We start from the raw sequence: 57671 nt of genomic DNA on the forward strand, positions 1-57671 counted from the left end.
ATGTTAGATAGAGATTTCAATCAAATTTTTTCTGAAAAACTACGCATTCGCTTTGTTGAGCTTGGACTTTCAAAATCAACAGCCACTAAAATTGCCAAGTTAGTGACCCCAATACGTATTGATGGAAACACTATAATATCTTCATGTGCAGATCCGTTTTATCGAGATCAATTTATATCTCCAAAAATTGATGAAATTGAAAAAATAGCTAAACAATGCTTTGGTTCAGAATTTACATTTAAAATTGACTCTCAACCTATTGAACTCAAACAACAGAAAAACAGTCCTCAGTCATCATTTCCAGAAATAAGAGATGAGATTACGCTTTTTCCAGATGATAATATATATTATTCTGAAAAAAAGAAGAAAACAAAAGGAAAAATCCTACAAGAAAACTTTGTTCAACCAAAATTAGAAGAATCTAACCAAGTCAATAAAGAATCTCCTGAGTTGATTACCCAAAATAATGAAAAACCAAGAACTCTTGATGCTTCACAAAATTTTAGCACTTTTATTCGTTGTGAAAGCAATCTTGTTGCATACTCAGCCTGTGAAGCAGTTGCGAAAAATCCCGGGAACTTATCAAATCCTTTGTTTATTTATGGAGCAACAGGTTTAGGAAAAACTCACCTACTCCATTCAGTTGGTAATGAAATACAACATAAAATTCCTGAGGCAAAAATACTTTATATTACAAGTGAAGACTTTGTGAATGATGTGATCCACAGAGGTATTCGCGTGGGTAAAATGGACGAAGTGCGTATGAAATACAGTGCTTGTGACGTTTTACTTGTAGACGACATACAATTTTTAGAAAAAAAAGATGCTTGCCAAATAGAATTTTTTCACACTTTTAACGAACTTTATCAAAAAAGGAAGCAAATCGTTATCACAAGCGATAAGTTTCCAAAAGATATTCCAAATATTGAGGAAAGATTAAAAAGCCGTTTCTTACAAGGTTTACTTGTTGATATTGAACCACCTGGGTTTGAAGACCGGGTTGCTATTATAGAAACTAAAGCAAACTTAATTGGTTTAAAAATAAATCAAGAAATTTCATTTCTTATTGCCACCCATGCAAAAACGAATGTTAGAGAAATTCAAGGACTGCTTAAAGATCTATTAATGAATCAACATATGACAGGACGTAGTCCAACTATAGAGTCCGTAACAGCAATTTTAAAGAGAAGATTTCCTACAGGCTCAGTTGAATCTACAATTGATATTGCAGCTATTCAAAAGGTTGTAGCAAATCATTTTCAAATAAAAATGTCTGATTTAATGGGGCAAAGCCGTCAACAAAAATTTGTTGTTGCTAGACATATTGCGATGTTTTTAGCAAAAGAAATGATTGGTCTACAAATTGTTGCAATCGCAAGTGCGTTCGGCAAAAAAGATCACACAACCGTTCTTCATGCTATGTCAAAAGTAAAAGAATCTTTAGAAAGAGATGATGATTTTAGAGGAAACTTTGTCCAAATTAAAAGAAAAATAGATCAGATCATGCAATCAAATTAAATAATATTGATATATTTTCCAGAGGCTGCTCGATATATTCTATCAAATACTCCAAAACTTTTTTCATTATTTTGTTCAATTAAGTCTGGTAATAAAATATATTTCGCACCTTCTATTTTCTCCGCATTTCTTAAATATGAAAATAAATTCTGACTTGCTTCATCGAAGTCTCCTCGACTAGACAAATCAATATATTTTAAAGAACTCTTCATTAAAGATGCATTTTTTTGGTTAAAATCAATTATAACAGAAGAATTTAAGAATTCTTTCGAGAACGTTTGTCCGAAGTTTTCACTTTTACTTTGATTGGTAACTATAAATGCTTCAATTGTAGGAGCATAATGCGTAAGCAATTGACCAGGTGATTCCATTGATATATTAGCGCTTTTTTCAATATCTTGTATTTTAACGACTCTTTGCAAAATCTCAAACTTAAAATTGATTTTTTCTTTATTTAATTCACTTTTAATCTGCAGCGAGCTAATAGCTCCTGGTCTTAATAACGCTATTTTGTTTTTTTCAAATATTTTTATGACTGTAGATTCGATTCCAATAGAACAATTTTCTGAATGATCTAATATATAAAGATCGTCGAAGTCACTCAGATCATCATATACATGTTTTGCTGTTGTTGGGCTCACATGGCCAAAGCGATTTGCACTCGGAGCTGCGACTGGAATATTTGCTTGCTTAAGCAATTCTTGCGCTACTTTATTTGCAGGAATTCTAAGTGCAATCGAATCACCGTTTGCAGTGATAATTTTTGGAACAATATTTGATGCTTTAACAATTATTGTCAGTGGACCGGGCCAAAATTTTGTACCAAGAACGTCAAAACATTGTCTTTGAAATTCTGACATATTTGTTAAACTTTCTGCTTGACGCATAAAACTTATGTGAACAATAAGTGGATCTGATTTAGGCCGTCCTTTCGCACTGAAGATTTTTTCAGCTGCTTTTTCGCTTAGGGCGTTTGCACCGAGTCCATAAACAGTTTCTGTTGGAAATGCGACTAATGAATCCGACTTAAGTGCTTTTGCACAGAAAGTTAGAGATTCTTCAGAAAAGGGTAAAACTTTTGCCACATGTATCTCCGATGATTTTTGTTTCATATTCGCTTCTTAAACGACTTATCCACATGTTATCCACATGGTAACATACCTACATAAGTGATCGCACTTTTTCCATATTTTAGAATGATTTTCAAGGTTTTTATAAAAAGTTATCCACATAAAAGAATAGAGTTATCCACATATCCACATTCTACTTTTTCAAGCAAACTACCCCACCTTTACCTCTTCACATAGAAATTTTCTAATGTGGATAACGTGTGGATAACGTGTGGACAACGTGTGGACAACCTCTTTGCTATTTTTTTGCGCATCGACTTATCCACAGATATTTTGACTTATCCACACTCTATCCACATGTTATCCACACGTTATCCACATCTTTTTTAGTCTTTTTATTTCCTTTATTGTCTTTTATTATCCTTGTTTAGGTCAAGAGCTCTTTAAGTTATCCACAAAAAGTGGGGTAGCCTACTACTACTTCTAATAAAAAAGAGATTCTATTTCTTAATAAGTGTATAAGAAGGTGTTCTCAAGATCTCTTGCTTGAAGAGCGGTTGACAATAGGTTAAGCAAAATGTTGTATACGTGAACTTCTTCAAAGGTGGACACATGTTTAAAAAGTGCTATCGTTTTTTTTCATCCGAAGTCCAAGGATTAAACTCAGAAATTTCTGCAGAGTTTGAAAGAGACAAATTGGCAGCAGCTTTACTTGCTGTAAGTGCTGCTCAAATAGATCCCGATATAGGATGGGTACAATTATCATTCTCGGGTGATAAAAAAGTTATTATTTCTTCTATAAGCCACAATTTATCTATAAAATGTGAAATCGATACCCCTCACACAGGTTTTGGCGTAATAAAGGTTTCTGGTAAGCAATTTTCAGATTATGTTAAGCAGCTTCCATCTACAAAAGTAACTTTAAAAGCAGAGCTTCCTTCACGTATTCATCTTCGTTGTGGAAGAAGTTCAGCAAAAATACAGCTTGTTCAGGACCAGACCTTAAGCAATATTGATGTCCCAGAAACAGGAACAACAGTTAAAATCAAAGGAAATCAAATTGAAAAATTTGTTTCCAGCTTTAAAGATTTTGTTTCTGTGGACGACAATCGTTTTTATGCTAATGGTGCTCTTATTTGGGCAGAAAAAGACACCGAAAAAGGAGCCGTTTTACATGCGGTAGCAAGTGATGCATTGCGTCTTGCCAAATCCACTTTATTTGAAGGTGTAAATATTGAAAATCTTGATGCAAGCCAAGTTCTTGTGCCAAGAAAAGCCCTCGAAGAACTCAAAAGAGTCGCTGGTCTTGAGCCTGAAACAGAATTTCTTTTAAGATGGCATAATAAAGAACTCTTTTTTGCTGTAGAAACACCTGAATACACTATGTTTGCTAAATGTATTGCAGGACAATATCCTCCATATGAAGCAGCTATTCCTCAAAAAATTAATATGGAAATACAAGTTGATCTTAAATCTATACAAGATAGTGTAAAGCGTTCGCTTCTATTTGCAGATAAAAATAAAATTATGAAGCTACACTTTGAAAACTCCTTATTGACTATGGCAAGTTCAACTCCTGGTCAAAAAGAAGGTGAAGAAGTTATAGAAATGAATTCGTCCATATCTTCTCCATTTGAGGTAAACTACAACGGTTCTTTAATAACAGGTATTTTAGGTGTTATTTCAGGATCTCGCGTGCAATTTGCTTGGGAAAATATGAATAGACCTGTTAAAATTACAGGCGAAGAACTCAGAGGAATTGAAGTTTTCTATCTACTTGTTCCTGCACGTTTCTAATTTTGTTTAAGGTTTTAAAGTTTAAATTTTTTGATTGAAGAAAAGAGCTATGTTTAAAAAACACAATATGTTTGTTTGCGATCCTAAAAACAATGAAAAAAATGATGATGGATATGGTTCTTCTAATATCACGGTTTTAGAAGGCTTAGAGGCTGTTAGAAAAAGGCCTGGAATGTATATCGGAAATACGGGTACAGTCGGTCTTCACCATCTTATTTATGAGGTTGTTGACAACTCTATTGATGAGTTTTTAGCAGGGCATGGATCTCAAATCGATATCACTTTACACCTAGATGGAAGCGTGACTGTGTCTGACAACGCGCGCGGTATTCCTGTAGATAAACACCCTTCAGGTAAAAGTGCTCTTGAAGTTGTTATGACTGTTCTTCATGCGGGCGGTAAATTTGATAATGAAATTTACAAGACCTCAGGCGGTCTTCACGGAGTGGGCGCTTCGGTTGTCAATGCTTTATCGAGTTATTGTCGTGTCGAAGTAAAGAAAAATGGCGGTGTTTATGAACAAGAATACAAATGCGGTATTCCAGTTTTTAGTGTTCGTAAAATTGGTGATACAACTCATCATGGTACGACAACGACATTTAAACCTGATGTTACTATTTTCCAAGAAACAACAGAATTTAGCTTTGATTTTTTAAGTGGCCGGTTACGTGAATTGTCTTTTTTAAATAAAGGTATTTGCATCCGCCTTATCGATGAAATTAAAGATAAAACACAAGAGTTTAAATATGAAGGTGGTTTAGTTAGTTTTGTTGAGTATTTAAATAGAAGTAAAGTCGTTATTCATCCAAAACCTATTTACATGAACACTGAAAAAGAAGAAACAGTTATTGAAATTGCTTTGCAATGGAATGATAGTTATTCTGAAAGTGTTTATTCGTATGCAAACAATATCAATACAGCTGAAGGTGGAGCCCATTTAACCGGATTAAGAGCTGCACTCACCCGTGTCATAAATCAATTGGCTTCGGGCGATAAAGGTGTACAAAATCTCAAAGAAGGTCTTTCACCAGAAGATATCCGTGAGGGTCTAACAGGTGTTGTGCACGTTAAATTACGTGATCCGCAATTCGAAGGACAAACCAAAAATAAATTAGCAAACTCACGTATTCGTACTTTAGTTGAAAGTTCACTGAATGAAAAATTGAGTGATTATTTTCATGAACATCCAGATGTAGCTAAGAAAATTGTTGCTAAAATTGTAGATGCAGCAAGAGCGCGTATTGCTGCACGTAAAGCAAAAGAACTCACTCGTCGTAAAAGCGCACTCGATCTTGGAGGATTGCCGGGCAAAATTGCAGATTGCCAAGATAGAGATCCTGCAAATTGTGAGTTATTTATTGTGGAAGGTGACTCCGCAGGTGGTTCTGCAAAACAAGGGCGTGATAGAAAAACGCAAGCTGTCTTACCTTTAAAAGGAAAGATCTTAAACGTCGAAAAGGCAACAACAGACAAAATGCTTTCAAACCAAGAAATTCGTTTGCTCGTACAAGCGCTTGGAACAGGCATAGGCAGACATGACAGCGAAGTTGATATTGCTAAACTTCGTTATCATAAAATAGTTATCATGACAGATGCGGACGTTGACGGAGCGCATATTAGAACTCTTTTATTAACTTTCTTTTATAGACAAATGAAAGAAGTTATTAAACGTGGACATTTATATATAGCTCAACCTCCATTGTATAAGTATAAAAAACAAAAAACTGAGCGCTACTTAAAAGATGATTCTGAACTCGAAAAGTTTTTGGTTGAAACAGCCATGCAAGATGCTTCGATTTTAGATGGAAATGAAAAAACACTTGAAATGTCTGTTGTTAAAAACATGCTTATTTGTGTTGAGCGTCGAAATAAAATTACGAGTATTCTTTCTCGCAGAAGAAGTTCTGTAGCTGTTAATTATTTAGTAAGCCATGCGCTTCTGACTCCTGAAATTTTTTATAAAAAAGCTGATTTTGAAAAATTGATATCTGAAATGAAACTGCATGTTCTAAAATATGGACATATCCATGCTAAAGTTGATTTTGATTCAGAGCATAATCGGTACCATGCAATAATTGATATTCAGCTTGCAGGAAAGCCATATCATTTTAAATTAGATTTTGATTTTGTCAGTTCTACAGAGTTTGAAGAATTAAAACGATTGACTGTGCAATTAGAATCTACCTTTGCTCTTCCATTAAAATATTCTCACGATAAAAAATCTCGCGTCATTACTTCATGGGTAGAACTCAGAGAATTTTTACTTGCTGACGGTAGAAGTGGTGCTTATATTCAACGTTACAAGGGTCTTGGCGAAATGAACTCTGAACAGCTCTGGGAAACCACCATGCAACCTTCCTCAAGGCAATTGCTTCAAGTCACAATTGAAGATGCCATGGCTGCAGATGATATATTTTCTATGCTCATGGGTGACGATGTCCCACCAAGAAAAGAATTTATTGAATCTAATGCTTTAAATGTCAGAAACCTTGACGCTTAAATAAAAGTAATAATTTGGAAAAAAGATTATGTCACAAGAAAAAATGAGTGTTGTTACTGCAAATATTAATGATGAAATGAAAAATGCATATCTTGATTATGCAATGAGCGTTATTGTGAGCCGTGCTCTCCCCGATGTGCGTGATGGTATGAAACCTGTTCACAGACGAGTTTTATATGCGATGTATGAACAAAATAATGTTCATAATAAAGCCTATAAAAAATCGGCACGTATTGTCGGGGATGTATTGGGTAAATATCACCCACACAGCGATACTTCTGTTTATGATGCTCTTGTTCGCTTGGCTCAAGACTTTTCGTTACGTTATCCGCTGATTGATGGTCAGGGGAACTTCGGATCTATCGACGGTGACTCTCCAGCTGCAATGCGTTACACTGAAGTCCGCTTGGCTAAAATATCAGAATCGCTTATGGGCTCTATTGAAGAAGATACGGTAGATTTTGGCCCAAACTATGATAATAGCGAAGTTCAACCCCTTGTGCTCCCTTCCGTTTTGCCACAGCTCTTAGTAAATGGTCAGAGTGGTATTGCTGTAGGTATGGCCACAAATATTCCTCCACATAACTTAACTGAAATTCTCGATGCACTTATTTTCATGATTGAAAAGGGCAGTTCTACAATTGAACAACTCATGGCTTATGTTAAGGGTCCTGATTTTCCTTCATACGGAATGATTTGCGGACTAAAAGGCATTCATGATGCCTATCGCACTGGCCGTGGAAGCATAGTTGTTCGCGGAAAAGCCACAGTCGAATCTACTAAAAATGGTAGAGAACAAATTATTGTGACAGAGCTTCCTTACCAAGTTAATAAACTCACATGGATTGAAAAGATTGCTGAACTTGTCAAGCAAGAAGAAATTCAAGGAATTTCTGATATTCGTGATGAAAGTAACAAAGAAGGCATTCGCGTCGTTATTGAAGTTAAAAAAGGCGAAAATGCAGAGGTTCTATTAAATCACCTGTATAAGCGAACCCGTTTACAAGACTCTTTTGGCGTAAATATGGTTTGTATTGTGCGTGGTGCTCCTCGACTTCTAAATCTAAAAGAATGTCTCGAGTACTTCTTAGAACACCGCCTCGAAGTGATTACGCGTCGCACAACGTTTAGACTACGCAAAGCACAAGATAGACTCCATATATTAGATGGTTTAAAAATTGCTGTTGATAATATCGATAAAGTTGTCAGTATTATTCGGGCTGCAGATAGCCGTGATGATGCCAAAGAAAAATTAATTTCAGCTTATGCTCTGTCTGATAAACAGGTCACTGCAATTTTAGATATGCGTTTATCACAATTAACAGGATTAGAACGCGATAAAATTATTGCAGAACACAAGGAAACACTAGTTATAATTGCGGACTTAAAAGATATTCTCGAAAAACCTGAAAGAGTTAAAGCTATTGCTAAAGAAGAATTTATTAATTTAAAAAATTCTCATGGTGATGAAAGAAGAACAGAAATTGCGACTGAAGCCGGCGATGTTGATATCGCAAGTCTTATTCCTCCAGCAAATGTTTTTGTTACTTTTTCAAGTACAGGTTATATTAAACGCGTCAATCAAGATGAATTTAGAATTCAAAATAGAGCTGGAAAAGGTAAAACAGGTGCTGCATTAAAAGAAAATGATGTGGTTAAATTTACGTTCCATGCACATACTCATGATTATGTATTGATGTTCTCTAACCTTGGTAAAGTTTATAGCTTTAAAGTGTATGAATTACCTGAAGCTTCTGCTACTGCCCGTGGTAAATCAATCAATCAAATACTTACAATGTCAAGTAACGAACAAATCACTGCTATGTTACCTGTGAAAGAATTTACTGAAAACCAACATATTCTAATGGTAACAAAAGAAGGTGTGATTAAGAAAACCGAGCTTTCTTCATTCTCAAACATTCGTGTAGGCGGTTTACGCGCTGTTACATTAGAAGAGGGTGACACACTTGTTTCTGTGAAAATAACGACAGGTACAGACGAAGTTGTCATTGCAACGGCTCACGGCCAAGCGGTTCGTTTTAGTGAAGGCGATGTGCGCAGTATGGGGCGCACGGCACGCGGTGTCAAAGGAATTACCTTAGATGAAGTAGATAAAGACTTTGTTGTGGCAGCTGAAGTGGTGCGTCCAGACGAGTGTGTCTTGGTTGTAACAGAAAATGGTTATGGCAAGAGAAGTAAGCTCGAAGAATACAGAAAAACAAGTCGCGGTGGCAAAGGTGTAAAGACCATTAAAATCAGCGAACGCAATGGCAATGTTATCAGTATGATGTCGGTTAACGCAGAGTCTGACATCATGCTCACCACCAATACAGGTCGCGTATTAAGAATTAAAGTGAGTTCTTTACGTGTTATGGGAAGAGTGACGCAAGGCGTTTGTCTCATGCGAATTTTGGATGAAGAAAAAATTGTTTCTGTTTCTACACCAAGCGAGTTCGACGACACCCCTGTTACACAAATAGAATCTGTAGAAGAAGTAGAGTAATTAAATGAATAGAAAGTATTTTTTTTTTAATATAACTTTGTTCGCCGTAGTAGCATTTTTATATTCATGTGGTTTGAGAAAGTTGCCTCAGCCGATCGGTAGTAATTTGTCGTACCCTGGTTCAATTGTTTCTGATTCCCCTTCCAGTTATTTATTGTTAAATACAGCTGCCAATGACGATTACTCCGATGGTAGTATTCAACGATATACGGTTGATTCAAGTGGGAATCAGACTTTAGCATCAGTCATCTCAGTTCCGTCGCATGGAACTGAGATTGCTGTTACAAATGATGGTAAACTTGTCGCACTGTCGTTTGATGATTCTTATGCAGACACCCAATTAAAGTTTTATGATTATAGTTCTCCAAATAGCGCACAGCAATTAAAAAATTTAACTCTTACTTTTCCAAATTCGGGTGGAAAGCAAACCATAAAAAGACTTGGAACTTTTAAAAGATCTTCAGAAACAAATTTTTATTATGTCTATGGAACAATATACACTTCTGCAAATTTGGATGGAACATATAATAATATTCCACCAAGAACATTTCTTACTAAAGTAGCAACTAATTTCTCGTCCTCGCAGACTATTATGATTATGTCATATGGGTTAGGTGATCCAAATTCTTTTGTGAAGCAATCAACAGCTTTTAACTCTGCAAATACAACAAATGATGTCCAGTATACCTTTGGGTTTGAAGCTCCAACATACGATGCACAGAATGATTTATTTATAGCTTTTCCTACTGGTACGTTAGGAAAGTTTGCTGGTGGGGTGATAAATAGTTATCCAAGTTTACCGAAACCTTTTGAATATTTCTCAACTACAGCAGCAAAATATAATAAGTGTACGACCTATAATTGTACTGATTTTCGCGCCGTTTCGTTAGCAGCAGTTTTTATGCCAAATCTTGTCAGCGGTAAAAGCGCAGACGAGTCCACTTTTTTTGTTCCATTGGCTTGGAATCAAAATGGTATCCCTTATGCAGCAACTTCAAATGGCATTGATATTGTGTATAGTGAGAATTTAGACAAAGTTGATACTCAATCTTTCTCCTTTCAAAGCCAGTTTTGGTCATCTTACTGGTCTAACACTGCAAATCCAGGAACAACTGCTACAACTTGTTATGACGCTACAGCAACATCTAATGCAAATCAGTATGGAACAATCACTCAAAACAGTTTGTTCGTGGTTAAAAAAGGGACAAATGGAACAAATCAGATCAGTGATAATTCTGCCAATGGGAGCACGGGCTATGGTGGCGAAATATTTTTAATCAATGGTTTTGATTTATTAATTGCAAATATTGCGAGTATAAATACAGCACGCAACGCAGATACAACAGTTGATAAAACAGATTTTGCGAGCCTGGCAAAATATCAAGTAGTTGATCGATTTAATTCCACCGCGAATTTAAATTCAAATTGGCTGCAAGGTTCCGCTACAGTTGCAACCAAAAATGGCGGACCATTGACTTATTATATGTATTCAAGAACTTCGAGTAATGCGATATTCAAAAATCTAAGCACTGCTGTGCCAAATTTGAAAATATTTAATTTTGATGGAGGAAACTGTAGACCTTATTGGTATAGAGTCACGACAAGCGCCAAAACGTATGGATTGGATTCAACTTGGATTGGAAACAATTTTAGTGGCTTAGGAGCTGGAGCGACAACTTATCCAGGTGCAACCACAGATCCAACTTTAACGTATTACTATTCATATCCGACAACGAATGGAGCAAATCTATGTACAGATGTATCTGTATCGGCTGGAATTCCTTTTGTTTTTTGCTACAACTTCTTGTATAATACAGCCACAAGATTTAAAGTTACACAAACAAGTGGTGTATTTACAGAATATTAATACTTATGAAAGAATCTATTATGAAAATTTTTATCGATTCTGCTGACATTAAGGAAATTAAAACAGTTGCTGAACTTGGCGTATGTGATGGCGTAACAACAAATCCAACTCTCATTGCAAAATCAGGACAAGATTTTAAAACTGTATTAAGCGAAATTATAAACATAATTCCCGGACCAATTTCAGCGGAAGTTATTTCATTAGATTCTAAAGGTATGATAAAGGAAGCAGAAGAACTTGTAAAACTTGCGAATAGTATCGTTATTAAACTTCCTTTGACTGAGGAAGGACTTAAAGCATGTAAATATCTTAATGGCAAAGGTATAAAAACCAACGTTACTTTATGTTTCAGTGTAGGTCAGGCATTGCTTGCTGCAAAAGCAGGAGCAACTTATGTTTCTCCTTTTATAGGTAGACTTGATGATATTGGCGAAGATGGAGTCAATCTTATTAAAGAAATAAAAGCATTATACTCCGCGAACAAAGTAGAAACAAAAATACTTGCAGCAAGCATTCGCAGTCCTAGGCATGTGACAGATTCATTTATTTCTGGGGCGGATGTGGTGACATTGCCATTTAAAATATTGCTTCAACTCTATACACATCCGTTAACTGAAAAGGGTCTCAACCAATTTATTGAAGACTGGAAAAACTCAGGCCAAAGAAGCATACTTGCAGAAAAAATTTAAATTTATTAGAAGTTAGAAAATGAGCATATTTATTTGTACAAGTAATCAGGGGAAATTAAAAGAGTTTTCTAATTTATTAAATAATAATGAAGACATAATTGGACTTGTAGAGCTTAAAAAAGTCGAAAACATACAGCAAATCGAAGCTATTGAAAATTCCGATTATTTTCTATCGAATGCTCTCATTAAAATTTTATCAGCGTTAAAATATATAATAGATAATAAAGAAATTTCAGAGTTTAAAGCAATTCATAAAATATTAGTGGATGATTCTGGTCTTTGTGTGCCTGAGTTAAACTATTTACCTGGCGTGCACTCTGCAACCTATGCAGGTGAACCAAAAAATGATGAAAATAATCGAAATAAATTAATAAAAGAATTGAATGAACTTGAAAAATATTTCATTTTTAAAAATGAAAAGCGTTTGCAAGCTTTTTTTGTTTGTTTTTTAATAGAACTCGACTTAACTGAAATTCATGATCTTAAAGAAACTATTAAAATTATAGATGCAAAAAGTCTTGTAATTAAAAGTGTGATCGAGTTTGAAAGAAACTGTTTAGAAAAAGTTAATCTAAATATTGATGGAGGCAGTTTTTCACAATCTATGCCTATTTCTTCATTGTTAAAAGGATTTAATAAAGAGATACATATAAAAGTGCATTATGGATTTTGCTCTGGCGAGATATCAAATTTAGAGCAAAATAAAATATTAGGCACAGGGCATGGATATGATCATATGTTTTATTCTTTGAGCAATAGAGATCTTTCTTTTGCAAGTATTCCGTTAGAGGAAAAAAATAAAAAAAGCCATCGAGCTTTTGCTTTAAATGCTATGTTAAAGTCGTTGAAAAAATAAGATAATCTTAAGCCGTAACAATATCATTTTTATAAGACGCAACAACTTCAATAATTTTATCGATATCTTGTTCCTCTACTTTTGATTCTACAAGTGCTTCTTTCAAAAGAGTTGCTACTTCCATAAAATCTTTTAAAGGTATTTTTAAATTTGCATGGGCGCTCTTTAAAAGCTTTGTTTCGTACATGACTGGACCACCTAAGGAAGTGGTTAAGAATTTTGTCTGATGCTCAATCAAACGAGCTAAATCTACATTTTCAAAATAATGTATAAGGTTTTCAGACTCCATTATTTTTTTATAAAATAAACTAACTACGACATGTAGCGTTTTATAGCCACCATATTTATCATAAATTGATATATTCATGAGTATTTTCCTTTTTTAATGAAGAACTTCAACAGCAATTGCAGAAATATCATCTTCTAAAACATTTGAATCAAACTCAGATAATATAGTTTCTTTAACTTGTTTCATAATATCTTCTATAGGTAAATCTTGAGAAAAAGATTTCTTTAAAGTTTCTTTTAGTCTTTTAATACCATACTCTTCTCCATTCGATAGACCTTCTATTAATCCGTCAGTATATGCAAATACAATATCACCTATTTCAATATCTAAATTTTGTGCAGAAATATTTAAATTTTCTGAATAACCTAATTTACTTCCTAAGTTTCCAATTAGTTTTATATCAACTTGCCCTGTTTGAGTTAATTTACTTCTTTTTAATAGTATAGGAGGATTATGTGCAGCAGAATATGAAGTAATATTCATGCTTTTATGCGATACAACAAGAGCTAACATAGTCATAACCAGTTTTTGATTACTAAGTTTAAAAATAATTTTATTAAAATCATTTAATAAATGAGTGGGCTCTTCTGGTTTTCCAGTTTCATGAATTATTTTTAATAAATATTTTTCAAATATGCCCGTCACAACACCAGCAAGTAAAGCAGAGCCTATTCCATGGCCTGTGATATCACCAATATAAATATGAGCTTCTTCGTCATTAACATAATAGTTATACCAATCTCCTCCGATAGAAACTGCTGATTGATAAAAAGAGGAAATGTTAAATTTTTTCATTTGCAAATTTGGACGTGGGAGAAGTGATTTTTGAATGCTGCTTGCCATTTCAAGACTATCTTTTAATTGCTTTTCTTTTAATAGATTATAGTCATTAACCATTTTTGAATATGAATTCATGATATATTCATTTTCTTTTAATTTCATATTATTAAAACCATAAATAATGCTTAGATTATCATCTATATTATTTATCTGAAATTCAAATGGGACATTTTTTATTTTCTTAAAGGAGCAGGCATATTCGAATTTTTTTTCAGTTAATGATAGGATTGATTTAATATCAAAATTTAAGAAGACATTGAGTAAATTATCATTTAAGCTCTTAAAAATTTCATCGAAATGAGTGTTTTTATGAATTATATCAAGATTATTTGTATTAAAAATAGCAATTGGTATTTTGATTGATTCAATTAAATCTGCTGTTATTATTTTCATAAACTCCCAGTAAATTAATGTAATAAAAGGCTAATTATTTAATTGTATCATTCTAGGAATATTTATATAGTATGCATGCCAATATTTTATCATTAAATTTAGAAAATTTTAAGAGGAGAAGAGTGAACTAGGTAATTTATTCATCCTCAAATTGAGTGATTCTTGGTCCCCAAGAAGCTTGTTTAGATTCATAAATTGGGATGTTTAATGACTTTTGATAGGAACCATCTTTTGACATGTAGAAAAGTTTATGGATACCTAAACGTGTTCCTTTGGATGATCTGTCCGATTGGAATAAAATAAATCGTCCATCAGGAGAAAAAGAGGGTTTTTCATTATCACCTTGGCTCAATGTGAGTCTTTCAATACCAGAACCGTTAGAGCCAATTTTAAATAAATCCCAAAGATTAATATCTCTGTCATAGCTGGCAAAAACAATTGATTTGCTATCTGGACTCCAACATGCACTGGCATTGTACCAACCAGCGTAGGTTAGGCGTGTAGTGTTTCCACTTGAAAGATCTTTAACAAAGATCATTGGTTTACCATATTTTGTACTTGTGTATGCGATTGATTTCCCATTTGGCGAAAATGCTGGTTCAACTTCAATTGCACTCGTTGAAATAAATGGTTTTTTATTGCCACCAAATTTATTGGTTGTAAAAATATGTGTTGATCCATCCATTGTACTTGCAGAAAACGCAATTAAATTCCCATCAGGTGACCAGTTTGCGCCAGAGCTATTGCCAGAGCCAGAAATTGCTCGTGTTTCTTGTTTAGTTAATAAGTTATAAATATAAATATCGGGCTTTCCTGATTTAAAAGAAGTGTATATAATTTTTGTTCCATCTCTAGACCAATTTGGGCTGATATGCACAGCTTTATCTTCAGTAATTTGTTTTAAATTACCACCGTCAAAATCAGCAATAAATATTTGTCCATTTGAATTTTGATCTTTTTTTCCAACAAAAACAATTTGTGACATAAAAGGACCGGGTGTTCCTGTCAGAGCTGCAACTGAAACATCAGCGAATCTTCTTAAGGCAAGATCGGTCGATTTAGCGCTTAAATTACTATAGGACTTTCCAATAAGTTGTGCTTGTAGTTTAATATCATATAAGCGTAATTCCAAATTATATCTACTCGGATTTTTTGCTTTAGTAAATTTACCTAAGATAACAAATTCAGCTTTTAAAGCTTTCCATTGAGAAATTTGAAATGGTTGAAGAGCAACGCTTTGTGTGGTTTGCATAGAATCTTGTGGGATAAATTCAAACCAATTAGTGAAGTTAAAGATGGAAGTTAATCTTTTGGAATATTCATTGAGTTCATTATTATTAATAGGAATTGATTTGTCAGTAATGGCAAATAAAGGAATGGCCATACGTATTTTTTTTACGCCAGGAGAACCTACATCTATTGTGTTATCGAGTTTTAATTCATCAACGGAATCATCATTTTTTGTATAATCTGTAGAATTATTCTTTAAACCTTCCAAAGAATCATCGCTCTTTGAAATTTGATTTGAATTGCTAATAAGAGACTCAGCTGCAAAAGATTTTGGAAATATATTTAATATTGTTATGAACGAAATTAAATATATATTTTTGAATTTAAGTTTCATATTGTCCCTTTATTTTATTGAACACTTTTTGCACTGTAGCTTGCTTCAAAAGTTTTTGGTGGATTGATATCTTTTGGTGGAACTTCTGGAACAGGGAAAGTGCTTTCCAAAGAATTAATGACAAGTTGATCAAATTGAGAATTGCCGCTGGATTGAACGACAGTCGGTTTTCCGATGAGATATCCATAGGGATTAATGGTAAACTTTATCCGGGTTTTCAATGTAGGAGCGAATGTTGAACCTTCAGTGGTGCTCCAGTTTAGTTTTAATTGACGAGCGATATAAGCTTTATATGAGTTGTAGCTTTTTGAACTTATTTTACCATCAATAACACCAGACGGTGCTGCCGCAAATGGGCTAGCAGGAATATCACTTGGAGTAGAAAATGGCGATTCTGGTAAATTATTTACATTTGCCTTGCTGCCCTCTTGTTTTTCTTGATCAGCATTGCGAATGCCAGCATTTTTACGTGTGTCTTCTTTTCGTGTGTCGATTTCTTTACGTTTTAAGTATTCATCCATGCTAACTTTTTGTTTATCTTGATCAGGAATAGGGCCTATAGGTTTTTTAAGATCCGTTTTTAATTTTTCATTATTATTAATAATATTTTTATTGCTCTCTTCTTTTAAAATAAGATCTTTCGATTTATCAGATATTTTAGGAGTCACTTTTTCTGTTTTCTTTTCAGCAACTGGACTTGTGTCAGGAGCAATATTTTTGGTTAGTTGAGGTAAATCTCGAATTGTTTTTGTTGCTTCTCTTTCGCCTACTTCATCATCTTTTTGTGAAATCTGTTTAGTTTGGGCGAAGTTTTCACTCATACCAAAAGTCACTTCAACAATTTCTGGTGGAGTTGACTCAAAGCTAAAGATATAAGTAAGAACAAAAAAGCTTGATATTAAAAGAAAATGAATTGAAATTGCAGCTATTAAATGCTTTCTATTGGGTGAATAAATATCTTTTATTTCATCAGGAGATAAAAATGGTATTTTTGAGTTTGAACCTAAAATATCGATTGTTGGTTGTTTGATTTTTTTTTGTAACGGTAAATCCACTGGCTTAACATATCTGGGACCAAGGTAAGATTTATTGATATAATCATCAGGAAAAGATCTTGAAAATAAAATATTCCTTTGTGTGTCATAAACAGCTTTTCCAAATTTCAGCATGTTTATTTCATCAATTTCTGGAGCACGATTTGGATGATTTAAAAGAATATTATTATTTTTCATTTTTTGTCACGTTTGTTTTCACCAACCATACCAATTCTTTCTACCCCTGCTTTTTGTGCAGCAGTCATAGCAAACATGACTTTCCCGTAAGGGACACCATCATCTGCTCGAATAAAAAGGGAAGGGTGTTCATCATTTTTTACAGATGTTTGAATTTGGGTAATAAGATTGGCTTCTTTTACAATGTTTTTCCCGATAAAATATTCACCTTTTTTATTTATAGAAATAACAAGAGATTCGCCAGAAAGAGTAAGAGATTTTGCTTGGGTTTTTGGTAGTTGAACATTGATTCCAGAAATAGCAAATGGTGCTGTAACCATAAAAATAATTAATAATACAAGACAGACATCCACAAATGGTGTCATATTTATTTCTGAAATAAAATTTGATTTTCGACTGCCTTCTCCAACGTCATTCCCGCTATCAAGATTAAATGACATGAATTATTCCTTTAAGTATTATCTTGGTCAGGTTTTATTGTGTAGTGTCTTTCCAGAATATTAATAAAATCAGAAGAAAATCCATCTAGTAAAACAAGATGCTTTTTTATTCGATTGATTAATATATTATAAAAAATAACTGCTGGAATAGCGACAAAAAGCCCAAGTGCAGTTGCAATCAGAGCTTCTGAAATACCAGGAGCAACGGCTGCAAGACTGGAAGCACCGCTCGATCCTATATCGTGAAATGCACGTATAATGCCTACAACTGTTCCGAATAGTCCGATAAAAGGACCTGCAGATGCGCACACAGCTAAAATACTTAAGTTGCTGCCAAGATTTGCTTCTTCTATCATTTTTTGCCGAGAAAGAGTTCTTTTAACTGTGTCAAATATGACAGAACCAGTCGAACCTCTTTTTTCTCTTGTTTGCAAAACACGAATCATTTCATTGAATCCTGAACGGAAAACCTCGCGTGCAGGGCTATAATCCATATCTTTTACACGCAAATTTAATTCAGAGAGACTTTTGGCTTCCCAAAAATTAGTGAGAAATTTTTCTGAAAGACCATGCATTTCTTTCAGGCGAAGCATTTTGCTAATAATGACAACCCAAGCCCATATGCTCATTATTCCAAGTAAAATTGTAATTGCTATGCCAATGGGGCCGCCATGGAGTATAATTGAAAACCAATCAATTTTTGTCGATTGCGCTACTGTTTCCATTAATAACACCTTCCAGAAGTTATATTTCCGATTTTTGGATTATCATTTCTTTTTGTATTGCATAATTTAAAATTATCCGGGCAATTTCTTCTTGAGTCGATTTTGTCGAATCGAGAGTGATTGCATCTATTGCGGGCTTTAAAGGTGCAATTTTTCGATTTGTATCACGAATATCTCTTTCATTAATTTCTTTTATAAGCTCTTTGATATTTGTTTTCATTCCATTTGAATGTAATTCTTTGAGTCTTCTTTCTGCTCTTTCTTCTGGAGAAGCTGTTAAAAATATTTTGAGAGGAGCATCGGGGAACACAACTGTTCCCATATCTCTACCGTCAACGACGGCTCCATTATTATTTAAAACTACTTTTCTTTGAATAGGTAATAATCTTTTACGAACAGAATCTTCTTGAGCCAATACACTTGCGAGTTCCGAAACAAATGGGGCTTTAATTTCTTGAGTAACTTCTCTTTCCCCAAGAAAAACTTTTCCTGATAAAGATTCTTGACGATATCTTTCATTAATAAATGAGGTAAAGCGTTCAATGCTTCCAAGATCTTTTTCTTTTAGATTTGCTTCATGAAATAATAAAGCTAGAGAACGATAAATTGCACCTGTAGTAACGTATATCCAACCAAGTTTTGTAGCAACTATCTTAGCAACAGTGCTTTTACCTGAGCCTGCTGGGCCGTCAATTGTAATAACTTTTAATTTTTGTGCCAATTCATGATCTGGATGCATGCGATTCCTTTTAATTGAGACCCATTGAGGATTCTACATCTTCCCAAGATTCGTCCCATGCTGCAACTGGTGCTTTATCAACACGGAATGGAGATATTGCGGGCATATTTTGGACGTTGCCAATTTTAAAGTATTTTTTGATTCTATCTTGTTTAAGTTCATCCTTGGTCATTTTCGAAAGACTCACTAAGTTTTTTTCGACGGCGTCGCCGATAGAATCAATTGCTTCTTTGGTTTTCCAGTGGGCACCACCCAACGGTTCTTTAATAATTTCATCGATTACCTTATTTTTAAGAGCAACTTCTGCTGTTAAACCAAGAATGTTTGCAGCTCTATCTGCTTGAGTTCCATCTTTCCATAAGATTGATGAACAGCCTTCAGGCGATATTACGCTATAAATGGAATACTCCATCATAAGAATTCTGTTTGCAACACCAATAGCAAGAGCGCCTCCACTCTGGCCTTCACCTACAACAACGGAAATGATTGGTACAGATAAGCGACTCATAACCATAATATTTTTGGCGATAGCTTCGTTTTGGCCGCGCTCTTCTGCTTCAAGGCCAGGATAAGCACCGGGTGTATCAATAAAAGTGACTATTGGCAGGCCAAAGCGTTCAGCTAATGCCATTACGCGTAAAGCTTTTCTATAGCCTTCGGGTTTAGGCATACCAAAATTTCTTTTCATATTTTCTTTGGTGCCTCGCCCTTTTTGAGTTCCTACAACAACAACTCTCCTATTTCTAAATTGAGCAATTCCTGTCACAATAGCTTGGTCATCCATAAAATTTCTATCACCATGTAATTCTATGAAATCTGTGCAGAGTTGGTTGATAATATCTAGAGTATAAGGGCGGTTTGGATGTCTTGAAAGTTGTGTAATTTGAAAAGAATTTAAATTTGTATAAATTTCTTTAGCAAGAAGTTCGAATTTATTTTCAAGTATAGAAATTTCTTCGTTTAATCCCCTAGTGTCCTGCTGTCTATCTGGGATGAGTGCCGACTGTTCAGCAGCGAGACGGAGCTCGGATATTCGTTTTGAAAGTTCATGCAAGGGTTTTTCAAGCTGCAGAATGTCCATAATGTTTTAATCCTCTATAAGTGCTGTTATGTCATAATGTGTACAGCTCAAAAAAAAATTCGAGCATTGTTAATGTAGGTAGCAAAATTGTACGTCTTGGTCAAAATATAAGAGGTTATTTGAGATGAACCAACAAGAATCTTTCAAACAAATTGATGAGTTCAAAAGAGGTATGCAAGATCTTATTGTGGACACAACGAGCGTCAGTTTTGTAGATGGTGTAAATGGCAGATTGTATTATCGGGGCATAAATATCGCGGAATTAGCAGCACATGCAACATTCGAGGAAACAGCTTGGTTACTTCTTTCGGGAAAATTACCTACAAAAAGCAAATTAGAGGGGTTTCAATGGGGTCTTCGAAATATGTCAAGAACTCAAGAAAAAGTATTAAGAATAATTGAAGAAATGCCCCAGCTTTCTCCTCCTTTATTGGTTTTACAAACAGGCTTAGCGGCACTTGCGTGTATCGATAGAAGTGAAGATTACTTAGAGGAAGAGAATTATATTGAAAAAGTTATGAGAATAATAGCACAAAGTCCGGTTGTGTTATCAGCTGCGTATAGACATTATTTGGGTGTTCCTTTATTGGAGCCGAGATCAGATTTGAGTTTTGTTGAAAATTTTATATATATGTTATTTGGAAAAATTCCAACAAAAAACCAAACACGCTGTATGGAAATAGCATTGATTATTCAAATGGATCATGGCTTTAATTCTTCTACTTTTACAGCAAGGTCAGTTGCATCTACACTCACAAATTTTTATTCAGCTACAAGTGCTGCGGTCGGAGCGTTGAGTGGTTCTTTGCATGGCGGAGCAAGTGAATTAGTTGTAGAAATGTTAAATAATGCAAAAAATAGTAATGATATAGAAAAATATACAAGAGATCTTTTAAAGTCAGGTTCTAAAATCATGGGTATGGGGCATAGAGTGTATAAAACTATAGATCCTCGTGCAATTATATTTCGTGATTTATTATCACAATTGACTAATAAAGACGAGAAAGACAGCGATTTAAAATTACTAACACGAATAGAACTAGAAGCAAGAAAGTATTTTGAAGAGAAAATGATGCCAGTTTTTGCAAATGTAGATTTTTGGAGTGGGGCTGTGTATAAAAAATTAGGTATTCATCCTATCTTATATCCATCATTATTTGCCGCAGCAAGAATGGTTGGTTGGTGTGCCCATATTTTGGAGTTAAGGCAAAATAATAAACTTTATCGTCCTTCTTCTAAATATGTTGGAGAAATTAATGTTCCATATATTCCTCTCGATCAGAGAAGTTATTAATGAAATTAAGGAATTATTAGATGTATTTTCTATATGAGGTTACGCAAAAAATTATTTATTTTGTTTTAAATTTGTTAGCAAAATATATTCATAGCAGAAAATTTAAAAAGTTTTGTGAGGCTAGAACCTCTCAGTATTTTATAAATAAAATAAAAGATACAGAAAATAATTATTTAGAAATTAAAGAAAATAATTCAAAATATTTTCCTGTGTATTGGTTTCATGTCGCAAGCGCTGGAGAAATGGAACAGGCAATACCAGTCGCAAGAAAACTTAATGAAAAAATGAACGCTCGTTTTTTATTAACATACTTTTCGCCAAGTGCAGAGCCTTTTATAAAGAATTTTCCTGCACTAATTTCAGCCTTTTCTTTGCCAATTGACTCAAGAAAAAACTATAAATTGATATTTAGCTCTCTGCCAATATCGAAAATATTTTTTGTCAGATACGATATTTGGCCTGCTCTTTTGCATGAGAGTAAAAATTTAAACATTGAGATTAACTTGCTGTCTGCTTCTGCAATAAAAACTAAAAATGGTATATTAGGGAAAATAAGTAATATTTGGAACATAAAATTTTATAAAAATTTTTCGAATATTTTTGCAGTAACGAAAGAAGACGTAGAATATTTTACGCAGTTTTTACCATTAGAGCGAGTTCATTATTCTGGAGATGCAAAATGGTCGCGTGCTTTTGAAAGAGCAAATAATTGTATCAAGCGGAAAATAGAAAAGGATTTTTCAATATTTTATTCTTACTGTATGGCGCAAAGGGAGGTTTTAAATAAAAAAAATATAGTCTTCGGCTCTCCACATAAAGAAGAAGATAAAATAGCTTTAGATTGCGGGATAATTAAGGATAAAGTGTTTTTAATATATGTTCCTCATGATGTAACAGAAGAATCATGTAAAAAAATTATCGATAATTTTAGATTGATGGGTACGAATAGTATTCTATATAGTGAACTTATATCAATTATAAATAATACAATCAAAAATGATGATTCTTTTATTCTTGAAAATTTATATGAATTAAAGAATCATGACATAAAAAGACAATCTTTGTTTAATAGTAACAATAAAGATTATAACATTCCAGCTCATATTCTTTCAGGATATGAGGTTGTAATATTTGATAAAATTGGATATTTAGCTGAAATTTATGAAATATCAGATATTGCTATCATTGGTGGAGGATTCGATGGTCAAATTCACAACGTCTTAGAAGCTGCCGCTCATGGAGTTCCTGTTCTTATTGGGAATCTATTTGTGCGTGCAAGCGAAGCAAAAGAACTTGTTAACAGAGGTGGAGCTATTTCTTTTCAAAATACAAATGAGTTGTTTCAATTTTTGATTCAGTGGGTTAGTTTGGAAGAGCAGGGAACCGACTCACCCCACCCAACTCGAATTTTGGCTCAATCAAAGTCGAAATCGTTGGAACTTTTTAGAAGTATTCCCGATACAAGTGAAATTGTCTTGCAAGCTCTGTTTAACGAGCCATAAATAACTGTGTCTAGGTGATTCCACTTGTGTTTGGATTTTTGAACCTTTTTAAAAAAGAATATGAGTCATGGTCGCTAAGCAATTGGTTATTAATAGCACTTCGTATGAGACACGCGTTGCTCTTATCGAAGGTGGTCAGGTATCTGAATATTATATTGAACGAAGTCGAGATAGGGGTATAGTTGGTGGAATTTATAAAGGAAAAGTAATTCGTGTTTTGCCAGGAATGCAAAGTTGTTTTGTTGATATTGGTTTAGAACGCGCAGCTTTCCTTTACGGTGGTGATATCAAATCTGAAGACTCTCAAGAGCTTCCTGAGGGATTTGATGAAGAGGGCAAGCCTATTCACCATCATCAGCCCGATGAAGATGAAAATGTGGAAACAAGCGCCCCAAAAAATTTTCAAAAGCAATATAGAATAACGGACCTCGTAAAAGAAGGGCAAGAAATTATTGTTCAAGTTGCAAAAGATGCAATTGGCACAAAAGGAGCTAGGGTAACAACTTACTTAAGTTTACCTGGTCGTTATGTTGTTTTAATGCCTAGTATTAATCATATCGGTGTGAGTCGACGTATTTTATCTGAAGAAGAACGCACACGCTTACGTAACGTTGTACAAAAAATAAAACCAGAAGGTGCTGGTGTTATAGTAAGAACTGCGAGTGAAAATGTACCCGATGAAAAAATAACAGCCGATATCGATTTCCTTGTAAAGCTTTGGGAAACTTTACGCTTAAAAAGTATGAAATCTAAATCTCCATGCCTCGTGCACGAAGATTTAGATTTAGTTTTCCGTGCAACACGCGATCTTATCTCGAGAGATCTTGATCGAATCGTAATCGATGATAAAAAAAGATATGAAGATCTTGTTCGTTTTTTGAATCGCTTTAGCGTTAAATTGGGAGCTCAGGTACAATTATTCCAAGGAGACACGCAAATATTTGATGCCTTTGGCATTGAACAAGAAGTTTCTCGTGCCCTTGGTTCAAAAGTCTGGTTAAAATCCGGTGGATATTTGATTATCGAACAAACAGAAGCTTTAACTGCAATTGATGTTAATACGGGTCGTTTTGTTGGCAGTAAATCTTTAGGTGACACGATTGTAAAAACAAATTTAGAAGCCGTTAAAGAAATTGTACAACAACTGAGATTAAGAAATATCGGTGGAATAATTATTTTAGATTTTATCGATATGGATCGCAGCGATGATCGAGATAAAGTTTTTCAAGCACTCGTTGAAGAATTAAAAAAAGATAAAGCAAAAACAACCGTGCTTAGAATTTCTGAAATGGGTTTGGTGCAAATGACGCGCAAACGAACCGAAGAAAGTTTGATGCAAAAAATGACTGTGGATTGTCCATATTGCGAAGGAAATGGTCATGTTAAAAGCCCAGCAACAATTTCTTATGAAGTTATTAGAGAATTATTAAGAGAATTTAGTCGTTCGAGTAATGAAGGCTTTGTGATTAAAGCACATCCGCATGTTTCTGACCGATTATTAGAAGAAGACAAAATATTTCTTGATGAATTAAAATTAAAATACTCAAAAAAGGTAGTTGTAAAATCATTTGTTGAATATCATTTAGAGCATTTTGAAATTGCTCCAATGAGATTTGAATAATAATTATTTTATTTTCGATCCGCCCATGCAATTGGGCGACTCAGAAGTTGTGAAATTTCTTGTTTCCCATTCTTTTTGTGTAAAAGTATGTAAAGAACATGCTCTGATTAAAGAAAATTCTTCAGCAAGTATTTCATTCATAAGTCGATGTCTTTTTAATAGAGATAAATTTTCAAATATATTTGCAACTATTTCTATTCTAAAATGAGTTTCAGATCCCTTAGGAACACTGTGCATATAGCTTTCATTTTCAACTTTTAAATAATCAGGATTAAATTTTTCTTTTAATTTATTTTCAATTGTTGATTGGATGTTCATATATCACCGTCTTAAGAATGATTATTAGTTTAAGACTCATTAGGTTGGTGCGGACGGAGAGACTCGAACTCTCACACCATTGGCACTGGCTTCTAAGACCAGCGTGTCTACCAATTTCACCACGTCCGCTCAAGAGGCTTGTGTATATGAGTTTTCCATAGAATACAACTGGATTCACTCATAAAAATAAAAAATCAGATATTAAACGCTAAAGAACTGGAATGACCTTTGTTTTTTTGAGAAAGCTTTTGGACTCGTCGATAAATTTAAAACAGCAATGACTTCTGTGCTTTTCTGAGGCGCTACCGTCACTATAAGAGAACTTAGTCTTTCTAATACCATAAATAAACCTAACCCAGCCCCAGCCGCTTCTTGTTGGAGGCGAATCATAGACTTTTTTTCGCTAGCAAATAAAAACTTTAAGTATTTATAAATAGTTGGCTTACTAAAAGAGCCAAATGAATCTCTTACGCCGATTGCAAGATGCGTACCATCAAAGCTCCATTCAACTTGAACCGTTTCTTGAGGAAGCAAAGCGATGGGAACTCTTCTATCGACTTCTTGAAGTTTAGGGTTAGCATCCCAAATTGCGTTCATGAGAAGTTCTTCTTGTACCTCAACAGCAAATTGAGCATAGGCATCGGTTGGGCGTCCTAAAACACTCGATAGGCCTATGACAAATTCAAATAGAGCATCACGAAACCATTGTCTTTGATCTGAATGTGATAAGACATACCTATGCACATAAGCACCATAAGAAACACATTTATCAACTCCAAAATATTTAGTCTCGCGTATTTTTCTAATGGTATTCATTAGTTGTAGATGTGGTACATGGTCTTGATTACAAGATAAAACATGTTCAAACTTCATAAGGCCGTTGCTGTCAATAATTTGATCTTTTGTTTCGTCATCAACAAGCAAAAGATTTTCAAGTTTAATTGCAGGAATAGATTCATGCTGGGTTAATTTTTTTTCATCAATCTTATCTGTAATATATAAAGAATGTTTGCACCCATTTTTTGCCAAAAATTTAATTTCATCTATTGTTTTATCGCCTTCGGCTACAATTGTGTTCATTGCACAGCTTTTAAACAGCGCAACGAGTTCTGTCCGGTAATGTTCGTTTTGAACATCAATAACTGAGTCTAGATTAATGGTGTCAGTATTAGACATATTTGCCTCAATTAAGATTTCAAACTTTCTATAAAATAAAAATAAGATTCAAAATCAACGTCAGACTCAATACTGCATCCTTCTTTTTCACATTTTTTCAAATCATACTCTAATTTTTTCCCTGGATGAAATTCTTTCCCTGATCGCATTAAATAAACTTTTTGTTCTCCACAGTTTTCGCAATAAGCAGGTATTTGAAAACTTTCAACTCTAGAATTGTTTGATAAAAATTCTTTTACCATATTGAATTGCATAACGACGGATTGGGGACAGTTCGAATAAATTGGGTTGATTTTTAATTTTTGTATCCAGGTGATCCATTCTCTTACACCGCAGCTATTAATTGTGCGAATGTTGCCAAGGTCAAAATGCACATTTCCAGAGGGCAACCCAAAACCGCTCAGATCACAGGTTTCTGTGATATCTCCGGATATGTGATATATCCCATCTTTTAATTGCACATCCACAAATAACCCCCCTAAAAGACAGATAACAATCAATTTTTACTTATTTAAATCAACTGTTAGACGAAAGGCATAGCGTCTGTCTACAACAATTCCGTTGCTAGCTTGAACAGCCTCTCCAAATGTTGTGAACTCCAATCGTGCAAATATGGTTCTTATCATTATTCCTGCGCTTACAGTTCTCATAGCGTAACCCGCTCTTAAAGAGAGAAAAGCATCGTTGCTGTTAAAAGAACCAAAACTGAGCTCGCTTCCAACACGCAATTTATCTCGGTCATTTACTCGTAGATCATTAATTCTATCTCCCTCAATTGATAAAATAAAGCCAAGATCTTTACCTAGAGATGGGTTAATACTCATTCCTGCTTTAATATTCATTTTTTCAACTTCTTTTACAGAGGAACTATTGACAGGTTGGTATGTAGAATTTCCAACATCGAGGGCGGAAAGCCCAATTTTATAGTTCCACGGGCCTTTAAAAGGCAGCATAAATCCGAGATCAAAAGCAAAACCTTGGGTTTTATTCAAACTCTTGCTTGTTGCATCAGAAGATTCTCTGAGAAATCCATTTGAATTGCCTTCAACAGTTGAAACGATAGAAGCTCTTTCTAAATAACGTGTACCAATTCCAAATGATGAATTTGTTCCTGGAATTGGGATGCCAATACCTATACAAGGGCCAATTTGTGAGCGAGTGACTAGTGAGAAGCTTCGATCATATGTAAGTGGATTTGCTGCGGTTGTATAAGCGCTTGTTTGAGGAGTAGAGTATTGGGTTGTGTAGCCAGTGACCAAAGTATCTGCTAAAAATCCAAATTGGAAGCGCGAGAGAACCACTGTTGGAAATATGCTTGCGCGAGAAAAAACAATATCATTTGGAGAAGCATTTTCTATAGAGTTTTCGATTTCTTTTGTTGGGTATTTTATATTGCTATCAAAATAATTACCTAGCAAACTCGATGAGAATGAATTTGCTGCTGCGGTAATATTTGGAAAAGTAGCAAATTTCACTACGGATTTTGAACGATCTCTTTTATCTGTTTCGCCAATACCAGCAGGATTGCTAAATAGAGCATTTTCGTCATTCGCAAGACCAACAAATGCTCCCCCCATTCCGAGAGAATGGGAATCAAGATATAAATCGAGGGGTGGAATGATTAAATTTGCTCGACAAATTAAATTATAATTTAATAGAATGAATACTATAATTATATTTATTTTAGAAAAAATAAATCTGTTTTTCAAAATCAAACCTCTCAATAAATGAGATATAGAGTTAAAGATCGGATTTTTTTTGATTTGAATGAGGCACGCGAGCGGAGTGAGGATTTATTGTGATTTCAATTGACGCATTTCCAACACATGTTTTAGAAGGGCAAGCAATTAATTTTGTCTCAAAGGAAAGAAAAATTCCATGCCATTCAATTTTCTTAGCAGCCGCAGGAAAAGTAACTTCACAAAAATTACCGCCAGATGAAAGAATTGAAATTTTAGAATTTGCAAAAGCGGCATGTCGTACGAAAAATCCTGACATCATTTGGCAAATTGCACATGTAGAATCGAGTTTTAAAATGAAAGTTATTCTCGTCGAGGGTAAAAATATATTAACGGGTAAAAATGCCGAAGTATTTTTAAAAAAGGGGTTGGCAAAAGATAAGAATGTCGACATAGGACCATTGCAAATTAATTGGCGAGCAAACGGAGCTCGTTCTGGTTTTGAGCCTATTGAGTTTATGAGTGGTGATTTTTCAGTAAATTTTCTTTCAAACAGGATTTTAAAAGGTTATGTAAAATCTTGTGGCAATAATTGGATAAATTGCTATCATTCCTATAACGAAGACCGCGGTCGGAGTTATAGAATAAAAATTCAATCCTCTGGTTTGAGACTTAGAAAAATTCTATCTGAGTTTCTTTAAAAAAATTTGGAAAATTATATTTTTAATGTACGATATTGAAAAATTATTTTAAAAATTAAGTTCATGAATTAAAAAAATATTAAGTTATAAAATTATATGATATAAAGTTTTATTATGGTTGGAGGAAGTAAAATGCCCGATGCCGGTATTCTTATTACTTTTTTTACATTGCTTTGTTTAGAAATTGTGCTTGGTTTTGATAATATATTGATGATTTCAATCATCTCAAATCGTGTGAGTTTGGTAAATCAGAATTTTATACGTTATTTAGGTTTAATTTTAGCTGCAATTACAAGAGTTTTTCTTCTTGTAGGTTTAACTTGGGTTTCTTCTTTTCAAAAAAGTTTTATTTTTATTGGAGGCTTTGATTTTTCTACCCGAGATATCATATTGACTGTTGGTGGATTGTTTTTAATTTGGAAATCAATCAAAGAAATTCATTCAACAGTTGAGCATAAAGATAGTGATGCAGATGAAGAAAAAAGTAAATATAAAGTATCAATGTTTTCTGCTGTAACTCAGATCGTATTTATCGATGCTGTTTTTTCGATGGACGCTATTTTTACTGCCATTGGACTCACAGAAAATTTATTAGTTATTATTTTTTCAATTCTAGTTTCTGTTTGTATTATGATTTTATTTGTCAATAAAGTGGCTTCTTTTATTAAGCGCTTTGCATCTGTAAAAATATTATCTTTAGTATTCATGTTTGTCATAGGTACAACATTGTGTCTTGAAGCGTTCGATCATTCCATACCAAAGCAATATTTATATGCTCCACTTCTTTTCTCATTATTAATACAATTATTGCAAATACGCTATGAAATTAATAAAAGTAAAAGAAAAGAAATGGAAATGATATCTAATAAAAAAATAAGAAAAGTTATAAAATATTAAGAATTTCTTCTTTGCTAAGTTTAAAGCTTTCACCTTTTATTTGATTTAATTGTTCTTGACTCGCATTATCAAGAATTTGAGAAGCCGTTTGGATTTTGTCGATTAGAGATTTTTTAATGTATTCATCAACAGTATCAACACCAAGTAAATGTATTACGAGACATTTTTCTGCATTTTGTCCAATACGGTGGAAACGCGCTTGAGACTGAACGTAGCTTCCTCCATCAAAATTAAGATCCATATAAATCATGGTGTCTGCCTTCATTTTTCCGTCTCGCGGCAATAAAGTCAAACCTTCTTTTGCCGATTGAGGAGTAGCTATAAAGAGGCGGCACTCAGGATTATTTTGAAACTGTTCTATACTATGGGCGCGCTCTTCAATATTCATTTCACCCGTGTGAGCAACGGCACCCCATGTTTCTTGGTAGGTTTCTGCAAGATAATTTACGTTGCCCACAAAGTGGCTCCATAAAATAACTTTCTTCGTTTCGTCAGAGAAAATATCGGTTAAGAGATCTTCTAACTCAGAAAGTTTTGCATTTGTTCCATCGTACTTAGGATCAATTAGTTTTGGATTCGATGCAATTTGAGACAAACGTAACAGACGAACAACTATGTTATTTGCTTGACTCGCATATTCTTCAGGACTCATGTTTTCGATTTCACTGCGAACAGAATCACGCATTTTGGCGTAAATTGTTTTTTGCTCAGCTTTTAATTCAATTGCATAATCTTTAAATATAATAGGAGGTAAATCTAGAACTTCATTTTTTAAACGTCTTAAGCTTGTGGCAAGAATTCTTTTTCTCAATTCTTCACCATTGCGAACACCCATGAATTTTTCAATTTTAACTTTTCTGCGCCCTTGATTTATTTCTAGGATATCTATGTAACAGAAGGTGTTTTTAAATGCCGGAAAACTGGTGCCGAAAGTATTCCCATTGTCCATGACAAAATATTGAGCGAAAAGGTCGAGTGGTCTATTTGCAATTGGAGTACCTGTTGCAATGACACAGCGTTTAGCGCTGTTACGTATATATTTTGCGCTGATAGTTGTCTGAGCATTTAAGTTTTTAATTCTTTGGCTTTCATCAAAAACAAGCATACCTTCGCCTTCTTTAATCCACTCTGAAAGAGCTTCTTTTTCAAGGCGGATACCTTCATAATGGACAATAAATATTTGTGAAGGGCTTTTTAAGAGTTTTGCTCTTTGAGCAGGAGATCCTTCAATAACAGTATATGGAATTGAAGTTGCGAGAGACATTTCTTCTTGCCAAGTTCTGATAAGAGATTTTGGTGCCACAATTAGGCATCTATCAATTGTTTTACTTTGCAAAAGCATTGCGACAGAAGATGCAATCTGAAAACTTTTACCACAACCCATTTCATCCAATAAAGCACAAGCTGGATTTTGTAAAAGAAATTCGATCCCTACTAATTGGTGAGAATATGGTTTTCTTTTAAAGGAAAATAAAGATATTTGCTGTTTAATTTTTTCAAGAAGTTCTAGCTGTGGTTTTGAATAATTAGAGATTACAGATCCATGTAAAGCCATGGCTTCACTGCCTTGTAATGCATTTACTTCAGTAGAGAGATCGAATTCTTCAAACCAGCTTTCTCTTAATATTAATTTACCGAGTTTACTAGGTGCAATATGTGCATAGTATTTGCTTTTAACAAACTCTTTGATTTCTTGAAATGCATTATCTGTTAATTTAAATCCTTTGCCCAAAATATCGAATAAATCGTCAAAACTTGCTATATAAACTTTCCAAAGTCTTTCTTCAGGTTCCCATTGACGTTCATTGCGATCAAGACCTTTAATCCTGTCAATTGTATTTTGATTATAGTTAAATGTAACTTTAAAAATATTATTTTCAGAGTCGATTACTGTATTTGTATTTAAATATCGACCTTCTTCATATATTTTGGAGATATTTTCTATAATTCTTGAAATATGTTTTGCGGGAAGAGGTTTGACATTATCTATTTTAATTTTTTTTAAATATAATGTCCCAATAATTTCCTGTTTCTCAAATTGAGGTTGAGCAATTGCAACAGGTTTTGTTTCATTTGTTTTGTCTTCAATAATGCCAAATGTCAAACGAACGGGTCCTTTGGGGGGTTTTGGACGATATGTATTCCTGTTGTTACCTCTAAATCCCATACTAAACTTCTCCAAAACAAATCAAAAAATAACAATGCTTCAATTTTTATACTCTCAAGCGGTGTGATTGGCCAAGAAGAATATAGAACTCTTTTTTTAGTCTTGTAGACAATACCACTTACTTTCTTTAAATTATCATTTGGTACATGCCAATAAGAAACATGTACTTTTATGAAAAAGAACATTTGTCTCCTGGAGTCTTGGTTATGGATAAAATTGTGTGCGTTGGCAAGAATTATCTCGATCACGCAAAAGAGCTAGGAGATGTCGTTCCTGAAAAACCCGTGCTCTTTATAAAACCCAAAAGTGTGCTGAGAGCAGCAGTAAATCATGAAGAGCTTCTCCTCAGTATACCACAAAATATGGGATCATTGCATTATGAATCGGAAATAGTTCTAAGACTTGATAAAGGTGGTTATAAACTCGATTTAAAAGATGCTGAGAAGGCTATAGGTGCTGTTTCAATTGGTCTCGATATGACTTTAAGAGACTTGCAAACAGCGCAAAAAAAAGCAGGACAGCCATGGACGACAAGTAAAGTATTTCCAGACAGCGTGGTTGTTGGATCTTGGTTAAGAATTTCAGAATTTCCAAATTATTTAAATGAAAAATTCTCTTTTTCTTTAGATGATAAAATTAAGCAAGAGGGTTTTGGAAAAGATATGCGATTCAGTCCAGCAGAATGCGTTGCATATATAAGTGAATTCTTCCCACTTGTAGCAGGAGATCTTATATTTACTGGAACTCCTGCTGGGGTAGGGCCTGTGTTATCTGGACAAAAGGGGACTCTCAATTTTGCATCAATAAGATATAGTGTTTGTTGGAATTAAATTTTAAGAGAGCGAACACCTAAAGACTTGTTCCATGTCATTTCGGATTTAGCAGAAACTCGTTGAACCCAGCGAGCGAGTACAAAAAATAAATCTGAAAGTCTATTGATATATATTAATGCAAAATTATTAATTTCTTCTTCTTTCGCTAACGAAACAATAAATCTTTCTGCTCGTCTGCAAACTGTGCGAGCAAAATGCAAATATGAATTTAAAAGAGTTCCTCCAGGAAGAACAAATTCTTTTAGCGGCTCTAAGCTAAGTTGACAATAATCAATTAATTTCTCTAATTGTAATATATCTGCTTCATTAATAAGAATCATATTTTTCCAACGAGAAGCAATTGGAGTAGCAAGATCGGATCCTAAATTAAACAAATCATTTTGAATTGCTGATAACCAATAGTTAATCTGAAGTGCTTGTTCCTCAGATATTTCTTGAGTATTTTGTAGACAAATTCCAATGACACTATTTAACTCATCTATTGTGCCATAACTTTCTAATCTTAAGCTGTCTTTGCCAATACGACTGCCATCCGCAAGAGCGGTTGTGCCCTTATCACCTGTACGTGTGTAGACTTTTGTAACTCTCATTTTGACCCCAAAGGAATAAATTACCGATTTCTTAAATAAGGTTGACCTAATGCTTTGGGTGGTCTGCTTTTGCCAACAAAACCAGCAACAACAACAATAGTAAGAATATAAGGAATGATCTGTATAAACTGAGCGGAAACAAAGAAATTCCAAATTTGATTGAAAAGATCGATTGTAAAGTCAGGCTTCGGCATTTGGAAACCTTGTAAAGTGATTCCAAGAGCATCGAAGAAGCCAAATGCCAAGCAAGCTAAAGCAGCTGTTATTGGTTTCCAGCCACCGACAATAAGAGCAGCTAAAGCCATATAACCACGCCCGGCTGTCATATTTCGTGTGTAACCACTTGATAAGCATATAGATAATGTTGCGCCGCCGAGACCAGCAAGAAAACCAGAGACCAAAACGCCTGACCAACGTGTTCGTATCACGTCGACACCAGAAGTTTGGAGTGCGTCGGGATGTTCACCTGCAAATTTATGCCACATTCCGTAAGGTGTGAATTTAAATAAACACCAAATTAAAATAACAAGAGCCCAAGCAATCATAATGGGTGTGTATATAAACCTACTTCCAATTGGAATTTCTGGTGTAGAACCCGTGTTTTGGAAAAGTATTTGAGAAAAAAATGGCACCGTACCCGTTGCTAAGATTGTAATAGCGGTTCCAACAACAATTTGGTTGGCTTTAAAATTAATAACGAAAACTCCATAAAGAATCGACATTAACATACCAGCTAAACCACCTGCTAGAAGTCCAAGGTAAGGGTTTTGAGTTAACGTCGTAACAGCGGCTGCGGCAAATGCGCCTGCAAGCATTTTGCCTTCGAGAGCAATGTTTATGATTCCACTTCTTTCACTAAAAAGACCACCAAGAGCAGCGAAGATAAGTGGAGCCGACATCCGAATAGTTGCGCCGCTTATAGAAATAGCAAGATTAATCCAGTCCATTACAATTTAACCTTTTTAGCAGAAATGAATTTTTCCCATAAACCATCAGCAGATACAGCAAGGATTATTAATGCCTGTAATACAAGTGAAAGGTCAGAAGTGACATTGTGCGTGAATATTTCAAGATCGCTGGCGCCTTTTTGCAGGACGCCAAAAAGAAGTCCAGAAAATATAATGGCAATAGGGTTGCCACGCGCTAAAAATGCGACCGCGATCCCCGTAAAACCGTAGCCAGGCGAAAAGTCAAGTTTAAAGCATTCCGAGCGGCTTAAGACTTCTCCCACTCCAACAAGTCCAGCTAAACTTCCTGCAATAAACATATTTAAAATTTGAGTTTTTGAAATACTAATGCAGGCAGTGGATGCTGCAGATTCATTGGAGCCAACGGCTCTTATTTCATATCCAAGGGGTGTGCGGTATAAAAATATCCAGACCAAAATCGCTACTATAATTGACAAAAAGAGTGCACTTGAAACAGGCGCGCTATCAAAAAATGCGAAGGACTCGAGTTTATAATTTGGAGAAATAGGAATTGTTTGTGGGTTTTGAGTATTTGGATCCTTTAATAAATAAACAGTGACATAGCTTGCAATACCTGCAGCAACAAAGTTGAGCATAATGGTTGTTATGACTTCATGAGCGCCTCGTTTTGCTTTTAAGTATCCAGCAATACCCCCCCATATTCCTCCAGCTAATATTGCACAAATACCTGCAAAAATAGGTGCGATAAAAGGTGGAATTGAAGTGAAAAGCGCTCCAACGGATGCAGCCGCTAAAGCACCCATGGTAAGTTGCCCTTCTGCGCCAATATTAAAAAGTCCAGATTTAAATGCCATTGATACAGAAAGACCTGTTAAAATAAGCGGCATGCTATAAGTTAAAGTCATGCCTATATCGTAAGCGCTACCAAAACCTGATGTTGTAAATATAAGAAAAACATTTAAAGGATTTTCACCTGCAAAATAAGTAACAAGCAAGCCTAAAAAAAGACCAATTATAGTAGCTGCTATGGGGCGAATGATATTCACTTTTGAACTCCTTCTTGGGGATGTCCGCCGCACATAGCAAGTCCAATCTGATATTCGTTTGCTTGGTCTCTTCTGTACTCTGCCACAATTTCTCCTTCGTAGAGAACGATAATTCTATCTGAAAGCGTAGTGATTTCGTCTAGCTCAGAGGAAATGAGTAAAATTCCTACGCCTTTGTCTCTTTCTTCAACAATTTGTTTGTGTATAAATTCAATCGCACCAATATCAACTCCGCGCGTGGGATTAGCAGCAACTATGAAGTTTGGATTTTTGCCAAATTCTCTAGCAATTATTATTTTTTGTTGGTTGCCACCTGAAAAGCCAGTAGCTAAAAGCTCAGAATTTCGTGGCCGAACATCATATGTTTCCATTTCATTTTTAACAGTTTCTTTTATTTTTTTAATATTTTGTAAGAAACCGAAGCGAAACTTCGTTTCCCAATGTCGGCCAAGAATATAATTTTCTTCTGCAGACATATTTAATAACAATCCTTCTGTATGTCTATCTTCAGGTATAAATCCAACATTGATATCAGCCATTTCTGAGCTTTTTTTATGCTTAATATCATTACCTAGAAGACTAATTTCACCACTTGCAGGATTATTTTGGGAAGATTTTTTACCAAAGTACTTTTGTGGATGAAAAATAAGATCCAATAAATCGGATTGACCATTGCCTTCTACGCCAGCAATCCCGACTATTTCACCACCTGATACAGATAAATTTATTTTATTTAATAAATTTCTTTTTGAATCTTTTGTTTTATAATCTTTTAAAGTTACATTAGTTATATTTAAGACTGGTCCTCTTAAATTAGTATTGCAAGGAATTTTTGGTTTAAGATTGACATTTCTGCCAACCATCATCGAAGCTATTTTTTCTTCATTGGCTTCTTTTGTCTCTAAATTTCCGATCACTTGCCCGCTTCTAAATATAGTTATATGATCAGTAAAGTTAAGAACTTCTTTTAACTTATGCGTAACTATGATAATAGTCTTGCCTTCATCTTTTAATTTCTTTAAATTAACAAAAAGTTCATCAACTTCAAGTGGAGTTAAAACGGCAGTAGGTTCATCGAGTATGAGAATTTCTGCATCACGGTATAAGAGTTTTAATATTTCAATTCTTTGTTGCATTCCAACAGGAAGTTTAGATATTTTAATATCCAATGGTACGCTTAATCCATATTTTTTAGCAATATTTTCAATTTTAATCTTAGCTTTTTTGCGGTCAATAATATTGAGAGAAAGTGGTATGAAAGGAAGTTTTAAACTATCACTTTCATCACCCAGAATTATATTGTCTAAACCAGTCGCTGTTTCTGCAAGCATAAAATGCTGATGTACCATGCCAATACCGTTTTTTATTGCATCTCTTGGCGAGTTCCAATGTTGAGGTTTTCCATTTACGAGTACTTCTCCAGAATCCTCTTTATATAAGCCAAATAGAATTTTCATAGCTGTCGATTTTCCAGCTCCATTTTCTCCAACAAGTGCTCTTATTGAACCTTTAGGAACGGAAAAACTTATTTTATTATTAGCAATTATTTTTCCAAATGTTTTTGTAACGGATCGAAATTCAAAAGCAATTTGGTTCTTTGTTTCATTACTTTTCATAATATATAATACCATTTATCATTAAAAATTAACTAAATAAAATTATTATTAAAACCTTATTTTCCTACTTGATAAAAATCTGGGACTTTAATTTTATGAGAAATTATATTTTTTCTTATATTATCAATTTTATCTCTCTCTTGAAGAGTAAAAAGTGGTTCATTGTATTTATCGTATGCCCAATTGACTCCATCATTGTCAAAACCATATCGAATAACGCCGGTTGAAAATTTATTTTCTATAAAATCTTTAATTGCAGCATATATTTTAACACTTACTTTTTTTTCCATGCTTGTTAATACAAGCCCTGGTTGCAAATAATTTTGATTGGAATCAACTCCTATAACATAATTTTTCTTTTTAGAGTTTTTCTTGCTGACTTCCGCAACTGCGTCAAACACCCCTTGTGAAGAAGCTCCTGCGGCGACAAATATGATATCATTATCTTGATTATACATAGATAGTGCAAGTTCTTTTGCTTTAGTAGGGTTATTCCATGCCGTAGGAGAAACGCCTACATATGTTTCTGTTATTTTAATTTTAGGATTTATATATTCAGCACCTGATTTATAACCTAAAGCAAATCTTTTTATTAGCGGAATTTCCATGCCACCAATAAAACCAATATGATTTGTTTTTGATTTCATAGCTGCAATTGCACCAATTAAAAAACTACCTTCATGCTCTTGAAATGAAATAGAGCGAATATTTTCTGCTTTAACGGAAGAATCGACAAGAACATATTTTTGTTTTGGAAATTTTTTGGCCATTTTTTCAACGACATCTGCATTATTAAAACCAACAGCAATGATGAGCCCACAGTCTCCATTTGAAAGAGTTCTGACAAAATGAGTCGATTGTGAATCTTCTTTTACTGTTACGTATTTACTTTCTTTTGATAATTTAAAATCGGATTGAGCTTTTAAAAAGCCTTCATACGCTGATTGGTTAAATGATTTATCATCTTTTCCACCTTTATCAAGTATAAGACAGATTTTATTGTTTATTTCTGCGTATGCATTTAACGATAGAGTTATAAAAGAAAAAATAGCTAAAATTTTTACCGCTATTTTCTTTGTAAAATTATATGATAGCATATTATTTCTTAACCTCATTATAATAATCAGGAACTGGAATTTTTCCTGTTATAATATCGTTTTTAATTCGCTCAATTTTTTCTAAATCTTTTTCCGTGAATAATTTTTCATTGTAGCTGTCGAAGGCCCAATTGACTCCGTCATGCTCTAGTCCATAGGAATGAGTCCCAGTCATAAATTTATCATCAATTACGGATTGAATGGTGTTTACAACTGTAGCGGCAACCCCTTTGGTCATACTTGTGAGAATAATACCAGGTTTAATCCAGTTTTGATTGGAATCACAGCCAATCGCATATTTTTTATGTTTTAAATTTTCTTTTTTTTCAGCAGCATTAAAAACACCTAAACCTGAACCTCCTGCAGCATGAAAAATAATATCAGCACCTTGTCTATATTGATTGAGAGCAATTTCTTGTGCTTTTGTAGGATTATTCCATGCTTCAATGGATATTCCGACAAAAGCAGAAAGTATTTTAATTTCGGGATTGATATACTTTGCGCCCGCTTTATATCCTGTTTCAAATCTTCGAATAAGAGGTATATCCATTCCTCCAATAAAACCAATTTCATTTGTTTTTGACTTAATTGCAGCAATAGTACCAACTAAAAATGCACCCTGGTCTTCTCTATAGACAATGGAGCGAACATTTTTTTCATTGATAATAGAATCAATAAGAACAAATTTTTGTTGAGGATATGTAGGAATAAGAGCTTTTATTGCATCAGCATTGTTTATGCCGATTGAAAAAATAACTGCGCAATTGCCTTTTGCGAAAGAACGAATTACCTGTTTAAGTTGTGCATCTTCCTTGGCATCAATTACTTTACTTTCCTTTGAAATAGGTAAAGTTTTTAAGGCAGTTTGGAATCCCTCATATGCTGCTTGATTAAAAGAACGATCATCCTTACCAGCCTTATCGAGAATCATACATATTTTTGGATTTGGAGCAGCATGAATTGATTGTGTGTGGAGTGACATTGATAGAAAGAAAATAGAGCTAAGAATATTCTTCATTTTAAGTTAAAACCTTTCAAAGGGAATATTATTTTTTATCTAATTTATAATAATCAGGAACAATTATTTTTCCATTAATTATTTTCTCTTTGATGTCATTAATCTCATTTACCTGTGCTTCTGTAAAGAATTTTTCATTGTATTGATCATATGCCCAATCAACTCCGCCATCATTTAAGTTGAAAGCTGTGTGCTCCGTGGTAAATGTTCCGTTCGTAAAATCTTTAATTGCAAAATACACTGCATTATCTACTCTTTTAACCATACTGGTTAAAATGATTTCTGGCTTGATCCAATTTTGATTTGTATCAACACCAATCGCATAGTGTTTTGTTTTTGATTGTTTATTCATCTGTTCTGCAGAATCAAAAACACCTTGTCCTGAATTGGCAGCAACTTGGAAAATAACATCATTGCCTTCATTGTATTGTGCGTGCGCCAACTCTTTCGCTTTTGCGGGATTGTTCCATGCATCTGTTGTTATACCAACGTATGCGGAGGTGATTTTAATTTCTGAGTTAATATATTTTGCGCCCGCTTTATATCCTGTTTCAAAGCGATGGATAAGAGGGATATCCATTCCACCCACAAAACCTATTTTCCCTGTCTTTGATTTCATAGCTGCAATAGCACCAACTAAAAAAGAACCATCATGTTCAGCAAACGTGATGGATCGAATGTTTTTTGCAGAGTTTTTGTCTTCTAGGTTTGTATCGACAGCGAGAAATTTCTTGTCGGGATACTTGGTAGCGAGTTCAGGGACGTATTCTGAGGGGTTGTAGCCGATGGCAATGATTAAATCACACTTCGCAGATGTGGCAAAACTCCTAAAGAAAGGATATATTTGAGCATCATTCTTGGGCTCTACAAACTTACTGTTCTTACTAATAGAAAGTTCTTTCAGTGCTCGGTTAAAGCCTGTAACTGCAGATTCATTGAAAGACCTATCGTCCTTGCCTCCCTTGTCCAGAACCATACAAATCTTGGGTGGCTCCAATGTTTTAGAGGATTTTGATGTTTTAGAGGATTCTGATGCTTTAGAGGATTCTGATGCCTTAGAGGATTCTGGTGCTTTAGAGGATTCTGATGCATAAAGACTTAAAGAGGAGATTGTTGACATGCTTAGGAGAGGAAAAAGTAATAATCCCGTTTTTTTAAAGGTACAGTTAGGAGACACGAGAGATCCTTTCTGAATAATGTTTCTTGGCAAAATATGATACTTAGCCAAATAGGCCTAGGCAAAAAAGGCATAGCACAAATGCGCCAAATGTTTCTAGGACTTTTTGATTCTTTGCTACGTTAGCTTAAGTGCCTTATTTCACCAAAAATATACGGACTGAGAAAAAAATGACAATCTGTGTTGACTTCTCTTTTTTGATTTTGTACACCACAGAACACTCTGGCAGTGAAGATGAAAATCTTTCTGACAAGGTCAATGCGCGGTTAGCTCAGCTGGATAGAGCACCAGACTACGAATCTGGCGGTCAGGCGTTCGAATCGCTTACCGCGCGCCATTTTTATATATTTATCCCTTGGGGAGCGATGGGTGAGTGGCTCAAACCACGCCCTTGCTAAGGGCGCGAAGGGGAGACTCTTCCGAGGGTTCGAATCCCTCTCGCTCCGCCACCTTTTCTAGGTTATACACCTTTTGTCTAATACAAAATCCACAACTAAAAGTTTAAATCATAAAGTGTACATGGAAAAATGTATTGAACTTGCAAAAAAAGCTTCTGCATTGGGTGAAGTCCCCGTTGGTGCCGTGATAGTTAATGCACATGGCGAAATTATTTCTGAAGCTTACAATCTTCGCGAAACGGAAAATCGAGCGACCGCCCATGCGGAGCTTATCGCAATTGAGCTTGCATGTAAAAAACTTGGGCGTTGGCGTTTAAGCGATTGCAGTCTTTATGTGAGTCTAGAACCTTGTTTTATGTGTGCAGGAGCTATAATACTTTCGAGAATCCCAAGCATAATCTTTGCTGCCTGTGATCCCAAGGCAGGGGCTGTTGGAAGCCTAGATAACATTTTAAATGACAAGCGCTTAAACCATCAATGTGAAATCACTCAAGGTGTTTGTTCTGAAGAGTCTTCAATGCTGCTAAAAAGCTTTTTTAAAGCACGGCGAAAAAAATAATTTAAATTTTGAAAATAATTTTCCTATTGTGTAAATAGAAGAAAATGTATCTATTATTTGATACAATTAAGCATTCATGAAAAGATTGCGTTTAAATTATTTAATTTGGAGAATTATTCTGTGGAAGCCCCTTACCAATTCAATGGCTTAGCTATTGGTGTTGTTCTGGCTGCAGGGATGGGAAAAAGAATGAATTCCCATTTACCAAAAGTAGCTCATGTTCTGTTTGGCAAACCATTGGTTATTTGGGCTATAGAATCGCTCATAGTGGCTGAAGTTAAGAAAATTATTGTTGTTATCTCTCCTAAGCAAAAACTCGTTGAAGAAATCATTGCACTGCATTCTTTTCCAAAAGATATTAATATCAATTTTGCCTATCAAGAAAATCCATTGGGCACAGGACATGCTGCTGCCTGTGGGGTAGAAGCGGCAAAAAAATATTTTACAAACGAAATTGAAAATAGTGCAAAGACAAACATTATTATTACCCCTGGTGACAGTCCTGGAGTTGAGGGTGAAACTTTTAAAACATTCCTCAAAACCCATGCAGAGCAGAATAATTCATTTACTATCATGACTTTTAAGGCTAAAAATCCTTTTGGCTATGGACGTATTTTAACAGATAGTAATAAAGAATTCATAGCAATTCGAGAAGAAAAAGATTGTAATGAGAATGAGAAAAAAATTGCTCTTTGCAATTCTGGCTTCTTATGCGCGAATTTAAATGACTTAGATGCTATTTTATCTAAGCTCAATAATACAAATGCAGCGAAAGAATATTATTTAACTGATGCACCCGAAATTTCTAAAAAATTAGGGAATAAAATTGGTTATATGATAGGTCAAGATGAAAGTGAATTTTTAGGGATTAACTCCCAAGAACAATTGGCAGAAATGGAAGTCAAATTCCAGAACAAATATGCAAATATAAAATGATAGGAATGAGGTTTAATATATGTGCGGTGTGATTGGGTATATTGGCTCGAATGCAACTCCAGAATTCTTTTACAATGGACTGAAGCGCCTAGAGTATAGAGGGTATGACTCAGCGGGTATTGCAATGATGAATTCCGATGGAGTTTTTATTCAGAGAGCTGAAGGAAAATTAAATAATTTACAAAATAAATTAGCAAATCTCCCAGCGAGTACAAGAATAGGTATAGGTCATACCCGTTGGGCTACGCATGGAAAGCCAACAGAGAGTAACGCACACCCCCATCGTTCTGAAAATATAGTGTTATTACACAATGGTATTATCGAAAATTATAAATCTTTAAAAGATTTTCTAATAACTAAAGGCTATAAATTCCAGAGTGAGACCGATACCGAAGTTGCAGCGCATTTATTAAATTATGAATATAAAAAATTGGCAGAAGAAAAGAATAGTTTTGAGCGCATAAAAAAAGCTATTTTTTCCTTAGTTTCTCAAATCCACGGTGCATTTGCATTTGGGATTTTATGCACCGATGTGCCTGATACTTTATTTGTTATAAAATATGGGTCTCCTATTGTTCTGGGACTAGGGAAAAATGAAAATTATATGGCGTCGGGCATAACGGCTCTTGTCGATCACACCCGTTCTATCATTATTATGGAAGATAAAGAAATAGCTTTCTTAAATGCAGAAAGTATTTCCATTGTCGATTTTGCAGGAAAAGAAGTTTTAAGAAAGCCAATAGAAATTTCATGGTCCACTGCTATGCTCGATAAAAATGGTTATGATCATTATATGCTAAAAGAGATCCATGAGCAGCCACAGGCGGTTGCGCAGACAATCAAAGGTCGACTCGATCGTGATATAGGTAAAATTAATCTTGAAAATTATGGAATATCGAAAATAAACTTAAAAGAAATTGAGCGCATTCAAATTGTAGCTTGTGGGACAAGTTATTATGCAGGCTGTCTCGCTCGTTACTTTATTGAACAATTCACAAGAATTCCAGTTGAAGTGGATCTCGCAAGTGAATCAAGATATAGAACGCCCACAGTGACAGCTAAGACATTAAGTGTCGCACTTTCACAAAGTGGAGAAACAATTGACACTTTGCAAGCAATAAAATTTGCCAAAGAAAATGGTGCTAAAACACTTGCGATTGTGAACATGCCTGGAAGCACAATTGCTCATAATTGTCATGATGAAAGCCTTATTTATGCTGGACCTGAGGTGGGTGTTGCGAGCACAAAAGCTCTATCTGCACAAATCAGTTCCCTTATTATTCTAGGTTTAGCTCTGGCGCAGGAACAAAAAAAGCTTTCATCCGAAAAAATTGCAGAATATATCGATGAACTTGTTAAAATCCCGAGTTTACTTGAGAAGACCTTGACTCTATCAAGTTATATTGAACATCTTTCTAAGAAATTTTATAATGCACTGAGTATTCTTTTTATTGGCAGAGGTCCGCAGTGGTATGTCGCCATGGAAGGTGCGCTCAAACTCAAAGAATTATCTTATATTCATGCAGAAGGTTATGCTGCGGGAGAACTTAAGCATGGGCCCATTGCTCTTATAGATGAAAATATATGGTCTGTTTGTATTGCTCCTAAGGACAGTTATTATGAGAAAACAATAAGCAATATTGAAGAAATTCGCGCACGCGGTGGAAAGATTTTAGCAGTGGGCACAGAAGGGGATGAAAACTTAAAAAGTATTTCCGACGAATTTATCGGGGTGCCAGAATGCTCAGAGCTTATTCAACCATTTTTAACTACAGTTCCGTTACATTTGTTATCTTATTGGGTGGCTGTTAAAAAAGGAACAGACGTTGATCAGCCTCGGAATTTAGCAAAAAGTGTTACTGTAGAATAAAACAAAATATAATAAGGAAGTAAAATGAGCTCTCAATATAAAAAAATCAATATACCTGAGAGAAAAAATATTGTCCTTATTGCCCATGATAATAAAAAAAGAGAGTTATTGGAGTGGGCTGTTTTACATGCGAAAGAACTAGCTAAACATAACCTTTATGCCACTGGCACCACAGGAAAACTTTTAGAGCGCGAAACAGGACTCGAAGTCACATGTTTTGAAAGTGGTCCTTTGGGTGGAGATATGCAAGCGGGTGCGTATATTGCAGATGGGAAACTCGACCTTGTTCTTTTTTTCTGGGATCCTCTTGCCGCCCAACCACATGATCCCGATGTCCGAGCATTATTAAGAGTGGCTGTGGTGTGGAATGTCCCGCTTGCCTGCAATCAGTCTTCCGCCGATTTCCTGATAACGTCTCCCTATTTTTCTGGAAAATATATTAAAACAGTGACTGATTTCACTGTGTATAAAAATAGAAAAAGCCCTTAATTAAAGTCTATTTTCTATTTTTCCCAAATGTATCTCGCATCTGGAATTTTTTCTTCATATCGCTCACCATTTGTTTTTTCAGTTAAAATTTGAGTGATTTTTTATTTTTATATGCGATACGATTGCTATGTTTTTCTGAACTTGGGATTAGTTATACTGTAATCATAATATAGAAGGTGATATCTATGAAGTGAGCAGATATGGGCTTTTCTCAAAGCTGAATTATTCAGACTGAAAAAGAATAATGTCTAATCTTATAAACAATGCCTTTGAAGTATTGCCAAATGGTGAAGGTAAAATTTTAGTAAAAATAAGGCTTCACGAACAGGATAGAATATATATAACAGTTGAAGATCCTGGTAAAGGAATTCCTTTAAAAGTCTTTTCTCAAATTGGAGTTGGAGGGGCTAGTTTTAATGAAGAGTCTGGAAGAGGACTTGGTTTATTTCATGCTCGTTTAACAATTTGTGATTGGAGTGAGCGCCTTCGCATAAATTCTGAAGTTGATATTGGTACAAAAATATCTATAGATTTAGTAAGAACAAAAGAGCCAATTTGGTTTGTTCCAAAAATTAAAATCTTAAATAAGCAAACAGTTATTATTGATGACGAGCAAAGAATTCATGAGTATGAGACAAGTGTCTTAATAATTTACTTATATTTGAGTATGGGGTTAAAATGACTCATTTTAACAATCCAAAATCTTTCAGTGAATGGGCTCATTTGCATTTTGACACTTTAAAAGATAGTTTCTGTCTTTGCTATTATGATTTTTATGAATTTAAAGACAGTGGTCTTGATCTATTTGAGAAGTATCACATAAAGAAATCGATTATAGTAACAGCGTATTTCGAGAATGAAGAGATAATTTAAGGATGTGAAAAAATAAGAGTAGGATTAATACTGAAAATTATTGTTTATTTTGTTTTGCTATCTATAGACGAGTAAAATAAAAATTAATTAATAATAAGTGGTTTCCAAATAAATTCAGAAATTTTCTAAACGCACAACTTCAAAAGCAGGCTCTTCATAAGGATGACTTGTTTTTAATGCCTTAATTACTTCATGAATATTCTGTTCGGAGCAAAGCATTTCAACTTTGTATTCAGGAACTTTTTCAAGTTTATTTTGTTCACCTATAAATGGATTGCTGCTCTTTAGCGGCATAAACTGACCTTCGCCTATAGTTTGCCAGGCACAGCAGCTATAGTTACCTATTTGTCCAGCACCATTTGCAAACATGGCATTTTTAACATTTTCAACGTGTGTTTCTGGAACAAAAAAATATATTTTATACATTTGAATTCCCTTATGTGAATTTAGTTCTGAGCAAGAGGATGATTTAGAATGATATTATGTTGCATTTTTTCTTAATATAAAATTGAAACATAAAAACCAAAAGAGTCGCTCAGCGTCATCCAAAAATTTTAAATATTTCTTCGCTTTTGTCAAATAAGACGATTTAAATTTACTGCATAAAATGTGTGGTAAGCTTAAAAAAATAATAATGTTTTAAAAGAAATTATCTTTGCGTTTATATTGGTTTTTTATAATTATATATTATTAGAGATATTTCAAAAAAAAATAATAGAAAGTCCGGTCCAATTATTTAGCCTATAAGTATCATTCCTCACAATTTGCATTTAAACACACTAGAATTTAGTCTATCTGACTTTTATTCACTTCAGGCAAATTTCACAGTCTTTGTAAGAGCTCCTAAGCCACTCAAAGTCATTTTCCAAACTCTTCTCATGCTTTTGTAAAATATCTAACTTTTGTGTTAATATTCAAAAGAAGACGTTAAGAGAAGCTAATTTTTAGCTAAGAATTTTACAAATCTGAATAGTTTACTTTTTTAATTTGACCGATGATGTTTGATTTCGTATATTATAGTATGAGTAGCAAATTATTAATAATATTAAAGTAAGGTTGTGTATGGTTAAAAAAATAACTGATCAATCAATTTTCATAAACATTATTTTTAAGCTCTTTTTTATATTTTATTATGCGCATTTTGCTTATGCTTCCGAAAAACCAACTTGTTTTAAAGAATTTAGTGTGGCGTTTTATGATACTGGGTTTTACTATATACAAAGTAAAAATGAAGGAATAAATAAATATATATTCCATGAATTATCTAAAAGAAGTGGTTGTAAAATATATGAATACACAGCGCCAAGAGCCAGAATCTGGAAAGATTTAAAAAGTGGAAAACTAGACTTTGGTACGAATGCTATTATAAGTAAGGAAAGAGAAAGTTTCGCTTATTTTTCAAGTTATACTAAAATTAAAAATTATGCATTAGTTCGGAAAGAATTAAAAGATAAAACTCTTGAAGGTTTTATAAAAAATGAAAGTGCGGTATTTGGTGTCATACGTGGATATCTGCATGGAAGTCAAAAGTTAGATGATTTTGTTGATAAAATGAGAAAACTAAATAGAATAGAAGAATCAGTAACCCAGGAACAGCTTTACATGAAATTAAATAAAAATCATGTGCAAGGTATATTTGCTCCTTATGGTAATTATAAGAGGTATCCAAAAGAATTGACTGGTTTTAAAAAAGAAGTTGTTCTGACTGATTGGAATTCTGATGAGAAAATCTTAAATTCTAATATTATGTTTTCCAAAAAAGTATTCTCAAAAGAAGAGTTTAATAAGTGGGATAATATTATTAAAAGTATTGTAAAAGATGGTACCTTAAAGAAGTTTTTTTTAAAATACTTTACTGAAAAAGAAATAAAAAAATATTATTTATTGCCTGATTAATAGACGAATATTTATAAATTATGAGAGTGAGTTATAGCTATTTCATCTATTCTGACCAGCAATCAAATATCTAAGATCTCAAGTAGAAAGATGAGAGATTCTATAAAGTATGTAGGCTGAAAAGATAAGCATTTATCGACATTTCCATATCCATAAGTGGCCCAACATGAGTCAATCGAGTTGTTTTTGGCAAATTGAATATCAGGCTCTGTATCGCCAACCATTAAGATGTTTTCGGTATTTATATCTGAGTATGTTTTTTTTATAATATCATTGAAAATATCAGAGTGTTTTTTATCGTGTGTCCCCTCATTTTCTGCTATACATAAGTCAATATAATTGTGTAATCTGAAAAAAGAAAGCGAGTCAGTCATTTCATTTATATTTTTCTGACTCTTAAGAATTATTTTAAAATCTCCTGATTTTAAAATATCAAGTATTTCATACAATCCAGGATAAATTTTACTTAAATTATTACCTTTTCCTGAATTATAAAATGCTTTATAACTATTCATTAAGTTATTAATATTTGTATTTGGGGCTAATTTATTGAAAATTTCTTGCTGATTGTAATCTTCGGAAAGGAGATTTTTTATGTCATATTTAAGGTTGTGAATGTTAAAATTTTCTAATGTTTTTAGCAGACAATATTCAACTGCTTTATTGGAATCACAAAGCGTTCCATTGAAATCAAAAATAATATACTTATACTTATTCATGTATTTATCCTGTTTTTCGATTCGGAAAGTGTTTCACAAATCGAAATATTTATTTGTTTATTTTTATTTAATTAAATAGAATCATTTTTTCATGGAGTTTAAAAAAATTAAGCTTTCCCAAGCATTTTTCTTTGTATAATGATATCTATTTTCTAAATTTACAAAGGTATTTTCACATGTTTCCAAAATTTCTTTTGGTTGATTTTTATAATCATCGCTACCATGCATCATCATAGCGGACTTAATCTTTTTAATTTCTTCTTCTTTACTTTCATAAATTCTCTTTGCAATTGTTGCTAATTCTTGTTCAAATACTTTGGCAAAATTAAGTTCTTCATTTGGTCTTTCGACTCGCCATGAAGCAATTTTACCGACAAGTCTTTCTCTTATTTCTCTTTTGTTTCCTGTGGCACCCATTAGAGATTCCATTTCTTCCATTATGTTTTCATTCGCATCTTCATGTCTACCGGTGATTTCATTTTGCATTTTTTCCTTTTTCAAATAGGAAGTGACATTTTTCATATAACGCTGCAATGCTTTTATATATTGTTCTTCATCATATAAATTCAACGCAGATAAAAATTCTCTATGGAAAAAGAGAGCATATTGTGACTTAATATATTTTATAAATTCACGATAATCATGATATCCACCGCGCGGTTCAAACTGTAAATAATCATATATAGTTCTATCCCGAGTGAGTTTTTCAATTTCATCAAAGAGTGCTATTGCTGAAAGCGAGTCATGACGCTCATTTTGTGCTGCAAAATAAAGTAACATCTTCATTTCTCTTGGACTTGCCCCAAAGCGACCTTCATAAGCTACAGAGCTTTGGCTTTCTTTCAAAATTTCTTCGACATGCTTTTTTAACAGTCCTTTTTCTGCTTCTGAAAATGCATTTGAAGGTTCATTGCCGTCATAAAGAGCCTGTTTGTCATATGGATCTAAACGGGCAATTAAATTCCTTATGCCTGGATCATAGTAGTCAGGGTCGGGTTGACGTAAGCGTGTTAAAACAGCCCATCTTGCTAGTAAATTGAGGGAATGTGGTCCAATTTTTTTCGTCTTTTCAATTATTTTTATATCTTCTTCATAAATTTTTTGCTCAAGTTTAGCAGACAATAGATATGGAACGCGCACAAGCTCAAATCTACCTTTAAATGATGGCCAATCTGGAGAATTTTTAAAAGCATCGAGGTGTTTTTCATTTGCGCTCGCCATCATTACGAGATCGAGATCAGCTATCCCACTGGATAGATTTATATTCATTTTTTCGATTGTAGATAATAAATATTTAAAAGCATCGAGTGGGCGTTTGAGTAAATCAGCAAATTCAATAAATCCACGATTTGCATCGATCAATTCTCCTTGTGGTTCAAATAGCCGAATGTTTTGCAGTGCGGGTGGTATATTTTGAATGTTTCTTTCCATAGTTATTTGTCTATCTTGGGCATCGATAGCCATTTGTGGTTCTACAGATGCGATTCCAACGCGATATCTACTGCTATAAAAAAATCTTTCAACTTGTACATGTCTTAAAACTTTTTCAAGATCACCTTTATAAGCAACAAGAAGTGAGTCAAATATTTTTTTACTTTTTGCTCCGAGTGCACCTTCTTCTAAGTAAGCAGGGATTTCATCGCTGTTTAAATTTTTTCCAATAACTTTTTTATAATATTCCACACGTTCTTTTTTGGGTAAGACAAAAATCGGATTTTCTTTCATTTCGCTTATTATTTTGCACATTATTTCATCATCTTCAAGATGGGCAAAACTTTTATTGCCATTGCGGCTTGGATTATTGTCACCAAAACCAATATGTTTATTAAGAGCATCACCGAGCCCTTCATAACCAATTTTATCTGAAGGAAAAATCCAATTGAATTTATAGACAGCACCTTCTTCAGTTTTTGAATATTCTTCTAAACCATTTGCTAAGGACTCAGCCGTCGAAGATTTACTCGAACCGTTTGGACCATGTAATAAGATTAGTTTATCAATTTTACCTTGGCGAACAAATTGCTCAAGCACTCTGTAAATACTCTCATGCGCTTCTTCTTGACCTGTGATTGCGGGTTTATTTTTACCACGTACTCTTTCAAAAAGCTTAAAATGCCTTTTCGTATGATTAAAACCATGTTTAACTTCGCTTAGTCCGAAAAACTTAAACATATCAAGCATGTATTCAGATGCGTTGCGAATCAATCGTCTGGGTTCATTGCTAAAAATGTCAAGATATTCATCATATGATAAAATGTATTTTTGCTCTTTAAATTCTCTGCGAACACTTTCTGACACGGAACTGAGAAGTTCTTTTGAATGCATGGTGGCCATTTCATTTCCTCCTGCGGTTGCCCTAAAAAAAAATGCCTGACTCTGTTAAACTCAAAACGTTCTCATGGAATGATAGAGTAAGAATTGAATTCTTGTAAGAGACCGATCCCTCTTTGGGTCGGATTATTTGCAGAAGGGGTACAGGGTTGAAAAAGAAATTCGTTCTTGACACGAATGTGTTGTTGTCCAATCCAAGCGCCATTTTCTCTTTTGAAGATAATGATGTTTATATTCCAATTTCAGTCATTGAGGAATTGGACACTTTTAAAAAAGGATTAAGCGAAACGGGACGGAATGCGAGACAGTTTTCGCGTATTTTGGATGATCTGCGTGAAAAAGGATCTTTAAGTAACGGAATACCATTGTTTACTGATAGAAAAGACAGTGGACGTGTTTACGTGGTTTTAGAATCCGATATGGCATTATTACCAGCACATTTTGAAAGAAAACCAGATAACTTAATTTTAAGTGTTGCACTTATTTTAAAACGACAAACTCCAAACATGGCTGTTATTTTAATTACCAAAGATTCTAACTTAAGAATTAAAGCAGATGCTTTGGGAATTAGTGTTTCGGATTTTGAAGCAGATAAAGTAAATATTGAAGAGTTATATACTGGAATAGTTGAATTCGAGGTTGATGCTGAAATTTTAAAAAAATATTTATCATCGGGTAGTATTTCTTTAGAAGATTATGAGTTGATGCCAAATCAATATGTTATATTACGAGACAATAGGGATTCTTTACAATTTGTCTATGGTAAATATGATCATGTGACGGGTAATTTAAAAAATTTAAATCTGGGTGGAAAAGATTTTGTTTGGGGAATTTATCCAAGAAATCTTGAACAAAGTTTTGCTTTAGACTTATTACTGGATGATGATGTAAAGTTAATAACTTTAGTTGGTACTGCTGGTACAGGAAAAACCTTGCTAGCCATAGCTGCGGGCCTTGAAAAAACAACCGATGAATCTAAATATCAAAAACTTTTAGTGAGTCGTCCTATTTTTCCTTTAGGACGTGATGTTGGATATTTACCAGGTACTTTGGAAGAAAAATTAAATCCATGGATGCAGCCAATTTTTGATAACTTAGAACTTTTGCTAGGTGGTGTTGCACAAGGTAGACAAAAAAGATTATCTCAAAGTTATCATGAATTAATCAATCAAGGAATATTGGAAGTTGAGCCATTGACATATATTCGAGGTCGTTCAATTCCTAATCAATATTTTATAGTTGATGAAGCACAAAATCTTACTCCTCATGAAATTAAGACTATTCTTACGCGTGCAGGTGAAAATACTAAAATAATTCTCACAGGAGATCCGTATCAAATAGATAATCCATATGTCGATGCGGCATCGAATGGATTGACATATGTTGTAGAGCGTATGAAGCAAGAAGCTATTGCGGGCCATGTTTCATTAGTAAAAGGCGAGAGATCTGCACTTGCGACAATAGCTGCCAGCTTACTATAATAAAGTAACAAAAAAATAATTTTCATTCTTAAAATTAAAGTAACAAAAAAATATGTAAATTAATTTTTTAAAATAAAAATTTATTAATTTTTAAGACAAATTTTAAAGTAACAGTAGAAAATTATTTTCCAGAAGAAATCAGATTTCCCAAAATAAGCTCAGAAATTCTCTCTAAATCGTCTAGGGTATAGTAGCTAATCTCAATCTTGCCTTTATTTGTATCACCTGTGATCTTTACCTTCGTTCCTAAATGTCCCTTGAACTGATCACATACATATCTTAAGTCAGGAGAGATCGAGTCTATTAAAGTTTTTTGTAATTTCTCTGATTTTAAGTTTTTTATTAAATCTTCTGTTTGTCGAACAGATAGTTTTTTCTTCACTACGATTGAAAGGGCTTTAAGCTGCAGTTTTTCGTTATTCAGTGCACATAGTGCTCGTGCATGTCCTGCTGTGATAACCTTGCTTTGCAGGTCTGACTGCACTTTTTCAGGTAGACTGAGGAGGCGAATCGTATTCGTTACGGTAGCTCTGCTTTTTCCTATTCGAGAAGCTAAGGCATCTTGTGTGTAATTGTGTTCCTCTATGAGCAATTTCAAGGAGTGAGCTTCTTCAAGTGCTGATAATGACTCTCTTTGAATATTTTCTATGAGCGCAAGTTCTAAACGAGAATGGTCGTGCAAATCTCGAACAATACATGGTACGGAATCTAGCCCTGCAATTTTTGCCGCTCTCCATCTCCGTTCACCCGCAATGATTGTAATTTGACCATCTTTTTCCAATGAAACGATCAGGGGTTGTAAAATACCATAGGTACGAATGCTTTGCGCAAGCTCTTCAAGACTCTCTTGTTCAAAAGTGTATCTAGGTTGATTCTCCATTGGGCAGAGTAAATGGATTGATATGTATTCTATCCTTTGGTTTTGATAGTAATTTTTTGTTTGATCAAGTGATCGTTGAATAGAGTGTATAGGAATTTGTTTTTCATTTTGAGGTTTTTCACTTTGGTTCATTTGCTGCGACATTGTTTTCTCCTTCAGCATGGTTTTTGACAGTAGTTCTAAAAGATAGAAAATTTCAAGTTTTCAGTTAGGTTCATTTAGTCTTTTCTTATTAGGTAATTGAGTAAAGATGTTTCACGTGAAACATTGTGTCATTTGATTTTCACATAAAATTTAAAAACGGTGGAGAGAAGAAATAGGATAAATTTTCCTATCGTGGTGAGATTGGCATTGATAGAATTATTTTAAAATCCTGTAACTTCTTGAAATATAATATTTTCAGTTAACAACAGCTCGCAGCATAAGTGAAGAGTATATTGAGACAAATTAAATTTAACACCAATATCTTGATCATCTATACTTTAAATTGATTCTTTTTTCTCTGATTTTTAATTGTCAATTCATTTTACCCTCTTAATTTTTAAGAGTATAACATCAGGTTTGTCTATTAGACTCCACACCATATTTCAGAAAGAGACGGCTTAGATAACACTCTTTTTGTTTTCCCTGAATCTTTAAGTCTGATTGATAAGTTGTCATCATATTTTTAGACACCAATACCATAAAGATTTACTTAAATTATAATAATGAATTCATAGAACTATCGACTTATTGTTTCACGTGAAACATGGGGGTATTTGTTTTCATTTGGGATAGAAAAGCAGTGGAGAGAAAATCATTATATAATTTCTTATCGAGATGGGAATGACTCTAATGGATATTTTTGCGGCGATAGAAAAAATATACGATTCAAGAATTATACAGAGTTAGAAAAAAAAATTTAATGTTTAATTAACATTTTTAGAATGTAAATATTAAAGAAGTGTTGAAATTTAGCATATATTTTTCAAAAATTGGATTATGAGCCTTATTGAAAGATCTTCCTTAGAATTTCGCTTGATATACATGACTATAAATCTATTTTATTAAAAGTGAAGTATAAGTGCTTGATAGTCAGATTGTAAATAAATTTTTTGAAATAATTAATACAGAAAATGGAATTGTATTTCAAGAATTAAGTGAATAAAAATAAGAGAAAATTAAATTCATAAAAAAAAGAATTCTAAATTCTATTAACCCAATAAATGATGACTGCTATAAGTTTATATATAAAATTAGATAATCATAAAAAAAATTATTTGGTAAATTAAAAAAAATTTGAAGCATATATCTTTGTTATTAAAAAGTAAAAATAACTTAGTATAAATGATTTATTTTATGGGCTTATTCATATTGGAAAAAATTTGATTACTAAATCTAATAAAATGTATTGATTGTTTATATTTTTTTGCTATAAGTCTAATTTTGGTGGAATTCTACCAAACATCTATTATAAATAATATTAGTAAAGGTTAAATAGTGAATATTAATAAAATTATTTTTACATCAACAGTATTTTTAATTGCTTCTGCTTTATATTCGTGTAAGAAAACAGAATCAGAAAAAAATAGCGCTCAGTCGATTAATAGTATTAGAGGTTTATATAAATTAAGTGAAATCTCATGCCAGGGAAAAAATGTAGATTTATCTACTTATCTAAATAATAATTATGATAATTACGATAATAATTATGATGATTACAATGCCATCAATACAGTGAGTGACTCAATCAATTCATTGGTATTTGATTTTTCAACGGAAAAATCCCTTATAACAATTAAAAAACCAACAGAACCGATAACGTGTAAGTATTACGAAAGATTAGATTTCGTGAGTAATCCGGATGGTAAAGTCGCATTTGTGAGTAATGCTATGCTTAGAAATGATAAAGCAAATCATGCAGTTTGTAAACTAGATTCTAATAGATCATTTTTAGCTGAAAAAAATTTAAATGATTCATTCAATGTAAAGGTAACTGGCAATAAAATTATTTTAGTTTCGAGTACAGAAAATCTGTGTAAATCATTTAAGAGTAATGGAAAAGCTACAATCAGTCTTAGTATGCAAACTAAAAAGTAGTCCATTCAAAATATTCAATTTAACATTATCATGATTGAGAAAAACTTTTTGATTTGACAAATTCATCAGTTACTTTATTCCAATCATAACTGCCTGCCTGAAAAATATTTTTTATTTTTTGTATAATTTAGGGTGTTTGCTCAAATATTGAAGATACGTTTATTTTTGGCTTGTTTCCCGCAAAAGTTGCATTACAACGTCTAAAGAAAGACTGAAAAATGTTGAGGCTGATGTTCACTGATTCAATTTAGTTGAGGCTAACACAATTACTGAAAGAATTTAAAATTCACTTTAATAAATTTAATCGACGGCCAAAACTAGGAATTTTGCGAGGATTATATTTAAAAATTCAGGGTTAATTAGATAATGAATGCTATTTATTGTTTCAACAATAGTTAAAGCGCTTCTGCCTTCTGTAAATTCAAAAAGCAAAAAAGAAGAATATATTGGTCGGGCTGTTTTTGGTAACTCAAGTAAAATACATATAATTGCAGACTCACATGGAAATCTTAAAGACTTTATTTTTAAGTGAAGATCAAGTGCACGATAGTAGAATAGGAAATTAACTAATCGAAGTGAGCAATGCTCAGAGTTTAAATGCAGATCGTACATATGGCAATAATAAAATAAGACAGAATTAACGGATCATAAAAATCAAGCAATAATACTTCAAAAGAAAAACTTTATTGATACTACAAATGATGCTTTTGATATACATGCATACAAAATTCGTCATTTAATAGAAAATTTATTCGCTAGATTAAAACAATTCAGAAGCATTGCGCACCTTTATGATAAAAGTAAAAAAAACTTTGCTTCTATGATATAAATGGGTTGTTGCATCATTTGAGGAAAAATTTGAGAACAATCTCCAAATGTCTATTGATTTCTTCTTAAATAACTCCATGATTACAACATATCAATACTGAACTAAAGATTCAGGGAGAGCTAATAGAGTTCTTTCTAAGATGTCTCATTCTGTAAAAATTCTCAAGAATTCATCACACACAGGATTCAGTTTAAAACACTATTGCGTTGGCGTTGGAAAAGAACTTTGTGATGGATACCGTTTAAAGCAACCGCAATTAAAATTCATAATGGAAAATATCTTATAATAAAAATGAGTTTTCTTTTTGGAACTCAAGAGATCTTTCAGATGATGTAAAAATAAAAACAGGTTCATTTTGCCAAGATAAAAGTGGTCATTGGTTTCTTAATGTCACATTTGCAAGTGAAACAATAGGAATTAAAAGAGAAGATAATAAAGAAATTGGTATAGACATTAAGATACAAACTCTTGCTACTTGCTCAAATGCTGAAAAAATTCATGAATCGCAATAAAAAGATATCAAGAATATCTTTAAACTCAGGGATTGGAATGTTTAAATCAATGTTGAAGTACATGGAACTGTGAAAAATGCGGAGCTGTACATGGCAGAGACGTAAATGCGAGTATAAATATTCTCAATGCATACAAGAACATATTACCCCAGGAAATTTCTTTGATAAAACTATTTATAAAAGAATTGGACTTTAAGAAAAGGGTGAAAAATAAAAAAGTGTGAATACCTCTATAGCTCATCTGTGTTTGCTAAATACAAATCGACGATAGAATGTATAAGCTACTATTGAATGATTCTATTTTTTGGAACACTTCCTTCAATGTTTCACGTGAAACATTCTTAAGAAAATGTAATGTGAGGGAAAAATCCGTTTAAGTAGACGTGTTAATCTACTTTACACGCGATGAAGACCTGAATCGCTCTTATCGATAGATTATTTTGTAAGTGATGATGAAATAGAATTGATTGTTAATAATCTCTAGAGCAAAACTATCTGCAAAGAATGGGTGTTTAGAAATAGTAAGATCGATTAAATCAATTGTCTAAACTTTTTATTTTGGGGGAAAAATGGCAGTTGTTAGATCAAAACTTATTTCAGCACTCATAAGCAAAAAGCTAAATAAAAAAATTGATGAGATTTTATCTATACTAAGACAAGGTTTTGATGTGCAAATAAAAACAGGGTACTTAGAAGTAGAAAATAAAGTTTTAGAGCTTTTGGAGCAGCAGTTGAAAATAAACTCTAGAGAATTTTTATTGTTTACAGATTCAGAAAAATTATATGCTATGAATGAAAAGAGCGAAGTTGAAGACTCAAGTTTTATGCCCATTATTTTTGTAGGAAACTCTCAAATTAGAAAAGGCTATGGATTTATTGCTATAGAGCTGCCATCTCCTGATCTTCTTTTAACTTCGATACCTTCCGCTATCAGTACTATTCTAAATTATTTCAACTTAAATATTTATCTCGATATTTTCGACTCCAATAAATTATTGAGTTTAAAAAAAATAACTATAATACATGGACTCAATTTACTTATTGACTCTGTTGTGCAAACTGCTTATTTAGGAGGCTTTCGTGGTGAGTCTGAGGATGCTCAGCGATTTTTAGACCAAACTCAATCTGAAGTGATTGAAGATTTAGATAAAAAAGAAGTTCCGCTTGAAAAATGTGCTGAAAAGTTCTTTTCTTATGTGCTACTGAGAGGAGAAGATGCTCATAGTTTTCTAAAATCGAGCTTTATTTATTACTCAATTACTTTGCAGGGACTTAGTATGACCCGCGCGAGTCAAATTTTTTCAGTTTCAAGAACAACCTTGCTTGGCCATCTTAAAACGGCAGAAAAACTTGGTGTTTCCCATTTTTTTGAGGGATATATTCAAAAGTCAATTTAATAGATATTAAATTTGCAAAATATGTGAGCGGGGGGTTGCAGAAACTCTAAGATCACAGTAATAACATGGCCAGATACAGGAACGAGCGGGTGCTGCTTGGGGAGTTTAACCCAAACAACGCCGTTATTGTTTTGAGATATTTTTATTTTATTTAGAATATTCAGTGCTTCGTGCTGAATTTGCGCTGAGGTGGAGTAAATGGCTGGCTCTCTAGATATATATCCGTTTCATGACACAGAAGGAGCTGTCCGATTCGGTATCCAAGTTGCTATTTTCTTAGTTGGGGTTGTTGTTGCCCAAAAACTTATTATCGGTCCTGCAATTCGCTTACACAATGAGCGTAAGAAAAGAACTATAGGGAGTTTTGAATCTTCAAAAAATCGAAACGAAAAAGCAATTCAACTGGAGCATGAGTACTTTTTGGAACTTAAAAATGGCGCTGAAGAAGCAAAAAATTTAAGAGCCCAAGAGATTCAAGTTGCTCAAAAGTTAGCACAGAAAATGATTTCTGAAAATCAGAGGAAAGCAACTCTGCATGTAAATTCTATTAGAGAAAAGCTTTCCATGGAAATGATTGAAGCAAAGTCTAACATGCCCA

Annotated in this window: 50 protein-coding genes, 3 tRNA genes and 1 pseudogene (1 of these 54 running past the window's edge); 28 read left to right on the forward strand and 26 right to left on the reverse strand. The window is 33.7% G+C overall.

Features of this window, described 5'->3' with window-relative positions:
- The gene (dnaA, locus tag EZS29_RS00005) at nucleotides 1-1518 is read left to right on the forward strand and encodes a chromosomal replication initiator protein DnaA (protein WP_130605284.1); all 1518 of its coding nucleotides are present in this window, start codon (nucleotides 1-3) and stop codon (nucleotides 1516-1518) included.
- Here dnaA and EZS29_RS00010 read toward each other — a convergent pair.
- Complete coding sequence (locus EZS29_RS00010) at nucleotides 1515-2630, reverse strand: L-threonylcarbamoyladenylate synthase (protein ID WP_130605286.1); 1116 nt, start codon at nucleotides 2628-2630, stop codon at nucleotides 1515-1517. The two genes, dnaA and EZS29_RS00010, sit on opposite strands and share 4 nt — an antisense overlap.
- 570 nt (nucleotides 2631-3200) lie before the next feature.
- Here EZS29_RS00010 and EZS29_RS00015 point away from each other — a divergent pair.
- Genes EZS29_RS00015 through EZS29_RS00040 form a run of 6 tightly spaced genes read left to right on the forward strand, consistent with a single transcriptional unit; the run spans nucleotide 3201 to nucleotide 12800 of the window.
- On the forward strand, nucleotides 3201-4385 hold the full coding sequence (locus tag EZS29_RS00015) for a DNA polymerase III subunit beta (protein ID WP_130605288.1): 1185 nt from the start codon (nucleotides 3201-3203) through the stop codon (nucleotides 4383-4385).
- Between the two features lie 49 nt (nucleotides 4386-4434).
- Entirely contained in the window at nucleotides 4435-6885 is a 2451-nt protein-coding gene (gyrB, locus tag EZS29_RS00020; protein ID WP_172603678.1) for a DNA topoisomerase (ATP-hydrolyzing) subunit B, read from the forward strand.
- A 28-nt stretch (nucleotides 6886-6913) separates the two neighbouring features.
- Entirely contained in the window at nucleotides 6914-9388 is a 2475-nt protein-coding gene (gyrA, locus tag EZS29_RS00025) for a DNA gyrase subunit A (RefSeq protein WP_130605290.1), read from the forward strand.
- Between the two features lie 4 nt (nucleotides 9389-9392).
- On the forward strand, nucleotides 9393-11255 hold the full coding sequence (locus tag EZS29_RS00030) for a hypothetical protein (RefSeq protein ID WP_130605292.1): 1863 nt from the start codon (nucleotides 9393-9395) through the stop codon (nucleotides 11253-11255).
- A 20-nt stretch (nucleotides 11256-11275) separates the two neighbouring features.
- Nucleotides 11276-11944: a fructose-6-phosphate aldolase gene (gene fsa, locus EZS29_RS00035; protein WP_130612675.1), complete on the forward strand. Its 669-nt coding sequence runs from the start codon at nucleotides 11276-11278 to the stop codon at nucleotides 11942-11944.
- Between the two features lie 19 nt (nucleotides 11945-11963).
- Complete coding sequence (locus EZS29_RS00040; protein ID WP_130605294.1) at nucleotides 11964-12800, forward strand: non-canonical purine NTP pyrophosphatase; 837 nt, start codon at nucleotides 11964-11966, stop codon at nucleotides 12798-12800.
- Between the two features lie 7 nt (nucleotides 12801-12807).
- Here the strand turns inward: EZS29_RS00040 and EZS29_RS00045 are convergent, their stop codons facing one another.
- The 8 genes from EZS29_RS00045 to EZS29_RS00080 form a co-directional block, all read right to left on the reverse strand.
- Nucleotides 12808-13167: a group I truncated hemoglobin gene (locus EZS29_RS00045; protein ID WP_130605296.1), complete on the reverse strand. Its 360-nt coding sequence runs from the start codon at nucleotides 13165-13167 to the stop codon at nucleotides 12808-12810.
- A 15-nt stretch (nucleotides 13168-13182) separates the two neighbouring features.
- Nucleotides 13183-14322: a PP2C family protein-serine/threonine phosphatase gene (locus EZS29_RS00050; protein ID WP_130605298.1), complete on the reverse strand. Its 1140-nt coding sequence runs from the start codon at nucleotides 14320-14322 to the stop codon at nucleotides 13183-13185.
- 136 nt (nucleotides 14323-14458) lie between these two features.
- Nucleotides 14459-15946 (reverse strand): PD40 domain-containing protein, encoded by a 1488-nt coding sequence (locus EZS29_RS00055; RefSeq protein WP_130605301.1) that lies wholly within the window; start codon nucleotides 15944-15946, stop codon nucleotides 14459-14461.
- 14 nt (nucleotides 15947-15960) lie between these two features.
- The gene (locus EZS29_RS00060) at nucleotides 15961-17178 is read right to left on the reverse strand and encodes a TonB C-terminal domain-containing protein (RefSeq protein ID WP_130605303.1); all 1218 of its coding nucleotides are present in this window, start codon (nucleotides 17176-17178) and stop codon (nucleotides 15961-15963) included.
- Entirely contained in the window at nucleotides 17175-17618 is a 444-nt protein-coding gene (locus EZS29_RS00065; RefSeq protein WP_130605305.1) for an ExbD/TolR family protein, read from the reverse strand. The genes EZS29_RS00060 and EZS29_RS00065 overlap by 4 nt, the downstream gene beginning before the upstream one ends.
- Nucleotides 17619-17629: 11 nt before the next feature.
- Entirely contained in the window at nucleotides 17630-18343 is a 714-nt protein-coding gene (locus EZS29_RS00070) for a MotA/TolQ/ExbB proton channel family protein (RefSeq protein WP_130605307.1), read from the reverse strand.
- Nucleotides 18344-18362: 19 nt separating this feature from the next.
- On the reverse strand, nucleotides 18363-19082 hold the full coding sequence (gene cmk / locus EZS29_RS00075) for a (d)CMP kinase (RefSeq protein ID WP_130605309.1): 720 nt from the start codon (nucleotides 19080-19082) through the stop codon (nucleotides 18363-18365).
- Between the two features lie 10 nt (nucleotides 19083-19092).
- Entirely contained in the window at nucleotides 19093-20163 is a 1071-nt protein-coding gene (locus tag EZS29_RS00080) for an acetyl-CoA carboxylase carboxyltransferase subunit alpha (protein WP_130605311.1), read from the reverse strand.
- 124 nt (nucleotides 20164-20287) lie between these two features.
- On the opposite strand from EZS29_RS00080, the gene EZS29_RS00085 reads away from it, so the two are divergent.
- The 3 genes from EZS29_RS00085 to EZS29_RS00095 all read left to right on the forward strand — a co-directional run bounded on the left by EZS29_RS00085 (nucleotide 20288) and on the right by EZS29_RS00095 (nucleotide 24580).
- Nucleotides 20288-21457: a citrate/2-methylcitrate synthase gene (locus tag EZS29_RS00085; RefSeq protein ID WP_130605313.1), complete on the forward strand. Its 1170-nt coding sequence runs from the start codon at nucleotides 20288-20290 to the stop codon at nucleotides 21455-21457.
- Nucleotides 21458-21477: 20 nt separating this feature from the next.
- On the forward strand, nucleotides 21478-22959 hold the full coding sequence (locus EZS29_RS00090) for a 3-deoxy-D-manno-octulosonic acid transferase (protein WP_130605315.1): 1482 nt from the start codon (nucleotides 21478-21480) through the stop codon (nucleotides 22957-22959).
- A 67-nt stretch (nucleotides 22960-23026) separates the two neighbouring features.
- Nucleotides 23027-24580, forward strand: coding sequence for an Rne/Rng family ribonuclease (locus EZS29_RS00095; RefSeq protein WP_130605317.1), 1554 nt, complete (start codon nucleotides 23027-23029; stop codon nucleotides 24578-24580).
- A 3-nt stretch (nucleotides 24581-24583) separates the two neighbouring features.
- Here the strand turns inward: EZS29_RS00095 and EZS29_RS00100 are convergent, their stop codons facing one another.
- From EZS29_RS00100 to EZS29_RS00120, 5 genes are all read right to left on the reverse strand, one after another.
- On the reverse strand, nucleotides 24584-24898 hold the full coding sequence (locus EZS29_RS00100) for a BolA family protein (RefSeq protein WP_130605319.1): 315 nt from the start codon (nucleotides 24896-24898) through the stop codon (nucleotides 24584-24586).
- Between the two features lie 45 nt (nucleotides 24899-24943).
- Nucleotides 24944-25027, reverse strand: a tRNA-Leu gene (locus EZS29_RS00105).
- 72 nt (nucleotides 25028-25099) lie between these two features.
- Nucleotides 25100-26074, reverse strand: coding sequence for a hypothetical protein (locus tag EZS29_RS00110; protein ID WP_130605321.1), 975 nt, complete (start codon nucleotides 26072-26074; stop codon nucleotides 25100-25102).
- 11 nt (nucleotides 26075-26085) lie between these two features.
- Nucleotides 26086-26541, reverse strand: coding sequence for a hypothetical protein (locus EZS29_RS00115; RefSeq protein WP_130605323.1), 456 nt, complete (start codon nucleotides 26539-26541; stop codon nucleotides 26086-26088).
- Nucleotides 26542-26577: 36 nt separating this feature from the next.
- The gene (locus EZS29_RS00120; protein ID WP_130605326.1) at nucleotides 26578-27783 is read right to left on the reverse strand and encodes a hypothetical protein; all 1206 of its coding nucleotides are present in this window, start codon (nucleotides 27781-27783) and stop codon (nucleotides 26578-26580) included.
- Between the two features lie 89 nt (nucleotides 27784-27872).
- On the opposite strand from EZS29_RS00120, the gene EZS29_RS00125 reads away from it, so the two are divergent.
- Together EZS29_RS00125 and EZS29_RS00130 are read left to right on the forward strand one after the other, a co-directional pair.
- Complete coding sequence (locus tag EZS29_RS00125; RefSeq protein ID WP_130605328.1) at nucleotides 27873-28454, forward strand: lysozyme family protein; 582 nt, start codon at nucleotides 27873-27875, stop codon at nucleotides 28452-28454.
- A 132-nt stretch (nucleotides 28455-28586) separates the two neighbouring features.
- Nucleotides 28587-29351: a TerC family protein gene (locus EZS29_RS00130; RefSeq protein ID WP_172603679.1), complete on the forward strand. Its 765-nt coding sequence runs from the start codon at nucleotides 28587-28589 to the stop codon at nucleotides 29349-29351.
- On the opposite strand, the gene EZS29_RS00135 is transcribed toward EZS29_RS00130, so the two are convergent.
- Nucleotides 29338-31518, reverse strand: coding sequence for a DEAD/DEAH box helicase (locus EZS29_RS00135; RefSeq protein WP_130605332.1), 2181 nt, complete (start codon nucleotides 31516-31518; stop codon nucleotides 29338-29340). The genes EZS29_RS00130 and EZS29_RS00135 overlap by 14 nt on opposite strands.
- Before the next feature lie 206 nt (nucleotides 31519-31724).
- Between EZS29_RS00135 and EZS29_RS00140 the strand changes: the two genes are divergently transcribed.
- The gene (locus EZS29_RS00140) at nucleotides 31725-32348 is read left to right on the forward strand and encodes a fumarylacetoacetate hydrolase family protein (RefSeq protein ID WP_172603680.1); all 624 of its coding nucleotides are present in this window, start codon (nucleotides 31725-31727) and stop codon (nucleotides 32346-32348) included.
- On the opposite strand, the gene EZS29_RS00145 is transcribed toward EZS29_RS00140, so the two are convergent.
- From EZS29_RS00145 to EZS29_RS00175, 7 genes are read right to left on the reverse strand one after another with little or no spacing between them, the layout of a single operon-like run.
- The gene (locus tag EZS29_RS00145; RefSeq protein ID WP_130605337.1) at nucleotides 32345-32941 is read right to left on the reverse strand and encodes a cob(I)yrinic acid a,c-diamide adenosyltransferase; all 597 of its coding nucleotides are present in this window, start codon (nucleotides 32939-32941) and stop codon (nucleotides 32345-32347) included. The genes EZS29_RS00140 and EZS29_RS00145 overlap by 4 nt on opposite strands.
- A gap of 20 nt (nucleotides 32942-32961) precedes the next feature.
- Nucleotides 32962-33888, reverse strand: coding sequence for an ABC transporter permease (locus tag EZS29_RS00150; protein ID WP_130605339.1), 927 nt, complete (start codon nucleotides 33886-33888; stop codon nucleotides 32962-32964).
- Nucleotides 33888-34916 carry an ABC transporter permease gene (locus EZS29_RS00155; RefSeq protein WP_216678694.1) on the reverse strand — a complete coding sequence of 343 codons (1029 nt, stop codon included), beginning with the start codon at nucleotides 34914-34916 and terminating at the stop codon, nucleotides 33888-33890. The genes EZS29_RS00150 and EZS29_RS00155 overlap by 1 nt, the downstream gene beginning before the upstream one ends.
- Nucleotides 34913-36532 (reverse strand): ABC transporter ATP-binding protein, encoded by a 1620-nt coding sequence (locus EZS29_RS00160; protein ID WP_130605341.1) that lies wholly within the window; start codon nucleotides 36530-36532, stop codon nucleotides 34913-34915. The genes EZS29_RS00155 and EZS29_RS00160 overlap by 4 nt, the downstream gene beginning before the upstream one ends.
- Before the next feature lie 56 nt (nucleotides 36533-36588).
- Nucleotides 36589-37629 (reverse strand): BMP family lipoprotein, encoded by a 1041-nt coding sequence (locus EZS29_RS00165; protein WP_130605343.1) that lies wholly within the window; start codon nucleotides 37627-37629, stop codon nucleotides 36589-36591.
- Between the two features lies 1 nt (nucleotide 37630).
- A complete protein-coding gene (locus tag EZS29_RS00170) occupies nucleotides 37631-38647 on the reverse strand; it encodes a BMP family lipoprotein (protein WP_216678695.1) in 1017 nt (338 codons plus the stop codon).
- A 28-nt stretch (nucleotides 38648-38675) separates the two neighbouring features.
- A complete protein-coding gene (locus tag EZS29_RS00175; RefSeq protein WP_130605345.1) occupies nucleotides 38676-39824 on the reverse strand; it encodes a BMP family lipoprotein in 1149 nt (382 codons plus the stop codon).
- Nucleotides 39825-40084: 260 nt separating this feature from the next.
- On the opposite strand from EZS29_RS00175, the gene EZS29_RS00180 reads away from it, so the two are divergent.
- The 8 genes from EZS29_RS00180 to EZS29_RS00215 all read left to right on the forward strand — a co-directional run bounded on the left by EZS29_RS00180 (nucleotide 40085) and on the right by EZS29_RS00215 (nucleotide 44949).
- Nucleotides 40085-40161: transfer RNA gene (locus EZS29_RS00180), tRNA-Arg, on the forward strand.
- A 22-nt stretch (nucleotides 40162-40183) separates the two neighbouring features.
- A tRNA-Ser gene (locus EZS29_RS00185) sits at nucleotides 40184-40273 on the forward strand.
- Nucleotides 40274-40295: 22 nt separating this feature from the next.
- Nucleotides 40296-40781: a tRNA adenosine(34) deaminase TadA gene (tadA, locus tag EZS29_RS00190; RefSeq protein ID WP_216678696.1), complete on the forward strand. Its 486-nt coding sequence runs from the start codon at nucleotides 40296-40298 to the stop codon at nucleotides 40779-40781.
- 120 nt (nucleotides 40782-40901) lie between these two features.
- The gene (locus EZS29_RS00195) at nucleotides 40902-41717 is read left to right on the forward strand and encodes a sugar phosphate nucleotidyltransferase (protein ID WP_130605347.1); all 816 of its coding nucleotides are present in this window, start codon (nucleotides 40902-40904) and stop codon (nucleotides 41715-41717) included.
- Nucleotides 41718-41736: 19 nt separating this feature from the next.
- A complete protein-coding gene (gene glmS / locus EZS29_RS00200) occupies nucleotides 41737-43587 on the forward strand; it encodes a glutamine--fructose-6-phosphate transaminase (isomerizing) (protein ID WP_130605349.1) in 1851 nt (616 codons plus the stop codon).
- A gap of 24 nt (nucleotides 43588-43611) precedes the next feature.
- Nucleotides 43612-44076, forward strand: a complete 465-nt coding sequence (locus EZS29_RS00205; protein WP_130605352.1) for a methylglyoxal synthase — start codon at nucleotides 43612-43614, stop codon at nucleotides 44074-44076.
- Between the two features lie 244 nt (nucleotides 44077-44320).
- The gene (locus EZS29_RS00210) at nucleotides 44321-44758 is read left to right on the forward strand and encodes an ATP-binding protein (protein WP_130605354.1); all 438 of its coding nucleotides are present in this window, start codon (nucleotides 44321-44323) and stop codon (nucleotides 44756-44758) included.
- A complete protein-coding gene (locus EZS29_RS00215; RefSeq protein ID WP_130605356.1) occupies nucleotides 44755-44949 on the forward strand; it encodes a hypothetical protein in 195 nt (64 codons plus the stop codon). Before EZS29_RS00210 ends, EZS29_RS00215 begins: the two co-directional genes overlap by 4 nt.
- A 114-nt stretch (nucleotides 44950-45063) precedes the next feature.
- Here the strand turns inward: EZS29_RS00215 and EZS29_RS00220 are convergent, their stop codons facing one another.
- Nucleotides 45064-45375 (reverse strand): YqfO family protein, encoded by a 312-nt coding sequence (locus EZS29_RS00220; protein WP_130605358.1) that lies wholly within the window; start codon nucleotides 45373-45375, stop codon nucleotides 45064-45066.
- Nucleotides 45376-46011: 636 nt separating this feature from the next.
- Here EZS29_RS00220 and EZS29_RS00225 point away from each other — a divergent pair.
- Nucleotides 46012-46845: a substrate-binding periplasmic protein gene (locus EZS29_RS00225; protein WP_130605360.1), complete on the forward strand. Its 834-nt coding sequence runs from the start codon at nucleotides 46012-46014 to the stop codon at nucleotides 46843-46845.
- A 62-nt stretch (nucleotides 46846-46907) separates the two neighbouring features.
- Here the strand turns inward: EZS29_RS00225 and EZS29_RS00230 are convergent, their stop codons facing one another.
- Together EZS29_RS00230 and EZS29_RS00235 are read right to left on the reverse strand one after the other, a co-directional pair.
- Entirely contained in the window at nucleotides 46908-47564 is a 657-nt protein-coding gene (locus tag EZS29_RS00230; RefSeq protein WP_130605362.1) for an HAD family hydrolase, read from the reverse strand.
- Nucleotides 47565-47645: 81 nt separating this feature from the next.
- Nucleotides 47646-49898 carry a hypothetical protein gene (locus EZS29_RS00235; RefSeq protein ID WP_130605364.1) on the reverse strand — a complete coding sequence of 751 codons (2253 nt, stop codon included), beginning with the start codon at nucleotides 49896-49898 and terminating at the stop codon, nucleotides 47646-47648.
- 146 nt (nucleotides 49899-50044) lie between these two features.
- Between EZS29_RS00235 and EZS29_RS00240 the strand changes: the two genes are divergently transcribed.
- Nucleotides 50045-51376, forward strand: a complete 1332-nt coding sequence (locus tag EZS29_RS00240) for a PhoH family protein (RefSeq protein ID WP_130605366.1) — start codon at nucleotides 50045-50047, stop codon at nucleotides 51374-51376.
- 121 nt (nucleotides 51377-51497) lie between these two features.
- Here the strand turns inward: EZS29_RS00240 and EZS29_RS00245 are convergent, their stop codons facing one another.
- Entirely contained in the window at nucleotides 51498-52400 is a 903-nt protein-coding gene (locus EZS29_RS00245) for a ParB/RepB/Spo0J family partition protein (protein WP_172603681.1), read from the reverse strand.
- A 1335-nt stretch (nucleotides 52401-53735) separates the two neighbouring features.
- On the opposite strand from EZS29_RS00245, the gene EZS29_RS00250 reads away from it, so the two are divergent.
- The 5 genes and pseudogenes from EZS29_RS00250 to EZS29_RS00270 form a co-directional block, all read left to right on the forward strand.
- Nucleotides 53736-54335, forward strand: coding sequence for a hypothetical protein (locus tag EZS29_RS00250; protein ID WP_130605370.1), 600 nt, complete (start codon nucleotides 53736-53738; stop codon nucleotides 54333-54335).
- Between the two features lie 370 nt (nucleotides 54336-54705).
- Nucleotides 54706-54867: a hypothetical protein gene (locus tag EZS29_RS15780; RefSeq protein WP_172603682.1), complete on the forward strand. Its 162-nt coding sequence runs from the start codon at nucleotides 54706-54708 to the stop codon at nucleotides 54865-54867.
- Nucleotides 54868-55738: 871 nt separating this feature from the next.
- Nucleotides 55739-55900 (forward strand): annotated as a pseudogene (locus tag EZS29_RS16275) (zinc ribbon domain-containing protein); the annotation flags it as partial.
- Between the two features lie 345 nt (nucleotides 55901-56245).
- A complete protein-coding gene (locus tag EZS29_RS00265; protein WP_130605372.1) occupies nucleotides 56246-57073 on the forward strand; it encodes a hypothetical protein in 828 nt (275 codons plus the stop codon).
- Between the two features lie 198 nt (nucleotides 57074-57271).
- Nucleotides 57272-57671: the 5' end (the start) of a F0F1 ATP synthase subunit B gene (locus EZS29_RS00270; RefSeq protein ID WP_130605374.1), read on the forward strand. The gene runs 608 nt beyond the window's last position; only the first 400 of its 1008 coding nucleotides appear in the window; it begins with the start codon at nucleotides 57272-57274; its stop codon lies off the right edge, out of view.

Origin of the sequence: Fluviispira sanaruensis (assembly GCF_004295685.1) — a bacterium.
Classification (GTDB): Bacteria; Bdellovibrionota_B; Oligoflexia; order Silvanigrellales; family Silvanigrellaceae; genus Silvanigrella; species Silvanigrella sanaruensis.

Coding starts and splice junctions, on each gene's coding strand:
- dnaA (WP_130605284.1), top strand. CDS start 1: ATGTTAGATAGAGATTTCAATCAAATTTTTTCTGAAAAACTACGCATT.
- EZS29_RS00060 (WP_130605303.1), bottom strand. CDS start 17,178: ATGAAAAATAATAATATTCTTTTAAATCATCCAAATCGTGCTCCAGAA.
- EZS29_RS00080 (WP_130605311.1), bottom strand. CDS start 20,163: ATGGACATTCTGCAGCTTGAAAAACCCTTGCATGAACTTTCAAAACGA.
- EZS29_RS00205 (WP_130605352.1), top strand. CDS start 43,612: ATGAGCTCTCAATATAAAAAAATCAATATACCTGAGAGAAAAAATATT.
- EZS29_RS00045 (WP_130605296.1), bottom strand. CDS start 13,167: ATGAATATATCAATTTATGATAAATATGGTGGCTATAAAACGCTACAT.
- EZS29_RS00110 (WP_130605321.1), bottom strand. CDS start 26,074: ATGTCTAATACTGACACCATTAATCTAGACTCAGTTATTGATGTTCAA.
- EZS29_RS00050 (WP_130605298.1), bottom strand. CDS start 14,322: ATGAAAATAATAACAGCAGATTTAATTGAATCAATCAAAATACCAATT.
- EZS29_RS00215 (WP_130605356.1), top strand. CDS start 44,755: ATGACTCATTTTAACAATCCAAAATCTTTCAGTGAATGGGCTCATTTG.
- EZS29_RS00130 (WP_172603679.1), top strand. CDS start 28,587: ATGCCCGATGCCGGTATTCTTATTACTTTTTTTACATTGCTTTGTTTA.
- EZS29_RS00040 (WP_130605294.1), top strand. CDS start 11,964: ATGAGCATATTTATTTGTACAAGTAATCAGGGGAAATTAAAAGAGTTT.
- EZS29_RS00140 (WP_172603680.1), top strand. CDS start 31,725: ATGGATAAAATTGTGTGCGTTGGCAAGAATTATCTCGATCACGCAAAA.
- EZS29_RS00065 (WP_130605305.1), bottom strand. CDS start 17,618: ATGTCATTTAATCTTGATAGCGGGAATGACGTTGGAGAAGGCAGTCGA.
- EZS29_RS00220 (WP_130605358.1), bottom strand. CDS start 45,375: ATGTATAAAATATATTTTTTTGTTCCAGAAACACACGTTGAAAATGTT.
- EZS29_RS00030 (WP_130605292.1), top strand. CDS start 9,393: ATGAATAGAAAGTATTTTTTTTTTAATATAACTTTGTTCGCCGTAGTA.
- EZS29_RS00170 (WP_216678695.1), bottom strand. CDS start 38,647: ATGAAGAATATTCTTAGCTCTATTTTCTTTCTATCAATGTCACTCCAC.
- EZS29_RS00070 (WP_130605307.1), bottom strand. CDS start 18,343: ATGGAAACAGTAGCGCAATCGACAAAAATTGATTGGTTTTCAATTATA.
- cmk (WP_130605309.1), bottom strand. CDS start 19,082: ATGCATCCAGATCATGAATTGGCACAAAAATTAAAAGTTATTACAATT.
- EZS29_RS00150 (WP_130605339.1), bottom strand. CDS start 33,888: ATGGACTGGATTAATCTTGCTATTTCTATAAGCGGCGCAACTATTCGG.
- EZS29_RS00235 (WP_130605364.1), bottom strand. CDS start 49,898: ATGGCCACCATGCATTCAAAAGAACTTCTCAGTTCCGTGTCAGAAAGT.
- fsa (WP_130612675.1), top strand. CDS start 11,276: ATGAAAATTTTTATCGATTCTGCTGACATTAAGGAAATTAAAACAGTT.
- gyrA (WP_130605290.1), top strand. CDS start 6,914: ATGTCACAAGAAAAAATGAGTGTTGTTACTGCAAATATTAATGATGAA.
- EZS29_RS00145 (WP_130605337.1), bottom strand. CDS start 32,941: ATGAGAGTTACAAAAGTCTACACACGTACAGGTGATAAGGGCACAACC.
- EZS29_RS15780 (WP_172603682.1), top strand. CDS start 54,706: ATGCTATTTATTGTTTCAACAATAGTTAAAGCGCTTCTGCCTTCTGTA.
- EZS29_RS00245 (WP_172603681.1), bottom strand. CDS start 52,400: ATGTCGCAGCAAATGAACCAAAGTGAAAAACCTCAAAATGAAAAACAA.
- EZS29_RS00095 (WP_130605317.1), top strand. CDS start 23,027: ATGGTCGCTAAGCAATTGGTTATTAATAGCACTTCGTATGAGACACGC.
- EZS29_RS00135 (WP_130605332.1), bottom strand. CDS start 31,518: ATGGGATTTAGAGGTAACAACAGGAATACATATCGTCCAAAACCCCCC.
- EZS29_RS00210 (WP_130605354.1), top strand. CDS start 44,321: ATGTCTAATCTTATAAACAATGCCTTTGAAGTATTGCCAAATGGTGAA.
- EZS29_RS00160 (WP_130605341.1), bottom strand. CDS start 36,532: ATGAAAAGTAATGAAACAAAGAACCAAATTGCTTTTGAATTTCGATCC.
- EZS29_RS00010 (WP_130605286.1), bottom strand. CDS start 2,630: ATGAAACAAAAATCATCGGAGATACATGTGGCAAAAGTTTTACCCTTT.
- EZS29_RS00225 (WP_130605360.1), top strand. CDS start 46,012: ATGGTTAAAAAAATAACTGATCAATCAATTTTCATAAACATTATTTTT.
- EZS29_RS00090 (WP_130605315.1), top strand. CDS start 21,478: ATGTATTTTCTATATGAGGTTACGCAAAAAATTATTTATTTTGTTTTA.
- EZS29_RS00100 (WP_130605319.1), bottom strand. CDS start 24,898: ATGAACATCCAATCAACAATTGAAAATAAATTAAAAGAAAAATTTAAT.
- EZS29_RS00055 (WP_130605301.1), bottom strand. CDS start 15,946: ATGAAACTTAAATTCAAAAATATATATTTAATTTCGTTCATAACAATA.
- EZS29_RS00085 (WP_130605313.1), top strand. CDS start 20,288: ATGAACCAACAAGAATCTTTCAAACAAATTGATGAGTTCAAAAGAGGT.
- EZS29_RS00015 (WP_130605288.1), top strand. CDS start 3,201: ATGTTTAAAAAGTGCTATCGTTTTTTTTCATCCGAAGTCCAAGGATTA.
- gyrB (WP_172603678.1), top strand. CDS start 4,435: ATGTTTAAAAAACACAATATGTTTGTTTGCGATCCTAAAAACAATGAA.
- EZS29_RS00165 (WP_130605343.1), bottom strand. CDS start 37,629: ATGCTATCATATAATTTTACAAAGAAAATAGCGGTAAAAATTTTAGCT.
- glmS (WP_130605349.1), top strand. CDS start 41,737: ATGTGCGGTGTGATTGGGTATATTGGCTCGAATGCAACTCCAGAATTC.
- EZS29_RS00230 (WP_130605362.1), bottom strand. CDS start 47,564: ATGAATAAGTATAAGTATATTATTTTTGATTTCAATGGAACGCTTTGT.
- EZS29_RS00265 (WP_130605372.1), top strand. CDS start 56,246: ATGGCAGTTGTTAGATCAAAACTTATTTCAGCACTCATAAGCAAAAAG.